At 54.8% G+C, this 57,671-nt stretch carries 36 protein-coding genes and 1 tRNA gene (1 of these 37 running past the window's edge); 23 read left to right on the top strand and 14 right to left on the bottom strand.

Translation table 11 applies throughout. The features are described from left to right. The 5 genes from A6X21_RS05730 to A6X21_RS05710 form a co-directional block, all read right to left on the bottom strand. Nucleotides 1-626: the 5' portion of a hypothetical protein gene (locus tag A6X21_RS05730; RefSeq protein WP_131818204.1), read on the bottom strand. Its footprint begins 202 nt before the window's first position; the window shows 626 of its 828 coding nt (coding positions 1-626); it begins with the start codon at nucleotides 624-626; the stop codon falls past the left edge of the window. A gap of 147 nt (nucleotides 627-773) precedes the next feature. Next, on the bottom strand, nucleotides 774-1,382 hold the full coding sequence (locus A6X21_RS05725; protein ID WP_068846651.1) for an ATP-dependent Clp protease proteolytic subunit: 609 nt from the start codon (nucleotides 1,380-1,382) through the stop codon (nucleotides 774-776). A 126-nt stretch (nucleotides 1,383-1,508) separates the two neighbouring features. Next, entirely contained in the window at nucleotides 1,509-2,171 is a 663-nt protein-coding gene (locus A6X21_RS05720; RefSeq protein WP_068846662.1) for an ATP-dependent Clp protease proteolytic subunit, read from the bottom strand. A gap of 402 nt (nucleotides 2,172-2,573) precedes the next feature. Beyond that, nucleotides 2,574-4,025, bottom strand: a complete 1,452-nt coding sequence (gene tig, locus A6X21_RS05715; protein ID WP_068846650.1) for a trigger factor — start codon at nucleotides 4,023-4,025, stop codon at nucleotides 2,574-2,576. 287 nt (nucleotides 4,026-4,312) lie between these two features. After that, a tRNA-Gly gene (locus A6X21_RS05710) sits at nucleotides 4,313-4,385 on the bottom strand. A 366-nt stretch (nucleotides 4,386-4,751) separates the two neighbouring features. Between A6X21_RS05710 and A6X21_RS05705 the strand changes: the two genes are divergently transcribed. From A6X21_RS05705 to A6X21_RS05695, 3 genes are all read left to right on the top strand, one after another. Then, nucleotides 4,752-5,216, top strand: a complete 465-nt coding sequence (locus A6X21_RS05705; protein WP_315851670.1) for a hypothetical protein — start codon at nucleotides 4,752-4,754, stop codon at nucleotides 5,214-5,216. Nucleotides 5,217-5,441: 225 nt separating this feature from the next. Beyond that, on the top strand, nucleotides 5,442-6,092 hold the full coding sequence (locus A6X21_RS05700; protein ID WP_068846649.1) for a guanyl-specific ribonuclease: 651 nt from the start codon (nucleotides 5,442-5,444) through the stop codon (nucleotides 6,090-6,092). A 73-nt stretch (nucleotides 6,093-6,165) separates the two neighbouring features. Continuing rightward, nucleotides 6,166-6,573: a barstar family protein gene (locus A6X21_RS05695; protein WP_068846648.1), complete on the top strand. Its 408-nt coding sequence runs from the start codon at nucleotides 6,166-6,168 to the stop codon at nucleotides 6,571-6,573. A gap of 7 nt (nucleotides 6,574-6,580) precedes the next feature. Here A6X21_RS05695 and A6X21_RS05690 read toward each other — a convergent pair whose 3' ends face one another. Together A6X21_RS05690 and A6X21_RS05680 are read right to left on the bottom strand one after the other, a co-directional pair. Continuing rightward, nucleotides 6,581-7,003 carry a hypothetical protein gene (locus A6X21_RS05690; RefSeq protein ID WP_068846647.1) on the bottom strand — a complete coding sequence of 141 codons (423 nt, stop codon included), beginning with the start codon at nucleotides 7,001-7,003 and terminating at the stop codon, nucleotides 6,581-6,583. 254 nt (nucleotides 7,004-7,257) lie between these two features. Further along, nucleotides 7,258-8,493, bottom strand: a complete 1,236-nt coding sequence (locus A6X21_RS05680) for a peptidylprolyl isomerase (RefSeq protein ID WP_165603688.1) — start codon at nucleotides 8,491-8,493, stop codon at nucleotides 7,258-7,260. Nucleotides 8,494-9,119: 626 nt separating this feature from the next. On the opposite strand from A6X21_RS05680, the gene A6X21_RS05675 reads away from it, so the two are divergent. From A6X21_RS05675 to A6X21_RS05615, 13 genes are all read left to right on the top strand, one after another. Continuing rightward, nucleotides 9,120-10,661: an MFS transporter gene (locus A6X21_RS05675; protein WP_068846644.1), complete on the top strand. Its 1,542-nt coding sequence runs from the start codon at nucleotides 9,120-9,122 to the stop codon at nucleotides 10,659-10,661. Nucleotides 10,662-10,782: 121 nt separating this feature from the next. Next, complete coding sequence (locus A6X21_RS05670; RefSeq protein WP_068846643.1) at nucleotides 10,783-11,880, top strand: hypothetical protein; 1,098 nt, start codon at nucleotides 10,783-10,785, stop codon at nucleotides 11,878-11,880. Nucleotides 11,881-11,973: 93 nt separating this feature from the next. After that, nucleotides 11,974-12,378, top strand: a complete 405-nt coding sequence (locus A6X21_RS05665) for a four helix bundle protein (RefSeq protein WP_068846660.1) — start codon at nucleotides 11,974-11,976, stop codon at nucleotides 12,376-12,378. 47 nt (nucleotides 12,379-12,425) lie between these two features. Beyond that, nucleotides 12,426-13,862 (top strand): aldehyde dehydrogenase family protein, encoded by a 1,437-nt coding sequence (locus A6X21_RS05660; protein ID WP_068846642.1) that lies wholly within the window; start codon nucleotides 12,426-12,428, stop codon nucleotides 13,860-13,862. Nucleotides 13,863-14,158: 296 nt separating this feature from the next. Continuing rightward, on the top strand, nucleotides 14,159-21,073 hold the full coding sequence (locus A6X21_RS05655; RefSeq protein ID WP_083233427.1) for a type I polyketide synthase: 6,915 nt from the start codon (nucleotides 14,159-14,161) through the stop codon (nucleotides 21,071-21,073). A gap of 134 nt (nucleotides 21,074-21,207) precedes the next feature. Continuing rightward, nucleotides 21,208-22,371, top strand: a complete 1,164-nt coding sequence (locus tag A6X21_RS05650; protein ID WP_068846658.1) for a 3-oxoacyl-ACP synthase III — start codon at nucleotides 21,208-21,210, stop codon at nucleotides 22,369-22,371. 89 nt (nucleotides 22,372-22,460) lie between these two features. Next, a complete protein-coding gene (locus A6X21_RS05645; protein WP_068846641.1) occupies nucleotides 22,461-23,867 on the top strand; it encodes an HD domain-containing protein in 1,407 nt (468 codons plus the stop codon). A 355-nt stretch (nucleotides 23,868-24,222) separates the two neighbouring features. After that, nucleotides 24,223-25,488 (top strand): hypothetical protein, encoded by a 1,266-nt coding sequence (locus A6X21_RS05640; protein WP_165603687.1) that lies wholly within the window; start codon nucleotides 24,223-24,225, stop codon nucleotides 25,486-25,488. Further along, nucleotides 25,485-26,018: a hypothetical protein gene (locus A6X21_RS05635; RefSeq protein WP_068846639.1), complete on the top strand. Its 534-nt coding sequence runs from the start codon at nucleotides 25,485-25,487 to the stop codon at nucleotides 26,016-26,018. The genes A6X21_RS05640 and A6X21_RS05635 overlap by 4 nt, the downstream gene beginning before the upstream one ends. Nucleotides 26,019-26,102: 84 nt before the next feature. Beyond that, nucleotides 26,103-29,465 (top strand): YCF48-related protein, encoded by a 3,363-nt coding sequence (locus tag A6X21_RS05630; protein WP_068846638.1) that lies wholly within the window; start codon nucleotides 26,103-26,105, stop codon nucleotides 29,463-29,465. 64 nt (nucleotides 29,466-29,529) lie between these two features. Next, nucleotides 29,530-30,531 carry a GTP 3',8-cyclase MoaA gene (gene moaA, locus A6X21_RS05625; RefSeq protein ID WP_205847396.1) on the top strand — a complete coding sequence of 334 codons (1,002 nt, stop codon included), beginning with the start codon at nucleotides 29,530-29,532 and terminating at the stop codon, nucleotides 30,529-30,531. Between the two features lie 25 nt (nucleotides 30,532-30,556). Continuing rightward, nucleotides 30,557-31,198 (top strand): DUF3592 domain-containing protein, encoded by a 642-nt coding sequence (locus tag A6X21_RS05620; protein WP_068846636.1) that lies wholly within the window; start codon nucleotides 30,557-30,559, stop codon nucleotides 31,196-31,198. Between the two features lie 43 nt (nucleotides 31,199-31,241). Then, nucleotides 31,242-32,174: a sugar phosphate isomerase/epimerase family protein gene (locus A6X21_RS05615; protein ID WP_068846657.1), complete on the top strand. Its 933-nt coding sequence runs from the start codon at nucleotides 31,242-31,244 to the stop codon at nucleotides 32,172-32,174. Nucleotides 32,175-32,409: 235 nt separating this feature from the next. Here A6X21_RS05615 and A6X21_RS05610 read toward each other — a convergent pair whose 3' ends face one another. Continuing rightward, the gene (locus A6X21_RS05610) at nucleotides 32,410-33,321 is read right to left on the bottom strand and encodes a phosphatidate cytidylyltransferase (protein WP_013111559.1); all 912 of its coding nucleotides are present in this window, start codon (nucleotides 33,319-33,321) and stop codon (nucleotides 32,410-32,412) included. Between the two features lie 375 nt (nucleotides 33,322-33,696). Between A6X21_RS05610 and A6X21_RS05600 the strand changes: the two genes are divergently transcribed. Together A6X21_RS05600 and A6X21_RS05590 are read left to right on the top strand one after the other, a co-directional pair. After that, nucleotides 33,697-35,037 carry a glucuronyl esterase domain-containing protein gene (locus tag A6X21_RS05600; RefSeq protein ID WP_083233426.1) on the top strand — a complete coding sequence of 447 codons (1,341 nt, stop codon included), beginning with the start codon at nucleotides 33,697-33,699 and terminating at the stop codon, nucleotides 35,035-35,037. Between the two features lie 426 nt (nucleotides 35,038-35,463). Further along, nucleotides 35,464-36,492, top strand: coding sequence for a hypothetical protein (locus A6X21_RS05590; protein ID WP_131818203.1), 1,029 nt, complete (start codon nucleotides 35,464-35,466; stop codon nucleotides 36,490-36,492). 164 nt (nucleotides 36,493-36,656) lie between these two features. On the opposite strand, the gene A6X21_RS05585 is transcribed toward A6X21_RS05590, so the two are convergent. From A6X21_RS05585 to A6X21_RS05565, 5 genes are all read right to left on the bottom strand, one after another. Next, a complete protein-coding gene (locus A6X21_RS05585) occupies nucleotides 36,657-37,757 on the bottom strand; it encodes a 4Fe-4S dicluster domain-containing protein (protein WP_068846632.1) in 1,101 nt (366 codons plus the stop codon). A gap of 263 nt (nucleotides 37,758-38,020) precedes the next feature. Next, on the bottom strand, nucleotides 38,021-38,476 hold the full coding sequence (locus A6X21_RS05580; protein ID WP_068846631.1) for a glycine cleavage system protein H: 456 nt from the start codon (nucleotides 38,474-38,476) through the stop codon (nucleotides 38,021-38,023). Between the two features lie 206 nt (nucleotides 38,477-38,682). Continuing rightward, the gene (locus A6X21_RS05575) at nucleotides 38,683-39,456 is read right to left on the bottom strand and encodes a cupredoxin domain-containing protein (RefSeq protein ID WP_068846630.1); all 774 of its coding nucleotides are present in this window, start codon (nucleotides 39,454-39,456) and stop codon (nucleotides 38,683-38,685) included. Nucleotides 39,457-39,718: 262 nt separating this feature from the next. Next, nucleotides 39,719-41,107, bottom strand: a complete 1,389-nt coding sequence (gene lpdA, locus A6X21_RS05570; protein ID WP_068846629.1) for a dihydrolipoyl dehydrogenase — start codon at nucleotides 41,105-41,107, stop codon at nucleotides 39,719-39,721. A 225-nt stretch (nucleotides 41,108-41,332) separates the two neighbouring features. Beyond that, nucleotides 41,333-44,107 (bottom strand): c-type cytochrome, encoded by a 2,775-nt coding sequence (locus A6X21_RS05565; protein ID WP_068846655.1) that lies wholly within the window; start codon nucleotides 44,105-44,107, stop codon nucleotides 41,333-41,335. Nucleotides 44,108-44,387: 280 nt separating this feature from the next. On the opposite strand from A6X21_RS05565, the gene A6X21_RS05560 reads away from it, so the two are divergent. After that, complete coding sequence (locus A6X21_RS05560) at nucleotides 44,388-45,614, top strand: hypothetical protein (RefSeq protein WP_068846628.1); 1,227 nt, start codon at nucleotides 44,388-44,390, stop codon at nucleotides 45,612-45,614. Nucleotides 45,615-45,884: 270 nt separating this feature from the next. Further along, nucleotides 45,885-47,057: a trans-sulfuration enzyme family protein gene (locus A6X21_RS05555; protein WP_068846627.1), complete on the top strand. Its 1,173-nt coding sequence runs from the start codon at nucleotides 45,885-45,887 to the stop codon at nucleotides 47,055-47,057. A gap of 74 nt (nucleotides 47,058-47,131) precedes the next feature. Here A6X21_RS05555 and A6X21_RS05550 read toward each other — a convergent pair whose 3' ends face one another. Continuing rightward, nucleotides 47,132-47,956 (bottom strand): hypothetical protein, encoded by an 825-nt coding sequence (locus tag A6X21_RS05550; protein ID WP_068846626.1) that lies wholly within the window; start codon nucleotides 47,954-47,956, stop codon nucleotides 47,132-47,134. A 517-nt stretch (nucleotides 47,957-48,473) separates the two neighbouring features. Here A6X21_RS05550 and A6X21_RS05540 point away from each other — a divergent pair. From A6X21_RS05540 to aspS, 3 genes are all read left to right on the top strand, one after another. After that, nucleotides 48,474-52,181: a mechanosensitive ion channel domain-containing protein gene (locus A6X21_RS05540; protein WP_068846624.1), complete on the top strand. Its 3,708-nt coding sequence runs from the start codon at nucleotides 48,474-48,476 to the stop codon at nucleotides 52,179-52,181. A 232-nt stretch (nucleotides 52,182-52,413) separates the two neighbouring features. After that, nucleotides 52,414-54,963: an arylsulfatase gene (locus tag A6X21_RS05535; RefSeq protein ID WP_205847390.1), complete on the top strand. Its 2,550-nt coding sequence runs from the start codon at nucleotides 52,414-52,416 to the stop codon at nucleotides 54,961-54,963. 349 nt (nucleotides 54,964-55,312) lie between these two features. Next, the gene (gene aspS / locus A6X21_RS05530) at nucleotides 55,313-57,082 is read left to right on the top strand and encodes an aspartate--tRNA ligase (RefSeq protein ID WP_068846623.1); all 1,770 of its coding nucleotides are present in this window, start codon (nucleotides 55,313-55,315) and stop codon (nucleotides 57,080-57,082) included. The last annotated feature ends 589 nt before the right edge of the window (nucleotides 57,083-57,671 follow it).

The raw sequence follows: 57,671 nt of genomic DNA, 5'->3' as shown, positions 1-57,671 counted from the left end.
ACCCAGAAGCGGGGCTTGGCTGCTAAAGAAGGGTCAAGAAAACCATCGACCACTAATGAACCCATAGGGCCTACTGCTTCACACCACGCACGTGGCGGCAAGCCTGTCGCCACTTCCAGCGTGATAACTTGCTGAAGCGTTGAGATTGTCCACACAATCAATTGTGGCTTCGATGCAAGAACTTCGGGCGCGATGGCAGTCTGGATGTTGACGGCAGCGACTTTCTCCAATGGCCCCCAAAAGTGAGCCAGCGTCGTAGCCCCTTGCCACTTCAGCCGATCCAGAGGGCCAGGTGCTGTTTCCGGGCCGGAAAGAGCCACACTCATCCTTCGCAACAGCCCCAGTGGTGATGACAGTTCTACCGATGGCTGATGATTCTCGGTGGGCGTGATCCAGTTGGACAACTGCTTCGCCAATGGATGAGAAAGCCAGGGGGTGACGTCCACCACGGTCTGATGAGCACTCGCATGCTCGACGAATCGGGCGGCATCCTTTCTACCATCCAGCAAATGAGTTTGTCCCACCTCAAACCTCGCTTCATCCCAGAGATCCTCTGGTCCCCACCAGGTCATCTCCCGGGGATCAAGCAGTTGATTCAAGACAGACTGGAGTTGCCGACAGGTCATCTCTGGCTCTCCGCTCAAGTGGCTGAATCGATGATCTGCATGATTTTCGAACGACAAGGACTCTCACACAAAACAAAAACTCCCTGGAGGACTATAGGAGCCTTTCCAGAGAGTTCATGAGATTTATAGAAACGTGCGATGAGTCGATCAGCCTTGAACGGAAGGCGTTTCGGGCATCTTCTCAAGGATTTTATCGATCAGGCCGTATGACTTCGCTTCGTCCGGCATCATGAAGTTATCGCGATCGGTGTCTCTCTCGATCTGGTCATAAGTTTGCCCGGTATGCTTGAGCAGAATCTCATTCATCCGGCGCTTCACGCGGAGAACTTCCTTCGCGTGAATCTCCAGTTCGGTCGCAGTCCCCTGCATCCCGGCCAGAGGCTGGTGAATCATGATGCGGCTGTTGGGGAGAGCATGACGCTTACCTGCAGCACCGGCAGTCAGCAGCAGAGCACCCATACTGGCGCATTGACCAAGGCAATAAGTCGCCACATCACAGGAGAGATACTGCATCGTATCGTAGATAGCCATCCCTGCCGTGATCGATCCACCAGGCGAATTAATATAGAGGTGAATATCTGCTTTACTATCTTCAAATTGCAGAAAGAGCAATTGAGCGACGATCGTATTCGCCACAGTATCGTCAATACCACTACCGAGAATGATGATGCGGTCGCGGAGCAGACGGCTATAGATATCCATCGCCCGTTCGTCGCGACCGTTCTTCTCGATGACGTAAGGAACCAGATTAGTCATGCTGAATTCTCGCACGAGAAAGGGACGGTGATGAAAAATACGATCTGAGAGAGTTCTGTTGATGCCGGGTCACCAATGGACGTCGGACACCACAGGTATTCGTTACGAAGCCATTGTGACTGGAGACTATTGAGTTCCGGGAGCAGATTCAGTGCCTGGAGCAGATTCACCTTCGACCGGCTTGTTAGCAGGGATCGGGATACCGACTGGTGGCTTCTTCGGGTTCGAGAGGACATCGTCGACGATGCCGTATTCTTTGGCCTGATAGGCATTCATGTAGTAATCGCGTTCGGTATCCCGGGCGATAATTTCGATGGGCTGATTGCAGTGATGGGCCAGAATCTCATTGAGCACGCGGCGTGTATCGAGAATATCGCGTGCCTGAATTTCGATATCAGAAACCTGTCCGCCAACTTCACCGTAAGGCTGGTGAATCATCACTTTGCCATGAGGAAGGCAATACCTTTTGCCTTTGGTTCCACCGGCCAGCACAATTGCCCCGCCACTGGCCGCCAGGCCAACGCAATAGGTGGCAATATCGCATTGCAGGAACTGCATCGTGTCGTAAATCGCCATGGTCGCCGTGACAGAGCCACCAGGGGAATTGACGTAGAAGTGGATATCCTGATGGCGATTTTCTGCCTGCAGGAAGAGGAGTTTCATCACAATCAGATTGGCACTCGCGTCATGAATCGGGCCATCGAGAAAGATGATCCGATTTTCCAGCAGCAGGTCACCCAGACCCATCTGACGCTGCCGGGAATACCCCCCGGATGCACTTGCTGCCATCCACTCACCCAGACCGGAATCAGGTCGTCCCACGAGAGGCACTCCTTCTGAATGTTGCTGGTTGTCGTGGCAAATACCATCGACTGTCACGAGTTTAAATCATCAAGGCTTCGAGTTTTCAAATTGTCGTTATCAGCATGTCTGCATCGCATTGCTGGTCAAGAATGATGACTGACTGACTCGACTCATCAGACCGGGCGATTTGAAAAACTCATTTCCGATTTTCGCGATCGAAAGGGCTTTCCGTCTGACCATGACCGCAATTCGCCGCTCCCAATTCACTCGCCGAGTTTCGAGAACAATCATCAACCGGAAAACTCTGGCCAATTGTCTCTGATACCAGCTTGTGAATCGAAAAGTGCCACTTCTACCGAAGTGGCACTTTTTTAGATCGGCGAAGGATTATTCCTCGCTGTCCTCTTCCTGACTATCCTCAATTGTTCCAGCGACTGAAGTCCCGGCAACTGAGTAAGGCAAGGCGAAGGAGGTTTCCGTCTCAGAAATCTCCATCGGGATATCTTCAAAAGTGGCATGAGCCAGGATGTGATCCACAGCCTTGCGTTCGCGAATCTGAGCTTCGAGATTCTCAATCATGCCGTTCTTCTGCAGGCGGGCACGCAGTTTACGCGGTGTTTCCATCTGCTGGTAAGCCATGAGGCCAATCTCGGCATCAATTTCGTAAGGCTCGACTTCAATCGATTCCTTCGTAGCCACTCGGTCGAGAACAAAGTGTTCCTTGAGTGCCTGGCGAGTGGTTGTCAACGACTTCTGACGCAGTTCGTTTTCACGAGCACGAATTTCATCGAAGGAGAAACCAGCCTGCTGCATTTCGAGCATTTCGCGACGCAGGGCGTTTTCTACCTGACGGCGAACCAGCGATTCGGGCAGTTCCCAATCAGCAGAGGCCGTCATCTGTTCGAGAACCTGACGACGTGTCTCCTGGCGCTGACGGTAAGTCACCTGGCGTTCAAGCGTCTTCCGCACTTCGTTGCGAACTTCTTCAGCCGACTCCAGTGCGAATTCCTCGGCAATTTCGTCGACTGACTTCAGATCGAACTCAACGACATTCACCAACGTGACGTTGACCTGAATGGTTTCGCCACGCAGTTCCACGTTTTCGGCTTCGGGTGTGACCACAAGGCTGGTTGTCAGGACGTCGCCAGCTTTCGCTCCAATGAGCAACTGGTCAAAACCAGTAATCTCGCCATCACGCAGTTTCAGTGAGGGCCGAACGACGACTCGCTGATTGGAAACTGTCGAGAGTTTGTTGTCAGCATGTCGGAATTCAAGAGTCACGCGAGCGTAATCACCAGCGGCAACAGGTCGATCAACCACACGTTCCGTGGCTCGTTCGATCTGGTAATCGCGAATTCGCTTCTCGATTTCGTTTTCCGTCACAGTATGGACAGGTCGCTTGATCGACAGACCGGAGTAAGCCGGGATTTCAAACTCAGGGCGAACTTCGACATCGAATTCGTATTCAAAATCGCCAGTGTCAGGGATTTGCAGGCTGGCGACATCGAACTGTGGTTCGTCAATTGGTTCAATCGACTTGTCTTCGCCCAACTGCTCGAGGCTCTCAATGAGGAGCTTTTCGCGAATCCGCTCAGAAATCTCTTTATTGAAGCGGCGTTCAATCAAACCTGCGGGCACTTTGCCAACGCGAAAACCAGGGACAGCCGCAGAAGTTCCAAACTCTTTCACGCACTGCTTGCGGGCTTCCTGAATTTCTGCTTCCGCGATTTTCACGCGAACATGACGCCGACAGGGCCCGACCGTCTGAACATCGACTTCGAGTGCCAGCTTCCGCTTGTTGTCCGCATCAGCCACTGCCGCAACAGTTTCAGTCGACATAAATGCCACCTTCAAATCAAGAATTTCATTCGGCAGCAGTCGTCGACTTCTGCCAACATTCCCAGTAATTATTGACTCTAAAAGTCTATGACGAGCATCCCTGCCGACAGCGTTCAATCAGCCGGAAAAATTCCGTCTGAAAACGATAAAGGCGACCCGGAACTTGCTTTCCGCAGCTGACATCACGCCAACATGCGGTCAACTTCGTGCCAAGCCGCCTTCCTGCATCCGTCACGCAACTTACTATGGAAGAATTGCCGTAAAACAATTCGTTCCATAAATCTCAAAGCGGACGAAGGGACTCGAACCCTCGACATCGACCTTGGCAAGGTCGTGCTCTACCAACTGAGCTACGTCCGCGTTCATGAAACTTGTCTGAGGCTCATGCCTCTCAAAGTCCACCACGCATGATACGCACAGGATTTCATCCGTCAAGGCAACGGGCCAGAGAGACTTCACCACCTCGCCAGATTCCACCGAATTGGCTCCCAGGGTCTGAAAGCTCGATCCTCTCGGAATGAACGATGCGTGGTGGATCGACAACATGGTGCTATTTGTAAACAAGCGACGCAAGTGTCTATCGGGTAATGCTTTGTGGATTAAACCTCAGGTGCGGGCGAGTTCCTGTTTCCCTTTGGCATCCTCCGTTGACAGAATCAGGCACTGCATGCCTAACAACTTTGGCATTATCTTGAAACGTCCTAATGTTATATTCAGAAATAACTTATGGCGGAGAATGCGGGCCCGGCAGAGTGGTTTGTTCCTGAGGCCGACAGGAATTGGCATTCAAGCTGCTTTACAGATCATTCACTCTGCGAAACAAAACGTCTCATCGCGAGTCACACACAGTTAGCGACGATTGTCGCCAGAAAGGTCACTCTCATGTCTCTGCTCATCAACGCTCTTTATCGTGACGAAGCCGGTTTCATTGTCTCTGCCGAACTCGTGCTGGTTTCCACCATTGCAGTGCTCGCCATGATCGTCGGGCTCTCTGAGGTGGCCTTGAACGTCAACAACGAACTCGAAGATGTCGGCAGTGCTTACGGCAAAATGTCACAAGCTTATCAGTACTATGGTCTCGAAGGTCACAACGCCTGCTTCAGCGGCAGCAGCTGGTACGAAGTGATCGACTTCTGTGACGAAGACAACAACATTGTTCCCAACAACGACTTCCTCGGCGAACGCATCTAAGCGAAAGTTCTGGCAATCGTTGTGATTGGTCGATTCGTGATGTTAAACATCAGGCCGGAGAGTATCTTGAGCACAAGAGACTCTCCGGCCTGTTGAATTGATGGTCGTTCGTTTCTGAATCAGATCTCACCCGAAAAACACATCGGCAAGGGGGTCGAGAGGGATTCTGAGATCAACTCACGATGGATTTTTGTGGAGTAACGAGTGCCTTCCTCCAGGTTCCGCATGACTCGCACCCATCTGGTGCTCCTGATCGTTTTCGTGAGCTTGAGTCTCGTTTGGCAGTTCGTCGTTGAGCGACAGCCTGCCACATCATCACCTCCATCAACATCTCAGAATCCTGTACCAGCGACTGAAGCTGTATCCGAAGAGAATCACACCTTGACGGAGGCCTCGAAGCCTGCAAATGCCGAGGTCCGACAAGGTGCCTCACAGCCCGTTCAGCGACCAGAGACTTTTAAGAAATCTCCGGCTGATGCATCTCCACTCCCACGACCGGATGCAGAAAATTCCCCCACGAAATCCAAGGTCGCTTCACCTGAGAAATCGCCCACTCCCTCGGCTGAAAAGCGCTGGATTGTTGCTAAGCAGACGATCAAGGATTTGCAGGGGAAGGTGGTTTATCGAGGTGATATTGATCTGACCGAGACGATCACCCGAATCGAAGCGGGCGAGAAGCTGCGGTTTCGAAATGATGGTTCTGTGTTTCAAAATCGTGAACGCCGGTTGCCAGCTCGAGAAGCAGGTTATTATCGCGAGTGGGTGCATCCCACAGCCGAACTGGATGGGCCTGGCCCTCAGCGAATCATTACGGGAAAATCAGGTGAGATCTATTACACTGCCGATCATTACGGCAGCTTTAAGAAGTTGAAATAGTTTCGCTTCCAACTCACCATCCCAGGTCCGAATCATGCCATGGTTCAACCACGTCAACCCGCAGTGAGGACTCATGTCATCTGCAAATCATCCCTACGCACTTTGCTTTGAGCCACTCAGCCCGGCACAGAATGCAACCGGTGTGCTCGAAGTGACCATTCCTGCAAGAATTTCCTCGAAGCAGACACTTTTGGAAATTTACAGCCGGCAACTGGGCTGCCCCTGGTTTGGTCACAACTGGGATGCTTTGGCCGATGCCTTGAATGATCTTTCGTGGCTGCACTATCGACCGGTTGTGATTCGTCACGACGATTTGCCTTTTGGTCCTGGACGACGGAGCCGAAGTCTCTATCTGGATCTCCTCGCAGAAGCCGTGTCCCGCTGGCAGGTCGATGATCCCGGGCGATTGCGAGTGTTGTTTCCGGAAGCCGATCTGGCGGGGCTTTGCAGTCTCGCACCTCGTTCCGATCAGTCTCAGTGATAGACCGTCAGCGACATTTCTGAATGGGCATGAAGAGATCTCTTGGACTCGACTGGCACTGCAAAATGGGATCGATCCATCTTTTCAAATCGACACCCCGCACAGGGTTGGTCTCAACAATTGCCACGCCCAGTTCGCGAAGCACCCATTCCAGTGGAGCCAGACGTTCATCACCAATCAGTATCAGTCGGGCTTCAGGATGACGATGGCGTAAGTCTTCGACCACCTCGACGCAACGCTCGGGACGCCTGCGCAGATCGGCAATAACGCAGACCGTCGTCTCAGGCAGCGCGCCTGCTCTCTCTGCTCGAGCCGCCACACGCCTCTGCCGCTCGTTCCCGGCAATCATCGAGACGTTCTCACCGCCGTACTGCCTCTGCAGCTCCGGAAGAAACCAGGGCGACGGCTCATCAACGAGAATGCGTGCCATGAAGAGCGATTTCCTCAAACAACAGAGATCTCTGAATGCTGTTCGACCTTTTATCATATGGGAGTGGCTGAGGCGTGGATTCAACAGCCAGAAAACGATGAGCATCAAGGCTTGTCGTGCCAGGAGGCACGATCGTGCAAGATTGTGGTGAATGATCGACCGAAAACGTCTGTAAGTTTGGGGTCGAAATCATCGGTCTCTGTCGAATCGAAGAATTCAGAACCAGACTCGATGGGAGGCCCTGAGAGCTTCGCCTACTTGGTGGCGTTGTTTGCGCCAGCCTTCGCGGTGTCGAGGCCGAGTGGGTAATCGGTCTCGATGACGGCACTGGCGAGCATGGCGTCGAGGATTTTGCGGGGGTTGGGGAAACGGGTCGGCTCGATTTTCTTGTGGATTTCCTGCTGGACCTCTGCAAAGGGTCGCATGCCAGCCGATTCCCGCTCTTCCACAAACACAACCTGATAGGCCCGGCCGATAATCGTCACATCGCTCAGTTCACCGACATTGGCCGTGAAGAGAATCTCCTCCAGTTTTTTATCACTCAGGCTCCCCTTCTGGGTCCAATCCCAGTGGCCACCTTCTTTCGCAGTCACCCCATCGGAGTACTTCCTGGCGACATCCTCGAAGGACGCGCCATTCGCCAGTTCTTCGAGTGCCGATTTCATCTTCACCCGGGCCTGCTCCTGATCGCTCTTCAGGAACGAACATTGAATCTGTTTCCACTTCACGCGCGATTCAAGGCGGAACTCTTCGGGATGCGATTCATAGTACTCCACCAGATCTTTGCGATTGATCGGTTCAGGCTTGCCGGCCTTGACTGCCAGATACTCCATCGCAATCCGGTTGTTCTGGAAGGATTGCCGGACATCTTCCAGGCAGGTCCCGCGCTTATTGAGTTCGTATTCCAGCTCAGGCTTGGTCTGAACTTTCAGCTGCTCTTTCAGCTTGACCATTTCTTTTTCAAAGGCGGCATCAAGGTACCCATCCAACTGCTTCAGTTGATCGGGCTTCATGTCGGCCTTCATGCGTTCCACAATAATCTGTCGCTCAACGTGTGCTCGCAGATTTTGAGCAATAATGTTTTCGCGCAGCAGATTGAACTTATCAGGCGGGAGTTTTTCACGGGCCTGAGCCAGAACTTCGCCATACCGCTCGAGGACTTCACTGGCAAAAATTGGGGCGCCATTCACCCTTGCCACCACCTGGGCTCCGAAGACCGCATCGTCATTCTGAGCCAGAATCGTTTCTTCACCCGATGTCTGCACGATATCGCTGGCAGCCGCCTGCTTCAGCTTGAGCGAACCCTCTGCCAGCGCTTTATCGGCGGCATTAGCTCGCTCATCGTTCAGTGAGACTCTCCGGGGTGGAGGAACCATCACGGGATTATCGACTTTTTTCTTCAGCGAATTGCAACCACAGGGAATCACACTCCAACAGAGCATGGTTCCCAGAATGACGCTTCTGGTGCAGAGCAAGACGACAGGCAGCATTCGGTCGATCATCGAGGAAGCTGCCTCTGCAAAAGAAGGGATGTTGACAGTCAGGGTACAAAGGTGGCGATTTCGATAGGTCCACCGGGGGATACAGATCGGCGAACTGTAGATCGATCAAAAAAGTGCTGCAATCCCGAGTTCACGCCCGAATGTCAGGTTTCACCCGCAATTTCTGCCTCTCGCGATCTCTTTCGCCTCAAGACTGGTCAGGTTGTTGAAACAAACAGGAGAAGTGTTCATAAGAACAGATTCATGTGATGCAGCGAAAATCTCGCCGTTTCTCATGAAAGAAAGCCAATTGCCGGTGGAATTTCCTCATAGGGGAACATCCCTGGCAAAAACTTGCGAATGTTTGGTCAGGAACCGTTTGCCTTTGGCCCTCATGGCTTTTATGCTCGCCAACGACAATTCATCAACAAGTTTGGATGAATGACTGTGTGGATCCTGTGGAGCATCCTCAGGTTTTCCCGCGACAGAATTGTCTGATCATCCGTGTACAGGACTTTCGGCGATTCAAATTCAGCTTTAAACTTGTTTAGACAACTGTTTGCATCGCCCGATCCGCCTGTAGAATCTCAGTTTCGACTTTGCCCCACACTTCGTTGCCTGCCTGGAACCAATGCATGTCTTCTTCACCTGCGGGCCCCTTGCCACCTCCGCCAGTTCCCATGGATATGACCCGCTGGCTGATCTGCATCATTGCAGCCATTGGCTTTGCGTTCGACATTTATGAACTGCTGATGTTGCCACTGATTGTCCGTCCTGCACTCCTGGAACTCGTGGGAGCACAGCCTGGCAGCCCCGAGTTTTTGATGTGGGTGGGGCGACTTTTCTACATTCCCGCATTTGCCGGGGGAGCATTCGGCCTCCTGGGCGGTTATCTGACAGATCGCCTGGGTCGTCGCAGTGTGCTGACATGGAGCATTTTGCTCTACGCTGGTTCTGCTTTTCTGGCCGGGTTTTCAACCAATATCTGGATGCTGCTGTTTTTCCGCTGCACGATGTTCATTGGTGTGTGTGTCGAGTTTGTGGCAGCAGTGGCGTGGCTCGCCGAGTTATTCCCGAATCCTCACCAGCGAGAAAAAGTTTTGGGCTATACCCAGGCCTTTTCATCGATTGGCGGATTGCTGGTCGCAGTGATGAATGGTCTGGCGATAAGTTTTGCTCCCAAATTGCCTGCCATTTTCATTCCAGAGATTGTCTCAGGCTTCTGGGGAACTATTGAACCTGCACATCAACACGAAGCCTGGCGATACACCTTGATGTCGGGCCTGATTCCTGCCATTCCCCTTATTATCATCAGGCCCTTTTTACCAGAATCGCCCGCCTGGAAAGAAAAAGCCACTGCGGGGACTCTCAAGCGGCCCAGCATTGCACAGCTCTTTTCGCCTCAGTTGCGTAAGACGACCATAGTGACCACGTTAATGTTTGCCATGAGCTATGGGGCAGCTTTCGGTGCGATTCAACAGATTCCTCAGATTGTCCCGGGTCTCGCGGATGTGAAAATCAAAGCGGCCGCTGCTGCTGAAAAAGCGAAACTTCCCCCTGATCCTGAAGTCGCCAAAAAAGCCAAAATTGGGGCCATGCGGCAATACGAGCAGAAGATTGCCAGCGAATACACCAAGGTTCAAGAAATCGGCGGTCTGGTGGGTCGCTTCCTGCTGGCATTACTGGCTGTGCGAATTCTCAGCCGGCGTAAACTCCTCTGGTGCCTGCAGATTCCCGGCATGATCATCCTCCCGGCTGTCTTTGCCCTGTTTTTGCAGGTGGAGAATCAAACCTTCTTTGAAATCAATCTCGAAGCCATCTTCTTGGGCGTATTGCCCATTACCACCGTCTCACTGGGTGTGTTTATCGCCGGCCTGTTTGTCGTGGGACAATTCAGCTTCTGGGGGAACTATCTCCCTCGCGTCTATCCACTCCATTTGCGTGGTACGGGAGAAAGCTTTGCTGCCAATATTGGTGGGCGGATGATCGGTACCAGCTTTGCCCTGGTCACGACCACCATTGCCGGGTTTTTGACGGCTAGTGCTGGTGCCGCCGGTGGTTTCTCGCCGCCGATGGCCTTCTCAATCGCAGCGGCCAGCGTGGCCGGATTTGTCACATTGGTGGGTTTCGCTTTGAGTTTCTTCCTTCCCGAACCATCTGCAACAGATATGGATTAACTCAACGATTCGGCGTTCGAATCTGGGATTTTGATAATTCTTCGAGACGCTCAATTCCTGACTTCTAAAATCAGACAACGGTCAAAGATTACAAACACAAAACCAACTCTCAGGAACTGTGATGGCTATGGTTGATTCTGCCAAGATTGCTGCTGCCAAAGATCGACTTGATCAGCACACCGTGGAAACGATTCACTGGCATTTCAGCCCGGAGACAGGTTCTCCTTTCTGGCTGGAAAAGGCCAAAACCTTTAACTTTGACCCTCTCAAAGAGGTGAAAAGTTTTGAAGACCTCAAAAAGTTCCCGCACTTTGAAGACGACTGGCTGCGTGGCGGGCCGATCAGCCGCTGGGTTCCCAAAGGCCTGGCCGGTAAACCCGTTTATGTTTTCGAAACAGGCGGAACGACAGGTCTGCCCAAAAGCCGTATGGTCATTGAAGATCATTGGATCGATTACGAAGAGTTTTCCAAAACCTTGGACGACAAATGGTTTCCACCAGGATCCAACTGGCTGATGCTCGGCCCTTCCGGCCCACGCCGACTGCGGCTGGCAATTGAGCATCTGGCTCAATATCGCGGCGGGATCTGCTTCTGTATCGATCTTGACCCACGCTGGGTCGTTAAGCTCCTGAAGCAGGGCCGCATCAAAGAAGCCGAAGACTATAAGAATCACTGCATTGATCAGGTGTTGACAATTCTCAAGGGTGGGCACGATATCAAGTGTGCCTTTATGACGCCCAAACTGCTCGAAGCGCTGGCCCTCAAGCTGATTGATAATGGGAGCAGTATCGCTGAAGAGGGGATTACAGGGATCTTTGGCGGCGGGACAGAGTTTTCTCCCCAGTGGTATCGCTACTGTTGCGAAGAACTTCTCGGGCCGGATGTTTTCATGACTCCCACCTACGGCAACACGCTGATGGGCCTGGCCTGCAGTAAACCTTTCGATCCTGCAGATAACTATAAAATTACCTACCATGCGCCCCAGCCGCGGGCAGCCATCGAAGTGGTCGATTTCAAGGACTACAACAAAGTGGTGGATTACGGCCAGACAGGCCGGGTCAAGCTCTACACGATGACCAAAGAACTTTTTGTGCCGGGCTTTATGGAGCGCGATGAAGGCGAACGCGAACTCCCCTGTGACAAGTTCCCCTGGGACGGCATCAGCGGCACCCGCCCATTCCATGAAATTGCGAAGTCAACCACTGTCGGGGTTTATTAACACCCGGTGTTTCAGAAGTTGATGGTAGAAGGTTGATGGTTGATAGTTGCATTTGTGTGAGAGCGATCTCATGTAACTTTGATGGCAGTGCCCATGCGAACTCGTTACCAGAAACTTCGCGTGTATATCCTGTCCGAGAAGCTCTCGGATAGCATCTGGGAGGTCGTTGCCGAATGGAAAACTTTTGAGCGATCCACAATCGGTGGGCAGTTAGTTCGAGCGGCAGATAGCATCGGAGCAAATCTTGCCGAAGGAGCGGGCCGAGGTACTACGAAAGACAACTGTCGTTTCATCAGGATCGCGCGAGGATCACTCCATGAAACCCAACATTGGTTGAGGCGGGCTTATTTTCGGAAACTACTCAAGGAAGAAGAGATTGCTGAACTCAAAATGATTTTGGATGAGCTTGCGCCAAAGTTGAACGCATATCTTAACTCTATTTCAAAGCGTCCATTCACCAAGCCAGACAAGCCGTCACAAGACATTGTGTTAGAGTAACAACTCCCAACTAACAACCATCAACCTACAAACACCGAGTTCCCACCATGTTCGATGTTCCCGTTCTTCGTTTTGGTAAATCTTACGACAGTATGGAAAAAGTGGATATCAACCACTTTGAAACCGGCGAAACTCTGGCCAGACTGCATCAGGCCACAGGGGCCATGGTGAAGATGGACCTGCGGAAAGCCCAGCAGTCGCGCGAAGCACTCCGCCAGTTTTCGATTGACGATCTCATCGAGAAATGTAAACAGGCGGCAGACCTTTATCTCAATGCCGAACTTCCCTGCGGCACCGGCAAGCTCACTCCTGAGCAATTCTGCAACATGCAGTCCGCAACGACGGGCATACCCATTTCGCTTTGTGCCTTCAATATGCGAAAGAATGCGTACGTTCTCTCGCACATGGGCGAAGTGATCGACGCTCTCACACGCGGCTTGCCCCACGAGATTCTCTCGAAGGGCTACGGCATGGAATCGCGGGGAGTCATGGTCAGCTATCAGGCCACAACTCCCATTCTGGGGGCTGTTCTCCCTTCAAATTCCCCGGGTGTTCATACACTCTGGCTCCCAGCGATCCCGATGCAGATTGGTTTGATGCTCAAGCCCGGCTCACAGGAGTTCTGGACACCGTATCGCATAACGGAAGCATTCTTTGCTGCAGGCATTCCTCGCGAAGCCATTTCGCTTTATCCCGGCGGGCATGATGTCGGCGGTGGACTCCTGAGCGATGCCCATCGCTGCATGATCTTCGGCAGCCAGCAGACTGTTCAGCAGCATGCAGGCAATCCTCGCGTCTCCGTCCATGGCCCGGGCTTCAGCAAGATCATTCTGGGCGACGACCTCGTGGATCGCTGGGAAGATTACCTCGACATCATGGTCGACAGCGTGGCAGCCAATGGTGGTCGCGGATGTATCAATTGCTCCAGCATCTATGCCTCCCGGCACACGAAGGAAATCGCCCAGGCCATTGCGAAGAAGATGTCCGAAATTGTCCCTCTGCCCACCACTGATCCCAAAGCCATTCTCGCAGCATCCACGACAGCGGGTGTCGCCGAAAGTGTCTCGAACCAGATCGATGAAGGTCTGAAGGATGGCTACTCCACCGATGTCAGTGCGGCCTTCCATGGTGGCAACCGCATTGGGAAACTGGGGAAATCCGAATACCTGCTTCCGACAGTCATTCATTGCTCGTCGCCTGAAGCCAAACTCGCCAATGCCGAGTACATGTTCCCCTTTACTTCGGTCGTCGAATGCCCACAGAATCAGATGATCAAGGCCATTGGCCCCACACTGGTCTGCACTGCGATCACGGAAGATCCCAAGTTCACCCAGCAATTGCTTGATGCTTACAACATCGACCGGCTCAACATTGGCCGGGTCAAGACCGTCCAGTTGAACTGGCTCCAGCCGCACGAAGGAAACCTGGTCGAGTTTCTCTTTAGAAACCGCGCCTTCCAGAACAGCCCACCACCCGCCCATTAAACAGAGTTCACAATGAGCCTGAACTCATCCACATCATGAGCCTTGGGCAAACGTCAACCGCACCGTTCTCGAGGGGCAATCTTCTCTTAAGCACGGTGCGTTGTCGTTGATGCACCTCATAACCTGCCCCAATATGAGTTGATCCGCCATCGCTTGGGAGGGAATTGGCTTTGCCAGTCGCCCGAGGTTTGCTGTCTGGGTAGACTGGAGAGACTGTTGTCATCACGAGCTGCGCCTGGATCTATGAACAGACGTGAGCCGGTTTGAAACTCGACTTTTGAATGATCTGACGCCCAGTGTCTCAACGTTCCCCAAGCTCTGCTGATTCCCATGAGAAAATCGCCATTGTCGGCCTGGGGGGCTGCTTTCCCGGTGCGGGCGATTTGAATGGCTTCTGGAGCAATATTCACTCAGGCGTTGATGCCGGGAGAAGCGTTCCGCAGGGTCGTTGGAGGCTGGACAGCCGCTATGCACTGGGGCCGTTTTCTCAGCCGGATAAAGCCCTCTCGACCTGGGGCTGTTATCTCGATGAAGCCGTCTGGAGTCTCTTTCCCCATCGGCCGGCCATTTCCCGGCATCTTCCTGCCATCACTGAAGCCGAATGGAACGGGCTCGATCCCCTCTTTCGTCTCGGGCTGAAGACGGCCTTCCAAACGATTGAGAGCACTCAAAACTCAACGCTGCGGGGACCTTTTCAAAACCGGCCAGCCGCCACGCTGAACCTGCAGACGTTTGACCCGGCCCGCTGTGGAGTGATTCTCGGCAGCATCGCTCTCCCCATCGAAGCCATCAACGATCTGTGCTGGGATGTGCTGGGTTCGAGATACCTCTCGAAAGTGCTCGAGGCCTCCACGGGAACAAAATCACCTGGGCCCTACGGCTCAGCAGATTCCCAGCGCTGGTCTGAGCAGAACCGTTACGCACTGGGCTTGCCTGCAGCGATCATTGCTCGCGAACTCGGCTGGCGTGGCCCGGCATTCACACTCGATGCCGCCTGTGCTTCATCGATCTACGCCGTCAAGCTGGCCATGAATGAACTCCGCGCGGGTCGCGCCGATGTGATGCTGGCGGGAGGGCTTTCCCGACCCGATTGCCAGTACACACAGATTGGATTTTCACAGCTCAAGGCGCTCTCTCAAGGGCAGAAGTGCCGTCCCCTCGATGCCCGCGCCGATGGGTTGGTCGTCGGTGAAGGAGCCGGGATGTTCCTGCTGATGAGGCTCAAGGATGCAATTGCAGCCGGCCTGGAAATTCATGCCGTGCTGGTGGAGGCGGGGCTTTCGAATGATCGGGGTGGCAGCCTGCTTTCACCTCGGACAGAAGGCCAGTTGCGGGCCATGCGGGCGGCTTATCAGCGGGCGGGATGGTTACCCGAAAGTGTCGATCTCATCGAATGCCATGCCACGGGAACACCAGTCGGAGACCAGGTCGAGATTGCCAGCCTGCATGAACTGTGGCGGCAGGCGGGCTATCGCTCATCCCGGGCTGTGCTGGGAGCCGTCAAATCCAACGTGGGTCATCTGCTGACGGGTGCCGGTGCGGCTGCTCTGATGAAAGTTGTGCTGGCTCTCAAGCATCAGAGATTGCCCTGTACTGCCAATTACGAGCAGCCAGCCGGTCTGCTGCAGGAACCACATTCTCCCTTTGCAGTTTTGCAAGAGAGTCAACGTTGGGAAGCTCCCGGCCATGGTCTCCCCCGGCGTGCGGCTGTGAATGGTTTTGGCTTTGGCGGAATCAACGGGCATCTGCTGGTGGAAGAGTTTCTCGATGCCGAATCTGGCCAGGCGATGGCGTTTTCCTCAACTCACGACCCGGTCCAGGTGAGTGTCGCTGCGGATTTGCAATTGGCTCAGCCAGAGCCAGAGCCAGTCGCGATCATTGGCTTCTCGGCAGCACTTGGGGAAGCATCGATCAAGCAACTGTTCGAGCGGTGGCAAAGCCGACATCCCGAACGGGAAGCTGCGCCAACGGAAGATCCTCAACTCTCCTGGCCTGTGCAGCGTTTTCGAATCCCCCCCGTCGAGCAGCAGGATATGCTCCCTCAGCAGGGTCTGATGCTCGATGTCGCCAGCGAGGCCAAAGCGCATGCAGGACTCGAAGGCGCGCTGGGAGATCGTTGCGGGCTGTTTGTCGGCATTGCCCTCGATATCGAATCGTCGAACTTTCATCTGCGCTGGCGACTCGAACAGGAATTGCGCGGTTCGGGAATCACTGCGATCGAAGATCACGCAGCAGCCATCGAATCTTTGGTGAATGGCCTGCATCCTCCACTCACCCCCAATCGAGTGATGGGGAATCTTGGTGGAATTGTGGCCAGTCGTGTTGCCCGCGAACTCGATTGCGGCGGCCCTGCATTTGTCCTTTCGAGCGAAGAGGCCAGCAGTTTTGAAGCCCTCCGTCAGGCCAGCGAGGCGTTACGATTAAGAGAAATCGATTTGGCTCTGGCGTGCGCTGTCGATCTGCCGGATGCTGACAAAATTGAACTGTGGAAGAGGACACTTCCCCCCAATTCGACCTATGGTGCCGGTGCTGTCATTCTCAAACGGCTCTCAGATGCCCAGCGGGATGGTGATCAGATCTATGCCTTGATCGAGAATGTCACATCCGGTGCTGGTGAGGCTCGATCCGAGAAATTGCCACCCGTCTTCCCTTCGATCTCGGCTCTTTTGGGGCCAGCGGGTGTGGCTGCGGGGATGATCGACGCGATTACCACTGTGGCCTGCCTGGCGACGAGATCACTCCCACCCGGTGCGGCAGATGCCTTCGGACAAAGTGCGAAGGGCTGGCAATACTGGTTAAGAAATCGATCCGAGGGGGCGCGACAGGCGATTCTGAGCAGTCAGTCTCCTATCGGTTTGTGGAGTCTGCTCACACTCAAGGAAGCCCCTCGACCGGTCTTTTCGTCGCTGGAAGCCACCAGGCCACACGTGACCGAATTGCCGCTGGTCATCTGGCCCGAGCCACGAGTTTCTGGAGGCGAGACAGGCACCGTTTCAGAAGCTTCGCCTGTTGACTTGGCAACTCAGCATCAACTCGTCGAGCGGGCGTGTTCGTTACTGGCTGCATGGGAGAACTCGGCTGTCAATGGCTTGAGTGGGCGGCATGTGGGGCCCAGTCGGTGGCGGCACTTTTGCGAGGTGTACGCAGTCCGCCCGCAAGGAGTAACGCGACCACTCGCCATTCTGATGGTCTCATCGAACGCATCAGTGGTGAGCCTGCTGGAGCAAATCAAAACCATTCGAGGCCAGGAGGAGTTGACTCAAGAGGGGGTGCTCTACCTTTCTGCAGCACCTCAGGAAGCCAAGCTGGCCTATGTCTTCCCGGGCTCGGGAAGCCATTTTCTGGGGATGGGACGAGAGCTTGGGCAGGCCTTCCCGGAGATCCTCGAACAGCAGGATCGCGAGAATCTGCGACTGGCCGATCAATACCGGCCCAACTTATTGTGGAATGGTGAATCGTCAGCAGACATAGCGGACGATCATCGGGCGATGATTTTCGGGCAGGTGACGCTGGCCACATTGATGTGCGATCTTTTGGCCCGTTTTGGAATGGTTCCTCAAGCCGCGATTGGTAACAGCCTCGGGGAATCCTCAGCCCTCTTCGGATTACGAATCTGGACAGCCCGCGATGAAATGCTGTCGCGCATGCTGGCCTCGCGACTGTTTGCCGGTCTATTGACGCCACCGTTCGATACCGCCCGCCAGGCATGGAACATCCCTCCTGATGAACCTGTCCCCTGGACAAGTGGAGTCGTCGAATGCCCGGCTGATCGACTCTGGCCAGCAATTGCCAGAAAGCCAAAGGTGGCACTGCTGATTGTCCTGGCTCCGCAAAAATGCCTGATTGGCGGCGAAGCAGGTCAAGTCGCTGAATTGCTGGAAGAGCTTTCGCTCTCGATTACACCTTTGCCGGCCCCCAGTACAGTCCATTTGAGTTTCGTACAGCAGGTAGAAGATCAGTGGCGGGCACTGCATCTGTTGCCGGTGCAGGAGCGGCCCGAGATCACGGTCTACAGCACAGCAACTTCAAAGGCCTACATCCCTTCCACGACTGCCTGTGCGGAAGCCATTACTTCGCAGGCACTGCATACAATTGATTTCCCGGCAGTCATTGAAGCCGCCCTCCATGACGGAACCAATCTGTTTTTGGAGATTGGCCCGGGCAGCACCTGCACACGTTTGATTGAAACCAATCTCGCAAACCGTGATCAACAAGTTTCCGTGCGGAGTGCCTGCCCGCTGACAGCCCATCCCGTGCGACATTTTGTCCGTACACTCGCGTGGCTTGCAGTCCGCGGAGTGGCGGTCGATTTTGCTCCACTCTTTGCGCCATGCCAGCTCACGCAGCTCTTTGAAGGAAAACGAAAGCCGTTGGGCCTGCCCGACAGCCCGCAGATCGAGATTCCGATCCAACGCTTGAACTGGAAGCAGATCCCCGTTGTGACAAGCGAAGTCGCAGGTGTTCTGCAAGAATTGCTGCGAAATGAAAGTTCCCGCGCAGAGTCTCACCCTCACCCTGTCCCTCTCCCTGAGAGAGAGGGGATAAAGACGTTTCCTCTTCCAGAAGAAGAGGGGATTGCTGCTGAACGACTGATTGATACCACGACATCAAGTGCCACGCCCATGACGATGAATTCCCCAGAAACTCTCGATGCTGCGGAAGCGGCTTATCTGGCCTTTGAAGAGCGACTCGCCCGTTTGCAGTCAGAAGGTGAGTTGGAGATCGCTTCTCACGAGGAAGTGGTGCTGAGTACGAATTCCGTTTCTTCGAAACGCGACAAATCGACACCACCACGGAGTCTCTCGCGCGAGGAATGCCTGGAGTTCGCCATTGGCAAAATTGGCGAGGCACTCGGGCCACTCTTTGCAGCGGCCGACCAGTACCCCACGCGCGTGCGGCTGCCGGATGAGCCACTCATGCTCGTGGATCGAATCACGAACATCGAAGGCGAACCACTGTCGATGTCGCACGGCTGCGTAGTGACCGAACACGATGTGCATGCAGCCCGGTGGTATCTGGATGGAGGACGGATCCCGACTGCGATTGCAGTGGAATCGGGTCAGGCCGATCTCTTTCTCGCTGGCTGGCTGGGGATTGATCTGCAAACCCGCGGCCTGGCGGTTTATCGTCTCCTCGATGCGATTGTCACATTCCACCGAGGTCTGCCTGTTCCTGGTGAAACGATCGTCTACAACATTCGCATTCTCAAGTTCTTCCAGCAGGGTGAGACCTGGCTGTTCAAATTTGAGTTTGATGGAACAGTCAATGGCCAGCCACTGATTACGATGCGCGAAGGGTGTGCCGGGTTCTTTACCGAATCGGCTCTGGCGGCAGGAAAAGGGATCATCCACAGCACACTCGATCTCGCACCACGGCCTGGCAAGCTCCCAGCCGATTGGCACGAACCTGTCCCCATCACACCAGGGAGTCTGAGTGACGCACAGGTCGAACTGCTGAGGCAGGGCGATCTTGTCGGGGCTTTTGGTCAGGCATTTGCCGGGCTGCCTTTGCACAAGCCCTATACCATTCCGGGTGGCAAGCTGAGACTCGTGGATCGAGTTCTCGAAATTGAACCTGGCGGTGGGAAGTATGGGCTGGGACGGATTCGTGCCGCACTCGATATCCATCCCGACGACTGGTTCCTCGAATGTCATTTTTGTGATGACCATGTGATGCCAGGGACGTTGATGTACGAGTGCTGCCTGCACACGCTGCGGATTTATCTGCTGCGCATGGGCTGGGTGGGTGAAACCCGTGAGGTCGTTTCGGAACCTGTCGTGGGGATCGAAAGTCGGCTCAAGTGCCGGGGGCAGGTGCTGGCCTCGACGAAAGAGGTCTGGTACGAAGTGACCATCCGCGAACTGGGTTATGGGACGGATGGTTCCCAGGGTGATGCCTATTGTCTGGCTGATGCGCTGATGTTCGCAGATGGCAAGCCGATTGTGGAAATCAGCAACATGTCGTTGCGGTTCACGGGGCTGACGAAAGCCCGTGTGGAAGCAATCTGGGCGGGAAGAAAGACAGCAGACTCTTACCCTGACCCTATCCCAGAGGGAGAGGGAATAAGAAAAGTCGGAGAAACGAATACCCGGGTGGGGAACACGCCAAGCTACGATGTGCGGCCTGCCATCTATCCTCTCGAACGGATTACGGCCTATTCGATTGGCAAGCCCTCCGAAGCTTTCGGACCCGAGTACACCGTCTTCGACCATGAGCGCAAGATTGCGCGATTGCCCGGCCCTCCATTTCAGTTTTTAGATCGGATTGTGGAAGTCGGTGGGCCACCTTTTGTGATGAAGGCTGGCTGTCATTGCGTCGCCCAGTACGATGTCCCTGTCGATGCCTGGTACTTCACCGCCAATCGACAGCCCGAAATGCCATTTTCAGTGTTACTGGAAACCGCTTTGCAGCCTTGTGGCTGGCTGGCAGCTTATGCCGGCTCAGCACTCACCAGCGAGACCGATCTCAAGTTTCGCAATCTCGGGGGCAAAGCGACTCAGCATCGGCCCGTGACTCCCGAGATTGGTACGTTGACCACCACAGCCCGCATGACCCAGGCTTCAATGTCAGGAGGCATGATCATTCAGCACTTCTCGATGGAGATGTTTGCGCGAGATGAACCTGTCTATTCGGGAACAACTTACTTCGGGTTCTTTTCGGCCGCATCACTCGCCAATCAGGTCGGTCTGCGAGATGCCAGACGAGTCGTATTGGAGAATTTCGCGGCCTCGGAAAGCTTCTCACAAGCGCCACCTTTTCCTGAAGCGAGTTATTCGTTTGTCGATCAGATCACACATTGTCTGGTCCGGCAGGGAAGTGTTCCCGGGCGGCCCGAACTGGCTGGTTTTGTCCGTGGGGAGTCGCAGGTCAATCCCGCAGCATGGTATTACAAGGCACACTTCTACGAAGACCCGGTGATGCCTGGATCGCTGGGGCTGGAAGCCTTTCTGCAGGTGATCAAGCACTGGATGGTCAAAGCCGAAATCGTGAGTACGCATGGCGGTGTGAACTTTGAAACACCCGTGTGTGGCACGCCGCAGGCATGGGTTTATCGTGGTCAGGTGATTCCCAAAGACCGCCTGGTGACGATTGATGCCGAGATCGTTTCGGTTGATCGAACAACCAATACGGTCATTGCCAATGGCTGGCTGGAAGTCGATGGGCGGGTGATCTATCAGATGACGGGTTGGGCAGTGCGAGGTGTGGGTTGATCGCAGAGTGACTGCGATGAGTTGTCAGGCGAGGTCCCACCTGCGAATCTGTAGGTGGTTCGAGCGTTGAATCCTCATTCATGGTGATTCGAAACGACCGGCTCCGATTCCTGAAAACGGATCCTTTCATCGATATGCGTTACTCCAAAGTCTATATTGAAACAATTGGTTACGAACTGGCGCCCGAAGTTGTTTCCTCGGTCGAGCTGGAAGAACGCCTGGCACCAGTTTACGAGAAGCTCAAAGTAAGCCCCGGGCAGCTCGAAGCCTGGACGGGGATCAGCGAACGCCGCTGGTGGCCTGAAGGCTATAAACTCACCAGCGGAGCGACGGCAGCGGCCCGACGGGCATTGGAACAGTCGAATGTCTCGACGCGCGATCTTGGCGTACTGATTTATGCGGGTGTCTGCCGGGAACAGTTCGAGCCGGCAACAGCCTGTGGCGTCGCAGCCAACCTGCGACTCTCCGATGACGTGGCGGTTTACGATCTCAGCAATGCCTGCCTGGGTGTGCTCAATGGGATCATCGATATTGCCAACCGGATTGAACTGGGGCAGATTCGTGCAGGGATGGTTGTTTCCTGCGAATCGGCCCGCGAGATTATCGAGTTCACCATCCAGCGGTTGCTCGAAGACCCGACGATGGAGAATCTGACTCACTCACTGGCCACGTTAACAGGTGGCAGTGGGGCCGTGGCTGTGATTCTCACCGATGGCTCCTTTTCAAGAACGCGTGGGCATAAACTGCTGGGTGGCAGCTTGTTGGCTGCTCCCGAGCATCACGAACTCTGCCGCTGGGGTTTTGAATCTCTCTTACCTGCGGCCGTAGACAAGGTCGAGCAGGTCCTTCCCAGTGCCGTCACACAAACGAGGCTGGGGTCACTCATGCCGCAACTGGTGCAGCAGAAAGTGAGTGGGATTTTGCCCGCTAAACTTTCGCACGCCTTTCACCAGTTTATGCAGACCGATTCGATTTCAGTCATGAAGTATGGGGTCGAACTGGGCGTCAAAACGTGGGCTTCGATGCTGGCCCGCTTTGGGTTGAAACCACAGGAAATTGACAAAGTGATCTGTCATCAGGTGGGGAAAGGGCATCGTGAGCAGGTTTTGAAATCGCTGGGAATTCCGCTGGAAAAGGACTTCCCGACGTTTCCGTTTCTCGGGAACATGGGGACTGTCTCTCTGCCGATGACCGCTTCCTTGGCGGAAGAGCGTGGCTTTCTGAAGAAGGGCGACCGCGTGGCATTTCTCGGGATCGGGAGCGGACTCAACTGCCTCATGCTGGCGGTCGACTGGTAGTTGTGGAAATGTCAGCCAGACCACTCCAGTTGATTGGTCTCAAAAGCTCTTACGATTCGTAGAACTCGTTCCAGATAAGTCCAGTTGATATGTCGCGAAACTTCATCAGCGAAAGCCTCTCACACGATCCGATTCACGGATACATTCCGTTCATCTCGCGCGCGGGTCTCCCTGCGGGAGAGACAGCCGAGCAGGATATTATTGATCATCCGTGGGTGCAGAGGCTCCGGCATATTCATCAGTTGCAGACCGCCTGGTGGGTTTTTCCAGCCGCGGAGCACATGCGGTTTCAGCATGTGATGGGTGCCATGCATCTGGCCTCTGTCGCCATTGACTACTGGTACGATTCACTGTGCGATGCGTGCCGCAATGTCCCTTCGCGGCCTTATGTCGAATCGCTCCTGCGCATGGCGGCCCTGCTGCACGATGTGGGGCATGGGCCCTTTGGCCATTTCTTTGATGATCATTACCTCGCTCAGTTCGGTGTCACTCACGAAGATGTGGGGGGCGTGATCATCGAGCAGGAACTCGGAGAACTGTTGCGGGGGATCCGGCGCAATCCGAAAGGCGAACTCAAGCCCCTGGAAGAACTCGATCCCCGGCAGATTTCGTGGCTGATCCGCCGGCCCAGGCCAGGTTCCCCCGATGACGAAGGTCATCCCGACTGGCTCAAAAAACTGCGGGCCATGTTCAGCGGTATCTATACTGTCGACAACATGGATTTCGTCTTGCGCGATGCCTATATGACGGGCTACAACGTGCGGGCGTTTGATATCTCCAGGCTGCTCCACTATTCGTTCTTCACTCCTCAGGGCTTAACAATTCATATTCGTGGCTTGCCCACTTTGATCAACTTCATCGAAACCCGTGCCAACCTCTTTCGTACGGTCTACTTTCATCGCACGGTGCGGGCCATCGATCTGGCACTGGAAGATCTGTTTCCTGAAACAATGCCTCACCTGTTCCAGGGGAGCCCGATTGGTCAGTTGGAAAACTACCGCCGGTTGACGGAATCATCATTTCTGGTCGATGTGGATCGCTTCTCCCAATCAACCGATCCTGCGACACGCCAGTTGGGCGAGCGCTGGCAGAAGATTCTTTCGCGTGAAGTCCATTGGAAGATGGCGACAGAGCGCACCATGGGGTACTACACCAGCAGTGCCGAGCGGATGTCGATCTTCTCGGAACCTGACCTCATCGAGCAGCGCTTGCGCGGCCGGTTGCCCGAGGAGAAGAAGTCGATCGAAATGCGCATCGATGTGGCCCGGCATTATCATCGGCCCAGTGGCAGGCTCCCCGTCGGTGGTCAAAATCATCTGTTTGATCCAGCGGCCAGTGGGATCACTGAACTTTCGGATGATGAACTTTTCCGTCAGTTGCCACTGAGTCTGTCGGTCTTCCGCGTCTACAGCCGGGATCACGCGAACGATAAAGCCATTACGATGGCGTTGCAGAGCCTGTTGGGCGATGCCGGCGACGCCAAGACCAATATGTAGTGTGATTCACTTCGCGTGGAGAGCTTTCAAATTCTTCAGTCTTCCGTGAAACTCGTCTTGCCAGGTGGGGCAGCTTCTGCTATTCCCACCAATTGATCAATGTTTTCCTGCCTCTCTTTCGACCTTTGATCTCACCTCCATTCACTTCCATCGATAGAAAATAAACCTGCTCACAGGTTCCACTCCCCGGTTTTTGCTCTCCCTCTCGTTTTCAACCTTTCCTGATTCATTTTGTGACATCTCAATCACTGGCGATCATTTGAACCCTGGCTCATTTCTTGAGCGTCCGGGTTAGAAATCGTTGGTTTTGAGTTGATAATCCCTTTCTCATCTCCTGCCTTGTTTGTCCTCTCCTATGAAACTCTGGCAACACCCTGCTTTTGGCATGACGATTCTGACAGTCACTCTTCTCGCGAGTGCACTGGCGGAAGAAGTGCGCAGCGATGCCAGGTTTGTGGTGCTCAAATCCGGCAAGGTCATCGAGGGACAGGTGCGGCCCGTGACTGGCGGATATGCCGTCGAGCGAGGCGGCAGCACGATTTCGCTGCCTGATGAACAGGTGGCGTGCGTCGCCAGTTCCATGGCAGATGCCTATCAGCAGATACGAGCCCAGCGGAAAAAGCCCGGTGAGCGAAATCCGACCGTGGAAGATCATCATCAACTGGCCGAATGGTGCCTCTCGCAGAATTTGTATCGAGAAGCCCGCGACGAGGTTCGTCTGGCGTTAAAGCTCGATCCCGAACGGACTGCCTTGCGCCGGTTACTCATGCGCATTGAAGAAATGCTCGACCCTGCTCCTGTGGCCCAGCAGACAGCCTTACCCAGAACAGACGCTTTGGGTTATCAGACCCGAAATGTCGAATCGCTGGGTGGCTTAACAACCGCGACTGCGACCGAGTTTTCGCTCAAGGTTCACCCGATTCTGATGAACAAGTGCGGCTTGGGAAGTTGCCACGGAAACTCTTCAAAGTCCGAGTTCCGCCTGAGTACCACACGCGTTTCTGGTGGGAGCCATCGCTTGTACGCCGAGCGCAATCTGGCGGCTGTGGCAAGCCTGATTAATCTGAGTGAACCCGAACAAAGCCAGCTTCTCCTGATGACTCGCCAGATGCATGGCGGAATGAATCAGCCACCACTCCAGGGGTCGGCAGGCCGACAGCAGATCGAAACACTCGAACGGTGGGTGTACCGATATGCTCTCGAACGCAATCCGAAACTGAGTGAGATGAATGCGTATGCTCAAAGCGGATTGAATCGGCCGCAGTCCGCCGAAAACATGGAATCGACCGGACAGATGCAAGTCAAATCGGGCGTGATCCAGGAGGGAGGCCTGCTGCCCCCTGTTCGCCAGACGCCACCAGATGAAGTTCAGCCGAACCATCCGGGTCGCGATGCTGATGCAGCAAAAGGTTCAGGTTCCGTCGAGGAAGAGACACCCCGCCAACATCGTCCGGATGCTTTCGATCCCGATGCGTTCAACCGCAGGTATCACGGCCGTGAGGTACTGCGTGATCGAGCCTTGCGCGATCGACAGAGTTCTCAAGCCGCTGGACAAGCCACAGAATCAGCCCCGCCTTCCGCCACTAACAACGAATCGTCTGCATCGAAAGGCCAGCCATGATCACCAAGGTCAACACTCATCCGCTCGTGATTTGGAGCGTCAAATGGCTGATGCTGGCAGTCGCTTTTGCCTGGCTGGTCGGTTGCTCGACAATGACGAAGAGCATGCAGGATCCATTTCTCAGCTCTACCCGGCCCGATGAGTTTTCTTGTGGAGAGTCGCATAAAGGCTCCGCTCGAAGTTCTCGTAAAGCCAACGCCTCACAGCAGGCAGCCATGCAGCCGGGCTATCCACCGATGGGGGCGTACCCGCCCGTTGATAACGCCTACGCGCGTTCGGCTCAGGCGACACGTTCAGCCGAGGCGACACGTTCAGCCCAGGCCAATCGTCCAGGCAATATGCAGTATGGCATGCAGGTTTCGAGTGGCATGAATCCTCAAATGCCCGGTCAGATGTCGGGCGAGTATGGTGCAGCTCGTCCTCCCGCCAAGACCGCCTCGACCAGAAAGAAAGCCAAGGAAGACTTTGAAGACCCCTTCGCCACTGAAGAATTCGCATCGAGCGATGAAACCGGCCGGGCCTCTTTATGAACTGAACACGACTTGGGGTACGCTATGCCGGATTCCTCTTTCGAAGAGTGAATTCGCCAGCATGCCGATACAGGACATGCCGACATGAAGTCTGTTCGTTTGCCTGCATTCCATAATCAACCTTCGATTTTCCACGGGCCATTGACCCGCATTGTCATTGGCTGGTGCGTGGCGATTGTCGGGATGAGCCTTTCCCTGACAATGTCGTCAAAATCTCTTCTGGCGAGTGAGCCGGTACACTCGGCAGCGACTCCATTACAGGATGATGCGACGTTACGGGCGGTCTGCACTGTAGGTAAAAAGCATATCTTCGTGGTGGGTGATCGTGGCGTCGTCTGGATCTCGAACGATGCCGGAGCCACGTGGCGGTTTTCACTGGCTCAGAGTTCGCATGCCCAGGGAACGGGTTCACCCAGGCTGATCCATTTGAAGTGTGCCCAGTTCGTGACAGACCAGATTGGCTGGGTTGGTGGATGTGTGGGTGAACCTTCCGATCATCATCTGCAAGGGGTTCTGCTTTCGACCACAGATGGCGGCATGACTTGGCAGGAACTGGGGGCTGGTCAGCTTCCGCCTGTGCAGCATGTGCAGTTTTTTGATATGGATCAGGCCGCAGTCGTTGTCGCTGCTGACGATGATGTCCCCACGGGCGTGATGCGGACTGTCGATGGCGGAACCACCTGGCACCGGTTAGCTGGTCAAAGGCAGGGCCACTGGAAAACGGCCGCCTGGTTCAGCCCGGAAATGGGGCTGGTGGCGGGGAGTGATCTGAAGATTTCACTCGTCGGTGATGAGCAGCTTTTGCCTTCCAAAATGCCGGGCGGCAGCTTGCGAACACTTCGCAGTGCTTTCGTAACAAAAGATGAACGCGGCTGGCTGGTCGGTGATGGTGCCACCGTCTTGACAACCACGAATGGTGGGATTGTCTGGGACCTTCCTCGGGGCGAGTTTCCACCGGCAACTCGCAAGTTAATGGACTTCCGGGGAGTGCATGGTCTGGGTGAGCATGTCTGGATCGTGGGCTCTCCCGGCTCGGTGATCTGGCATTCCCCGAATGCTGGCCAGACGTGGGAGAACATCAGCACAGGCGAGACGGCTCCATTAGAGGCCGTCCGTTTTGTGCCAACGACAGCCGATCAGTTGGATCATGCGGCTACGGGCTATGCCGTTGGTCATTTGGGGTTAATTCTTAAGACAACCGATTCGGGCAAAACATGGAAGGCCTTGCGAGGTGGTGGTCGCAGAGCCGCTCTGACGATCATGCCCGCTCGCACCGAACGCATTTCTTCATGGGCGTTGGCGAAAGCCAGTGGAGAGCAAGGGTATCGATCGAGTGTGATTCTGCTTTCGGCAGGCCTCGATGCGAAACTGGAGCATGAAGAGGGGCTGATTCACAGTGCCAGTCATGAAGAACTCCGGCGGGCCGGCGTGCTGCTGGCGGGTGGTAATGCACTGGAAGAATGCTGGGCCTTCCCACTTTCAACACCAGGGATGCAGCACAATCGCGAGGCTCTCTTTCGCGACTGGATGCTTAAGACAGAAAACAAGCTGCCCGAGATGTTGCTGGGGCAGATTGTGCGTCATCTGCGAACCTGGCGGCCCGACGTCGTGATGCTGGATCAGCCAGCGGCTGATGATGCGGTCGCCCAGTTACTGTTTGCAGCGATGTGCCGGGCCATTCCTTTAGCGGCCGATGCGACGAGATTGTTCGAGCAACAGGAAGTTGTCGGGCTGGCACCGTGGTCCGTCTCGCGGGTGCTTCTGCGATTGCCGGATGGCAGTGTGGGTGATGCTCAAATCGAAGGCTTTGAGTTTTTGCCGCGAACGGGTGTCTCCGTCAAAACCGCAGCGGCGAGAGCCGATGGACTGTTACAGATTCAAAGGCAAGGTCTCCAGCAGCGCGAGGCTTATCGACGACTTGACCCGGCTCAGCTTGTCGGCGGTATTGGTTCATTGCCGGCAGTCAGTGCGCAGGCTTCGCAGGATCTGTTCGCGGGGCTGTCGATCTCACCCGGGACGGCGGCTCGTCGAGGCTTACTCCCTGTGGATGATCAGATTCTGGCCGAGCGTATGAAGGCAGCCGCCAAGCTGCGGAATGTCGAGTCGTTTACTGGCCAGCAACTGGGTGATCCCCGTGTGGCGGGCCAGATGCTGGCACAGGTGGGGCCCATCCTTGCTGGTCTTGATCCGGCTCAGGGAGCCGCATTTCTGGCACAGTTAGCTCGCGATTATCGACAGCATGATCAATACGACCTGCTCGAACAGACTCAACTCGAATTGATTCGCAGGTATCCCACTTCGCCCGAAGGGACCTCGGCATTGCGATGGCTGGTCGCTTACTGGACGAGTGGCGAAATGATGTACCAGCTCTCGCGAAAAGAAGGTTCTCTGGCCAGTGTGGTGACAGCCGATACAAGGCCCACGATTCGCCGGGTGGGTGCCAACGGTGAAGAACTCGCGAATGATGATGGTTCGTATGGTTCACGGGATCGATCGCCGATAGTGCAGGCTCGGGCAGAAGGTCGAATCCAGTCGGGACGGGGAGATTATCAGAGCGATCAGCTCAAAGGACGACAAAAACGAGCTGCAGAACTTCTGGCAATGCTGGAGCTGCAGGAACCGAGGGTGTTTCAATCCAGCGAGGTTCAGTTTCCACTTGCGGCACTGAAAAGACATCGAGGATCCTTTGGTGAAGCCGACAGCATTTATCGCTCGCTGCTGATTCGCCAGCAGGCCCAGAGTGCAGAAGCTGCTGCCACTATCTCGACAGATCCGATTCATCAGATCGCTGCCATGGAGATGTGGATCACGGCGGCGACGGGAGCATCGCCGGGAACGATTGCGACTTCTCAATATGCATCGACGAAGCCCGTGCTGGATGGACTTCTTTCCGATGATTGCTGGCAAGTGGCCAAGGATCTGCGATTACAGAAGCCCGGGTTATCAAACCTGGAACTGGCTGATCAACCCCGCGACTTTGTGATGATGGCTCACGATCGGGAATTTCTTTATCTGGCGGGGAAATGTCATCGACATCCCGGACATCGGTCGAACCCGGTCGAGACGAGTGGCCGGACGTATGATGCTCCTTTAGAAGAACTCGACCGAGTGAGAATTTCGCTGGATATCGACCGCGATTATGTCTCGGCGTATCACTTTGAGATTTCCGAAACCGGTGCGGTGAGTGAGAGTTGCTGGGAGCGGGTGCGCTGGAATCCGACATGGTTTGTGGCGGTCGATGGCGATGCGGAAGGCTGGAGATTCGAAGCCGCCATTGCCTGGAGCGAACTGGCTGCGCAGGCTCCGGCAACGAACCACGTGTTTGCTGCCAAAGCGATGCGAATTCTGCCAGCCATTGAAACCCGTCACTGGCCCCCCGCGACGACCGATTCATCGTCCACCAATTCTTCGGCCAATGTGCCGATTGGCCTCATTCGATTTGAGTAATCATTCCTGCAGATGCGAACGGTGACGTTCCCGAGTAGACTGGTGTCAGAGAGAAGTGAGCACCATGACACTCGTCGATTCTTTTGGACGCACGCACAATAACCTGCGCATCAGTGTAACGGATCGCTGCAACATCCGTTGCTTTTACTGTATGCCCGAAGGGCCAGTGCAGTATCTGCCACGAAAGCATCTGCTCACTTACGAAGAAATCACCGAACTGGTGAAAATCTTTGTTTCCCTCGGGATTGATCGAGTCCGTCTGACAGGTGGCGAGCCACTGGTGAGGCAGGATCTTCCGGTACTGATCCGGTCGCTGAAAGCGATTGACGGACTGGTGGATATTGGCCTGACCACAAATGGCATTCTATTGGCCGATCAGGCACAGGCTCTTCAAGAAGCGGGACTGTCACGAATCAATATCAGCCTGGATGCCCTCGATGAAGCCTCCTTTCGCGAGTTTGCCCGCAGGGAGGGTTTAGAAGCCGTCCTGCGCGGGATTGAAGCAGCTCAACGCGTGGGGCTGGATCCCATCAAGATCAATGCGGTCGCGGTTCGCGGACTCACTGAAAAGCAGATCATCCCTTTTGGTGAATTCGCACTGCAGACCGGAATTGATGTCCGTTTCATTGAGTACATGCCGCTGGATGCTGAAAATCAGTGGGAGCGGGAGAAGGTGCTGTTCGCCAGTGAGATCCGGCAGGCACTGATCGAACACTTCGGGCCGTTAACTCCCGAATCAACGAGTTCTCGCGAAGCACCAGCCACCGACTATACGTTTGCCAACGGACAAGGTCAGATCGGGTTTATTGCTTCTGTCAGCGAGCCTTTCTGCAATCGCTGCAATCGACTCCGGCTGACAGCCGACGGCAAGTTGCGCAATTGTCTGTTCAGCCTCGAAGAAACCGATTTGAAATCGCTCCTGCGTTCCGAAGAATCAGTCGATCACCGGCAGAGATTGATCGCTGACGCCATTCGAGAATCGGTAGCTCACAAAAAGGAAGGACACGAGATCAATACCGCACGATTTATTCAGCCAGCCAGACCCATGCATTCGATTGGCGGCTGAGGCCATTCCGCAGGGAGATCAAATCATGCCGTTTCTGGGCCTGAACTGGGATTGGATACTGGCGCTCAAGCTGGGCATACCTGCATTGATCGCCTGCGTGGGAGTCATTTCGCTGATTCATCAGTTGTTGAAGCGGATGTCGCAAGTCTCCGTCGATGCGACCGTCGTGCGGCAATTGACTCATCGGGACGGCGAAGGCGATCTCATGACAAAAAGTGTCTTCCAGTTTGAGACGGAAGACGGTGTGCATGAGATGGAAGACGTGATGGCTTTCCGGCCACCGGCTCACAAAATCGGGCAATCGATCACAGTGCTGTACCCGATTGGCCATCCCGAGCAGGCGACCGTTCGCAGGGATTGGGTACTGGTCGTGCTTCTGGGGATGATTGTGATTGGCACAGTGATCGTCGTGTTTGTCGTCCAGCAGGAATGGAAGATCATGCGGGCTGCCGATCCACTGCTTGATCAGGCTGCCCGTGGAATGTTTCTACGCGAAGAGGCTCCTGGTCCGGGTGATTCCGATCGAGTCAGTCGTAAGCTGGTGGCCAAGTCTTCTCGGAATACGGACCGACTCCTCTTGCCGATCTGGCTGAGGTGCGTCACAACTGCTGATTCGATCTGTGATGAGCATGAAGTGATGCAGTACAGCCATACAAATGGCTGCTGAGTGAGATTTTCAGCAGTCACCAACTCTCGAAATGAGCCTCCTGATGAAGCTGGGTTATAACACGAACGGGCTGAGTGATCACCGCTGGGAAGACGCATTGGAACTCATTGCCAAAGCGGGTTATCGCTCCGTGGCGATTACGGTCGATCATCACTGTCTGGATCCTTTTGCTGTCGATTTTCCCCGGCAGCTCGAGCGATATCAGCGGGCACTCAAGAAGCTCGGCCTTTCGTGTGTGATTGAAACCGGTGCGCGGTTCCTTCTGGATCCTCTCAAAAAGCATGAGCCGACACTCATCAGCGGTGATGCCAGGGCCCGCCAGCGACGCATTGATTTTTTGAAGCGGGCGATTCACCTCGCCGATGACCTTGAGGCCGACTGCGTCTCGTTCTGGTCGGGAATCCTTCGAGAACCCTGGCCGCGCGAGAAGACGATGGAGATCCTCGCGGAGGGAGTTCGCGAAGTCTGCCAGCATGCAGCCCATTATGGGATCAAGCTCGGATTTGAACCCGAACCCGGCATGTTTATCGAAACGATGGCCGACTTTCGCGAACTGGATGAGCGGGTCGGGCAGCCAAATCTCGATTTAACAATCGATGTCGGGCATCTGTATTGCGTGGAGAAGCCTGTGATGCATGCGAAATCCCATTCAAACCCCGAATCATCAAAAGCAAATGAATTGAGCCCGAATCATACTGCCGAGACCTGCTCACTCCGTCGGCGGCAGACCGAACTGCTGGTCATCCCGCATCTATTGGAATGGGGCCCGCGGATCGTGAATGTCCACCTTGAAGACATGCGGCGTGGTGTGCATGAGCACTTGCGTTTTGGAGAAGGTGAAATCGATTTCGCCGCCGTCATGCAGGCCTTTCGCGATATCTCGTATCAGGGCGGCCTGCATGTGGAACTGAGCAGGCACTCTTACATGGCCCCACAGGTACTGCAGGAATCGTTTGAGTTCCTGAGCCAGTTGTAATCGCATCCTGGAAGTCATACAACTTCCCAGGAAGCAATTGCGAGTTGCCGGTTGCGAACACATGCTTGCCCAGAGCTGCAAGCATGGCACACAGATCGCTGCCCCCTCAGCGTAGCCCGGCCAACTCGTGCCCAACGAAATGTCACCGGGTTGTCGTGACTTTCCACGACAAAAAGTAGCCGCGCCATGCGTGTGCCCTGCAGAGCATGCACGATGCTTGATGGTTCACAACTCATCAGGCTCCGGGGATTTTCCAGGTCGCCAGTGGGATGGCCTTCCACAGAATGTAGGCCACTGGTGCGGAGTAAATAATGCTGTCCAGCAAGTCGAGTAAGCCGCCAAATCCGGGGAGCAGACCTGCGGAATCTTTCTTGCCAACATCCCGTTTGATCAGCGATTCGCAGAGATCTCCAATCAGACCGACAATGCCAATAATCACACCATAGAGGACAGTCCAGTACCATTCCGGCGGCTGCCATGTCGCGTTAAAAAATGGTGTCGCAAAGGTGAGCCACAGGTAGGCCCCCAGTGCCGAACCCAGGAGGGCACCACCCGCGCCGGCATACGTCTTGCCTGGAGAAAGCAACGGTACCAGCTTTCTGCGCCCGAACAGCCGGCCCAGTGTATACGCACCTGCATCGCCGGCTTTCGTCACAATGACCAGTGAGGCCATGACCAGATAACCGGCCTCAGCACCTGCCACCCAACGCAATTGGGCACAGACCCCTAGGAGCACACCGACATAACTGACAATCATCAGCTCAGCACCCAGCGTTTCCATACTCTTGCCCGGCTCGCGATACCGATATGCGGAGACAAAGAACATGATCAAAATGGATAACGAATAAGCCAGCATGACCTGCGCCAGCGTATTGCCATCATCAGGTACATCGATGGGAAAGATCCTCGATCGACCAAACCAGGCAGCTGATGTCACCAGCATGCTCAGTGCACACACAGTGAATCGATGGGGTGTAAAGTTTCGAGTATGCAGAAGATCGCACAGTTCATCGGCCCCGCGATAGGCCAGCACGCATCCAAACACCAGCAGAATAGGTGCTGAGCTCCCGAAGGAATGATCGAGTGCGAAGATCCCCGCCAAGAGTGGAATCAGCACGGCAGACATGGCCAGCCGCCATCGAAGCATATTGAGCCCGCAGTTCCCTGAAAGGTGGTCAAACAAATTCGTCTGCCATCATTGTCTCTCAGCCAGACTGCCTCGGATGGCTGATTTCAACAATGATCTTGTGCACGAAAGTTTGCTCCATTCTGCGTCGTTTCGCTACTCTCAACCACTTCACGAGGACAAATTGCAGGGAATGTTCGTCGCAGTTTTTTGCATTGATCGCCGCGTCAGCAAAGGTTTTCACAAACATCCCAAGAGCATGCCGCAGCCTGATTTTCTGATCGCACCGCTTTCGAGGGTGCCTTCTTTCGCCGTCGTCTTGAATTTGGCAAACTTCAGTCACGATTCCGGACAGTACCCATCGCGATTGACTTCCTTGCTGACATGAGGCCCACGATGAAGAACTTAGTTTCGATAAAGCTCAATTTGAAGAACACGATTGTTCCCATCTTGTGGCTGTGTCTGCTGGCGACAGCGGTAGAAAGTGCGGAACTCTTGTCCACAAATTCTCAGGTTGGCACTTCCGAGGCTTCCCCAGGGACTCCCGCGATCAACTGGGATGCATATCCCGAATCGACAGCACTTCCCGAACTTTTAAAGCTGCAAAATGGCTCGCCAGTCAAAACACCCGAGGACTGGATGAAGCGGCGGCGGCCAGAACTCCAGGAACTTATCCAGCGTGAGATGTTCGGGTATCTTCCAGCCCCTCAGCCCTTCACGGCAACTGTCACGAAAACGGTTCCCGATGCTCTGGCTGGCAAGGCCACGCTCAAAGAGATCCGTCTCAAATTCACTCAGCTTCCTCCCGAGGCCCCTGAGATCCGCCTGGCACTCTGGATACCCAATCGCCACCCGGCCGGAAAGATCCCGGTCTTCCTCACGCTGAACTATTGTGGCAACGCCAACGTCACGACAGATCCGCACACGACGATTCATACCGATCGCTTTTGCTCGAAGAAAGAGTGGATCGGGCAGCGTGGTGGACAGGCCGATTTCTGGTGTGTCGAACAGGTGATCGACCGCGGTTATGCCTTGGCAACGTACCATGAAAGTGATACGAAAGCCGACAAGAATGAGTGGAACGATGGCCTGTTTCCTTACCTGAAGAGCAACCAGGTTCCCGCAGGCTCACAACCTGCCACAATTGCCCTGTGGGCCTGGGGGCTGCTGCGTTGCGTCGATCAACTGGCTCAGGAACCACAGCTTGATCCCTGGCGTATTTGTCTACTGGGCCATTCCCGCCGAGGGAAAACCGTCCTGTTTGCTGCTGCCATGGATGAACGAATCGCCCTGGTGGTGCCCCATCAATCGGGAACGGGCGGCATGGCTTTGAGCCGGGAGAACAATCAGGAGACTGTTGAACGAATCAACCGTGTGTTCCCCCATTGGTTCTGTGGCGAGTTCAAGAAATTTGGCGGCAACGAGCCACGGATTCCTTTCGATCAGCATGCAGTGGCATCACTCGTGGCGCCACGATTACTGCTCGATACCGAAGGCGATCAGGACGCGTGGGCCAACTTCCCGCGCTCTCTGGAAACACTTCAGGCGGTGAACCCCGTCTGGAAGCTGCTCGGGAAAACCGGCCTGGTTGGATCGGGGTTGATCACTTCGGTCACAGAGATTCAACCTGGCAAAGTGGGCGAACTGCTGCAATTGCGGCTGCCAGAAAAGCACACACTGACGAAAGAGTTCTGGACCGGAATCCTGAACTATGCCGACCTCATGCTGCCTGAGTAGCCCATCAGTCGCATGTTCGTAGGGAAGTCGGGTTGGTCATCCCGGCAGTTTGATCGCCAGACGTTCGCTGAGTGCGATGAAGTTTCAAAGTCGCTGTTCGTTGGGCAAGCAGATGGATCGTTGTCTCGTCGACTGATGAGAACATCAGTGTCTCAAAATGTTTCCTTTGAAAGCGAGCAAAAATCGATCAGGCATAACGGATTACGTGCTGCCACGACATCCTGATTATGTTGTTTTGCGCGCTGATCGCGATGGGAATGGAAGATTTCCAGGATGTCCTGACGCGATGAAAACGGCCTGTGGCACACTGGTTGCATTCAAAACTTTCAGAGAACTGGCTTCGTGCAGCAGATGATCTCCATTGCTCGGAGATTGCCGCATCGAGGTGAGTTGAGTTATTCGCTCATTGATCACTGGAGGTTCAAAATGCAGCTTTCGAAAATGTGGCTTTCGACAGGTCTTAGCCTTGGTCTGGCAACGACCGTATTTGCACAGACACCACCAGGAAATGATCCTGCTGAGGCAGTTCCCCCCGCAGGCAACGAAACCCAGATTGAAACTCCGATTGGCAATGTGAAGGTCAGGACCACAACAACTCCACCGAACAGCGCTCAAGTGAATCCGAATCGCGTCGATCCTTTACCTGGAGCCGTTTATACTCCAGGTGTACAAGGACAGGCCGTCACAGCCCCACGCGCTGCCAGTCCGCAGGCGGTCCCAGCTCAGGCTGCCCATCTGGAATCACATCTCGTGAACTGCCTGATTCTCAAAAATCAGGAAGAGGTTGAACTGAGTCGATTCTCTCAGAATGAACTCCAGAATGAGAAAGTCAAAAAGTTTGCGGCACAACTCGTGGCGAGCCACCAACAGTCACTTAATCAACTGCGGGCTTTGAAGATCCAGCAGTCTGCTCAACAGGAGACTTCCCGACCGGCGACCTTTACTGCCACAGAAGTGGTGACGACAACAGCACCTGCGACGACAGCACCTTCCACACCAGCACCTTCCACATCAGCACAGAGGCGGGCTGAACGTCAGGTCGAAAGAGCCGAGCGTCAGCTTGAGCGTGCCACGGGAGTTAATGTGGAACTGACACCGGAAGTGCCGTTATCTGGTCGGCAGGTCGTGGGGTATCGCGGACGCGTTATGCTGCAGCCGCAGTATGTGGGAAAATCCACTGAAAACGACGTTGTGTTGCAGATTCAGCAGGACGCCACTCAGGAATCTCTCGATCTGGCGGTGAATGAGTTAATAGAGGCTAAAGAACATCAGCAGGTCGATCAGGCATTTCTCGGGATTCAGGCGGGGATGCACATGCATATGCTGGCCCAACTCCAGGCCCTGGAAAAGCACACAACCGGCGAACTTCAACAGTATGTGACAGAAGCGAAGGCCACGACTGAAAAACATCTGCAGATGGCGAAAAGTCTCATGCAGGAAATTGATCAGAAGTAATGCCGTCACAAACATGCATTTTTAGGACTTGAGTCGGCATCAGGATCCACATCATCACTCCCAGTCATCGACAGATGGCTGGGAGTTTTTGTTCGTTGATCATCGAGTCTCAGTGACTTTTCTGCGCCGCCACATGAGTACGAGCCGGATTAAAAACCATCGAGTTAAAAACTGTCGAGGCTGTCGAGGAGGTCGTCGAGATTGTCGCGTGGAGACTGGGCTTTTCCTTCCTGCCGCTTGGGGATGCCCACCTTCATACCGACCGCTTCTCGACCATCGGCAACAAGTTCCTGGTCGCGCTCTTTGACCGCCATTTCAAGGGCCGATTCGGCGGAATCGTTCCCACCGCCAAAGAGCTTCGACAGATCAACTTTGAAAGCGGCGGGGCCGTCACCGTCAGCACCGGCGATCGCCGCTGTTTTGTGCTCAGGAAAGATAATCGCATTGGCGGGGCAAACTCTGCTGCAGGCCGGGCAACCTTTTTTGCAGCTATCCTGCTGCTCAACGAGAATCCGGTCGAGCGCATCCACGCCGTAAACACCAAAGAGGCAAAAGTCGATGCACTCCATGCAGTTGGTACAGCGGCTGTAATCAATCACGGGATACCAGCGCCGCTTCGTCAGCTCTTCAGTTCCAATCTGTTGAACTGAGCCAGACGTGTTCGCACCACTGGCCGCTCCAATCTCCGCGATGGGCGTTGGTGGAGAGATGACAGGTAACGTTGAAGGTGCTTGCGGAGGTGTTGATTTCGAAGGGAAGGACAATCCCAATGAAACCACAGGGACAGCGATCTCGGCGGCAATCCGCTGAATCTCTTCCACATAGGCGGCAGCATCTGACCGGACTCTCAGGTCGATAGACCAGATGGTGCGAGAAGTCTTTCCATGAGTTTCACTGGCCGTTTCGGCATGGGCGCCATTCATTTCCGCCAGAATCGCGACCGAGTCGTCATCGGTTTCCGCTTCGTCCTCGTCTTCATCAACAAGACGGGTCCTCCCCAGTCGTCCCCCAATTTTCTGACGATCCAGAACCCAGTGGGCAGCTCGTGGATAAAGCCACGAAAGAATCACAAAGTGGCCCGGGAGCGATCGCAGAAACATGAGTCCCGTATGATCCGCAGGGAGATCATACAGGTGAGGAATGACAGAGACATCGACCTGACCACCCAGCATGAGCTGGACAGCGATGTCTTCTTCCAGGGCTCGTTTGACCGGGTTTTTGCCCGGTGCCTGTGAGATCACGACTGTCAGTTTTCCTGAAGCCATATCACTTCTCCGACATGCGACTTTCTGGCCATCAAGATCGTGTGCACAGCCCGATCGTTCGGCTGCCTCACGGTTGAGATCTGACAAATTTTACAAGAATGGTCGGTTGGCTCTGACATCATGGAGGTGTTGAGAAGGCTCTCGGCACCCGGATGTTTTCGACTCATTGATCATGTCGAACCCTGCCACTAATGGCAAATCGACGCCCTGTCCTTTTCTGTCACCAATTCGTTTCATCCAGGACTGACAGGGCAGACGCGGGATCACTGATTCATCTGCCCTTTGATGATGGCCTGCGTTTTTTCCCAACTTGCAGCGAGAACATCCATGTATTCGGCAGCACTCAATAAGCTGGAGTCAGTTCGCAGTTCATAGAGCCAGCCTTCTCCATAAGCATCGGCGTTGATGGCACTGGGATCAGCCGCGACGATGGGGTTGATTCGCACAATCTCGCCCGCTTCTGCCGAGTACATGGTACTCAGGGCTTTGGAACTCTCGATCTCGCCGATCTCGGCTTTTTTGCCAACCATCGCCCCATCACTGATGGACCAGTCGAGAAAGTAGACGTCCTGCAGGAGTCGGACGGCATACGCTGTAAATCCGACACGATAAACCCTGGGCTCGATGGCCTGCAGCCAGAAGTGTGTGGCGACATAGTTTCGGTCGGTTGGTATCCGGGCCGGAAACTGCCCCATCATGAATGTCAATTCATCCGACATGGCGAGCCTTTGCGAGTCGAGTGCGCTGCTGTGGAATCAACGCCGGAGAACCGTGTGGGAGGGGAGTTGTTGGTTGAAAGTTGTTGGTTGGACAGCGATTCCCAAGTCTTTCCAACCAATAACCCGCAACCCTCCTCGCGCAGCAAAACGCCTTGAAGGCACGAACCTTCAAGGCGCAGTGATAAATTGCGAGATTCTGTTTCAGCCTACTTATTGAAGCTGGCCACAGGAACCTTGATTGCACCGAGGTCGTTCGCACCAGCCTTGAGAGTCATTTTTGCAGGCTTTTGCACATAGCCCGAGCGTTCCTGCCACATCCGGACTTCAATTTCTTCACCGGCTGGGAGGTTTTCAATGGTGAACTTGCCATCAGCCCCGGTCACCGCGAAGTAAGGGTGATCGCAAACCATCCAGTGGCCCAGCATCCAGGGATGAATGTCGCAGGTCACCTTGAAAGGAACTCGTTCCTGTTCGGTGCCCTTCAGTGGCACGCCTGTCTTGTTCCCTGGCTGAACGAGAAAGTTCACTGCCGTATTCTTTGTCGAATAGGTGTGCACGTTGTGGGCGACAGCATCGGTGTTCAGCACCTTGATCGGCTGGCCCGTCTGCACCGCAATCACGCGAGGAACAAACAGACAAGTCTGATTATCAAACTCGACAGTGGCCGTCTTGCCACCCTTGAGGTCGGGATGGATCGACTTGGGAGCCTTGGTGAGATAGATCACCACATTCGCAATCCCTTTGCTGGCGGGATCGACGACCAGACTCTGATCCAGCAGATCCTCTTTGGCACAGACGGCAGCATCGCGAACTGTGGAATCGCCTTTGCGAACCAGCACTTTCGCATCAGGCACGGCACCATCCAGCACAATCTGACCACTCAAAGTTCCCCAGTCGGCTGCATTCGCACCCGTGGTCACGGCCAGGCAGGCTGCGGCACTGATAGCAAAACAGGCGAATGATCTGAATAAGGTCTTCATGGCGCAATCCTCGGAAAAAATCTGGTTCGCGGGGCAGGTTGTGGGTGAGAACGATCTTCTCATCGGTGAGAATCTTAGAGTAAACCAGCCACATGGCTTGGGCAAGCGGTTCTGCAGCTTCGAAAGGCTGAACGAATCAAATTTTATCAGAATGATCGTTTCCAGACCACAAATTGAGTTTTTTCACGTCGAAAATGAGAGTGACCCGGCAATCATGGGGGTTGCCGGGTCACTTTTGATGTTCAAAAACTGGCTTCAGCAGTTAAAAGTGAATGGCTCGTCCATCCACAGCGAGAGCCGCTTCTTTGACGATTTCGGCCAGTGTCGGGTGAGCATGTGAAGTCCGGGCAATATCTTCGCTCGATGCCCCGAATTCGATCGCCAGAGCCGCTTCGGCAATCAGATCGCCAGCATGTGCTCCAATGATATGCACGCCCAGCACTCGGTCGGTTTCGGCATGTGCCAGAACTTTGGCGCGGCCCTCATTTGCGGCAATCGCTTTGGCACGGCCATTGGCCATGTAAGGGAAGCTTCCCTTCTTATAGGGCACGCCGGCTTCCTTGAGCTGGTCTTCTGTCTTGCCCACGCTGGCAATCTCAGGATGGGTGTAGACGATGGCGGGAATGGCGTCGTAATTCACGTGGCAATGACCCCACACAATCCCTTCGGCAACGGCCATCCCTTCCTCTTCGGCTTTGTGAGCCAGCATGGCACCACCAATCACGTCGCCAATCGCGTAAATGCCCGGGATTGTCGTCTGGAAGTGCTGATCGACCTGAATGCGGCCACGGTTATCGTAGGCCACATGCACTCCATCGAGATTCAGGTTCTCGGTGTTCGGGATGCGGCCCACAGCCAGGAGCACACGGTCGGCGGTGATCGGCTCGGCACCGTCACAAGTCACCACGCACTTCTTGCCCGAAACCTTGGCACCAGTCACTTTCATCCCCAGGCGGAACTCAATCCCCTGCTTGGTGAAGATCTTCTGAGCTTCAGTGGCAATTTCGCTGTCCATGCCGGGAAGAATCCGGTCGAGGTATTCCAGCACAATCACTTTGGCACCCAACCGGCTCCAGACGCAACCCAGCTCCAGGCCAATTACACCCGCACCAATGACCACCATCGTTCCAGGAACTTCCGGGAACGCGAGAGCCTCAGTGCTGGTGCCAATTCGTTCATTATCGACTTCCACACCTTTGAGCGGGGCCGATTTACTGCCTGTGGCAATGACGATGTTCTTGCAGACGATTTCTTCGGGTTGTGCACCTTCCACCAGGACTTTACCTGGCGCGACAATTTTCCCGTGTCCCAGATACCGCGTGATTTTGTTCTTGCGGAAGAGGCCATCAATCCCTTTGGTCAACTGGGAGACAATGCCATCCTTACGCTTCAGCATCGCAGGCAGATCGAGCTTTACCGAATCTGCATTGATCGAAACACCATGCTCGGCCAGATGATTCTTCGCCATCTGAAAGAGTTCGCTCGACTCGAGCATCGCCTTGCTGGGGATACAGCCCACGCGGAGACAGGTTCCGCCTAACGCCGACTCTTTTTCAATGCAGGCCACGTTCAGGCCCAACTGTGCAGCGCGAATGGCAGCGACATAACCTCCCGGGCCCCCACCAATTACGACCAGATCATGCTCTTTCATTGATGCCGTCTTTCCCGATATCGACAATTTTTAACTTGGTTATTCCAGCTCTCTATCGATTGTGGGGGGGCAGCCGACGAATTGCAAACCGGCAGCGTTGATCTCGTGGCCAGAAGCCCTTTTTTCTCGAATTCAGGGCTAGTTCTACACTTTGCAGGCCAGCAAAAAGAAAACAGGCTCTGGAGACTGATTGCCACTTCCAGAGCCTGCACGAGGGAAGAAACGTCAGTTTCCACTGGGTTTGCCAGCAAACATCGCGTGATCACGCTGTCCCCGGGAGAGGATGTACGCAATCAGATCGGCTGCTTCTTCATCATTGCAGGTGTTGATCAGACCAGCCGGCATCATGGAGATTTTCGACGGGACAATCTCTTCAATATCTGCCCGTTTGACACCTGTCTGGTTGTTCGGCTCCAGCATATTGGTCATCACCTGGAACGACTCTCCATTGTGATTCGCAATGCGACCACTGATGGAGCGTCCGTCGCTCAGGACAATCGTGACCGCTTCGTACTGATCGCTGATGGCTTTGCTCGGTTCGATAATCGACTCCAGCAGATCTTTGGCACTGAACCGGCCACCTGCCATTGTCAGGTCCGGCCCATAAGCGCCACCCTCACCATCGAAACGATGGCAGGCAAAGCAACTGGTGGCAGCAAACAGCTCGCGACCTTTATCAAAATTTCGTGCAGTCAGCTTTTCGCTGACAAGTGGTGCCAGCTCGGCCACTGACCACTCTTTCACGAAGGCCCGCGGTGGAACCACAGCCGGTGGAGCTTCTGCCGGTGTGGCATCGAGAATCGGCTTCAATTGGGTTCGCTCGGCATCGGTCAAGGTGGCTTCGGCATCCTTCCGAATGTTCTCAACAAACTTCGAGAAGCTGGCACCACCCCGATATCCGGCGGCTTTGCCGAACCACTTGAAGTAGCTCTCTCGCAAAGGTGTTGTCCAACCCTCTTTCAGCACACGCAGAGCACGGGCATATTCAATCTGTTCTTCCTGAGTGCGGGCTGCTCCCAGAGCAGCCACAATCTTGTTGGCGGCCTGTGGCGACTGCAGATAGACGAGCAGGTTCGCCAGCTCGGCATCGAGAGGCTTAAAACCCGAGGGGAAAGCCGGTTCAAGCCGCTGTAAAACCTGCTGACGGACCGCGTCGTCTGGATACCCAAACCGGTTAAACAGAATCTCGTACACCCGGCAGAGATCAACTTTCTGATCGTTCGAAAGTCGATCCCAGGAGATTCGATTCAGTGCGGCGGCGATCTGCTCGCCCAGTGGCTTGTTCACCGGGGCATCGCTCTCTTTGCGATGGAATGGATCAATCCCGCCCGCCCTTGTGAGAGCTAAAAGTGCCGGGATTGCTGAGGCTGGTGAATTCTCGGCGAGCGCCTGTTCCTGCCAGCTTTCCAGTGGCTGATGTTCGATGGCGACTCTTGCAGCCCAGCGGATGGCCCGGTCTTCACTGGCCAGATGAGGCCAGGCGATTTTCACAGTCTCTGCATCGACCTTGCCATGCAGCGCTTCGAGGCTTTTTCGAAGTTGCCGCTGGGCCAGGGCATCATCCGGAGCAGTTGCAGTGACGGGAGCTGTTGAATCTTTGCCGACATATGTGACGCGGTACAGCCCCGATTGTGTCTTGCGGCCGCCAATGGTGAAGTACATAGCTCCATCATGCGGATTGATCAGGACATCGGTCAGCGGGAGTGGCGAGCCAGCCACCAGTTCATCGAGCTTACCCGCATAACTGGCACCCTTAGGTGAGAGATGGACTGCATAGAGCTTTCCATAGCTCCAGTCGCAAATGAAGAGGGCTTTCTGATAGTCAGCCGGGAACTTGGCTCCCTGGCCACTGCAAACACCCGTGGGTGAACCCGGCCCGATATTGACGACAGAGCCAAGGCTGTCGGGATAGTAAGCGGGCCATTTTCCCGCACCATTGCGCCATCCGAATTCCGCACCACTGACGGCATGGCAAACGCGTGTGGGGCGATACCAGGGGGTGTTCCAGTCCCATTCCATATCGGCATCGTAAGTGAAGAGTTCCCCATCCTGGTTGTAAGCGGCATCGTACTGGTTGCGATAACCGGTCGATTGCAATGTCCAGGTCTTTCCATCGGGACTGACTTCATAAATGCTCCCGCCGGGGCCCATCACACCTTTCATGAAGCCGCGACCATCCGGCATGCGGGGCAACAGATGATCTTCACCCCACAGACGAGGAACTTTTGAACCGGCTAACTCAGGCAAAACGGGAACCTGATTACCGATCAAAACCGTCAACGATTTGCCATCCGGTGCGAGCAGGACGGCATGCGGGCCATGCTCACCAGCTTTGGGGAAGGTGCGAATTTTCTCAACTGTATCCAGCTTGTCATCGTGATTGGCGTCGGTCACCCGGTAGAAGCCACTTTCGTATTTGCCCCCTGAGTTCACGACGACATACAGGCTGTCAAACGCCCAGAGCAGCCCCTGTGCTTCGCCCAGTGGAATATCGATCTTCTCGATTTCCACCTTATTGGCAGTGGATGTTTCGTTACTTTTGGAACTTTCCGAGCTTCCCACCGGTGGGACGGTCACACGGTACAACCCGCCGTACTGATCGCACACGATCAACCGCCCTTTGGGATCAGTACACATGCTGACCCACGAGCCCAGTTGTTCTTTGGGAACGGAATAGAGCAGTTCGACTTTGAAGCCGGGTTTCACCTTGAGCGAGGCGACAGGAGTGGCTCCATCGATGGCGAACGCAGTGGAATTCGTGGAAGCTGCCAAGAGAGTGAGGCAGGTGGCGGCCAGCCAGAGGGCATTTTGTCTCATTGAGAACGGTAAGCCTGTGCCCCACAATTCAGCCGGGAGATCGGTCGCCCGTGGGCTTTGACCTGGCTCGCGGGAAGATCGCAAAGACTGGCAGAGAATTCCCCAGAATTGAAGAGTTTTTGTCTTCCATGAAGAACCGTTCGCGGGAGTGCCAGGAGGGTTGGCTAACACTTTTTCTGTCATGCTGTCGATCTCGAATCTTCTAAAGATGAATGTGACAATCCACATCAACATATTCACAGTGGTTTACATGTTATAGCCTGATGGGGAACCGGGAGCGAGTACAAAAGTCGGCGTGCGCGTGCCAATGGTGGGCGCCGGAATTGGCTGACAAATCTCGATTTGACGAACTGGAGAGCTACGGAAATGGGGTAAATCTGGTAGAAATGACATTTGTTGTTCACTCGTTCGCGAGGAGCAGCGACAAGGCGCGGGCGGTGGGTTTCTGAACAGGAAAGTAATCATGCGATTCGGACGCTCATTTCAGGATGTCACCTGGCTGCAGCGAGGATTTCAGGCGAGACTCTTCCGCTGGGTCGGCGTGCTGGTCGTGATCCTGGTGGTCTCTCAGATCATGTGGTCCGCCACGCGCAAGTCTGCCGATCCTGCAGCGACACTCAAATCCACCGCTGAAGACCGGCGTGTGGTGCTCGAAAGCAACGAGCAGTTACCGCCCGAAGTCGTGAAGATTCTTCCGGAAGCCACCACTGCCGCACCTTCGACTCCCCGAGGTTCGACCACTGAAGAAGGGCTGCCCGATGTCTCGTTGGGCTCCCCGACGGATACTGTAAGGTCTGGTGCTACGGTAAGGTCTGGTGGTGCTGGGCCAGCAGACGGTGCCACCACGCCGAACATGCCCGCAGGCGCTGGCAATCCACAGGTTCCACCGGCCTCCGTGGATGTCTTTGCCGAGACAGCAATTGACCCGATCATTCTGCGTGATGTGGTGGATAACACACTGGGTGTGAGAATTTCCGAAGCGGATGCGTTTTATCGTCTGCTTTCCCATGCGAGGTTGCTCCCGGCGGAATACCTGACGAAAGCTGCCAGTCATGATCTGACCTGGGATAATCTCATGGCGGATCCCAAAGTGCATCGCGGTGAACTGGTCGAGATTCGCGGGGATTTACGCCGACTTTCCAAGATCCAGGCCTCGCAGAATTCCTACGGGGTGGTCGAATACTACGAAGCCTGGATTTTTACAGCCGACTCCAGCAGTTTTCCGTGGAGAGTTGTCACAGCTCAGATCGATCCCGATTTGAAACTGGGAGATCAACAGATGACACCCGTGCGAGTAGCGGGCTATTTTTTCAAGCGGGAAGGATACGACGCTGCCGGTGGTTTGAGAGTGACACCTCTATTGATTGGCAAGCGGCTCGATCTGGTGCGTGCGACATCGGTACCGCCCACGGACATGACGTCCTTTTTCTATCTGGCGGCGGTGATTGGCCTGGTGCTGCTGGCGGTTCTCGCAATGCTTGGTTCCATCAGTTACAGCGATATGAAGTACCAGCGCGAAGTGCTGATGACGCGAAATGAATCAGCCAGAGAAGCCCTGGAGTCGATCCCGCCGGTGAATCTTCCCTCGGTCTTTGAGCAGCTCGAACAGATTTCGTCTCAAGAGATCAAGGAAGATCTTCCCGATCTCGATGAAATGACCTCTTCACGACGAAATGGTGCCGCCCCTTAATCTTGAGCAGGTACCGATCATCGAATGTTCCTGCTGCAGTGGCCACACACGCCATGGCCACCCACTGAGGATTCGAAGATCAAGAATGGTGACAATCTTCGCTCCCCACGCTTGCACTCCAGATCAAAGTTATTGATTTTAAGCAACACGCACTCTGCTGCTGTTCCATTTAGAGGTCGCTCCATGAATCGATGATGGATGGTTCGTACCGGTGGCTGGGCAGCTCGTTTGATCAACTTGAAATTGCAGGTTTGCTACTAAGGATTTTTCATGACTCACCCGGCCACCACGGCAACTCGTGGCGGACATGTACCGCCCTTCTCGACGCCTCCCAGTGCTCCTGCGATCTACATGACCACAGCGTTTGATTTGCCGGGACTGGCCGAGTTTGAAGAGGTGCTGGCAGGCCGGGAACCTGGCTACTTCTATACACGGGTTGAGAATCCGAACCATGAGGCATTTACGCATGATGTCGCACGGCTGGAAGGTTTTGAACATGGCGTGGCGTGTGCTTCGGGAATGGGGGCTCTTTCCGCAGCAGTTCTCAGTGTTGTGAAAACTGGTGATCACATTGTCTGTGCAAGAGCGATTTATGGCAGTACCCATCAATTCCTGCTGCAACTGCAGGCCAGCTTTCAGGTGAATGTTACCTTTGTCGATCTCAATGATCTGGAGTCGGTGCGCAAGGCGATTCGACCCAGCACGAAGATGATGATCTGCGAATCGGTCTCGAACCCGCTGCTCGAAGTGACCGATCTTGAGGCTCTGAGGCAGATCGCAGGCAGCTCGATCACCTTGCTGGTGGATAACACCTTCGCCACACCCTGTGGCATCCGCCCGAAAGATTACGGGGCAGATATCGTCTGGCACAGTGCTTCCAAGTATCTCAACGGGCATGGCGATGTCATGCTGGGAGTGATCGTTGGTGGCGAAGAAGCCATGCGCAAAGCCCGCACCTCGATGCTGCTCTACGGGCTGAATGCGAATCCGATGGAATGCTGGCTGGCGACTCGAGGTCTGCGAACTCTACCGCTGCGCATGGCCCGGGTGACACAAACAGCCCAGCAGTTGGCCCAGTGGCTGGCCACTCATCCCCGCGTGAAAAAGGTCTTCTATCCCGGCCTGACCAGCCACTCCACACATCATCTCGCTCAGAAGTATCTGCAAGATCGTTTGGGTGGGATGATTTCTATCGAAATTGAAGGGGGTGCGAGCGAGATCGATACGATCTTCCACAAACTGGCTCCTGCGATTCCCTTCTCACCCACACTGGCAGATGCCCGCACGACAGTCTCTTATCCTGCGGGAACATCTCATAAGTTTATGGCCGCCAAAGATCGCGAAGCCTGCGGCGTGACCGCAGGAATCTTCCGCCTCTCGGTGGGTCTTGAAGACTTTGAAGATCTCAGGCAAGAACTCGACCAGGCACTGGCGCAAAGCTGAAGATAAAAACTCCGCATGATCTTCAGCGATGTTTCAACGAGCTTAAAGAGAGCACCTTCATCGGGGATGAGTTATCACCGCCGGATGGGCATGGTTTCGTCTGTCCAGTTGACAGAGGTGGGGCCGAGTTCGGCGGCGCGGTCGAGGGCGGAGCTGTTCCCCTGGGGAAGCTGCGGCAAGGTGAACTCGCCAGCCGAATAATCGGGGCGCTGTGTCTGCTGGGAGTTGGTAAAAGACGCTGGTGTTTCCCGATGGGAACGAGTCGAGGCCAGGCCAGCGGCTTCGCTGAATGCATGGGTGGCCGAGATCGTGGTGCCTGCGTGATCGGTGTATGACGCATCGATCAGGATCGATTGCGGATTGATCGCCTGCTGAGAACGGAGAGTGATCTGGTAGCCACTCCCTAGAAATCCGCTGTACCAGTATCGAGCGAGGTGAGGGCCTTCAGCGTACCAGCGGGCGACGACGGCATTGGTATTCACATCGCGGGCAATCACTTCGAGCTGGCCATCCACAGTGGTTGGTTGCAGGCTGGCATCGCGAGGAGTGACAAACGCCACAATCGTCTCTGATCCCGCGGTTTGATCGTCATCCTGCAGGGCCGTGAGACGTGTATGAAACTCGAGCTTCTGGGGCGGGGCGGTGTTTCTGGTGGATTTGGCCATTTGAGCTTCAGTGGCCGCTGAGTTCATGCGGGCAATTTTTTCGTTGGCCGATCTTAACTCGTCGCGAGCTGCGATGAGATCCGTCTCCAGTCGATGCATCTGCGAATTGGTCTGCCTCAGTTTGGCCGAGAGTAAATCGGATTGCTGACGACCGACGGCGCAGCCTCCCAGAGCCAGACACCCCACGAGTGTTGACCAGAAGCCGAGCAGTGTCCATCGCTTGAGAATGTGCACGATTCGCCCATCCTTGGGAGACGATCCAGACAGAGTTCTGAATCGATAATAGTGCGAACCTTAGTTGATTTCGCGAAGAAGCGGCAACGGCAGTTTCCTCATGTGATGCGTTTCTCAGAAAGTATTCGAGTGCTTTTGATGGCGAAAACATGCTTGCCCAGAGCTGCAAACATGGCACGCTGAACGATCTGATTTCATAAAAGGTGTCTGAAGAGAGAGTTCGGCAGGCGGGAGTCTGCCCTACAAAGATCGGCCATGAATTGGTAAAGCAGGAAGAGTGTGCAGGCTGGGGTGAGTCTAGACAGGCTTAAGGTTGACTCCGAGAGCATCATCCGGGATACCGGGACGATGGAAAACTGGCGCGCTGTCTTTATGGTTGTGTCAGCCATGCTGAGTTTCTGGTGCTCTGTTCAGCAGGTCGACCTGCATCAGTACCGCATTCAAAAATACAGGGTCAACAGGCGAACTGCCGGCTCTTGTTGATATTGACTCGTGGATGAGTCACGGAAGGTTCGAAATGCTCAAGGATGGTCAGCCGGAAGTAATCCCGCACATGTTGGAAACGACTCGCACATCCGCCGTGCTGATCATGGCGATGTCTGTGTTCCTGTTGTGGAACCAGGGTGCACTCACCGGGCAGGAGGGCACAAGACCTGGCATCGAATCTCCACCACCTGCGGGATCGACCAGCGCTTCCACATCTCCCAGTGCAGCACCTCTTTTGACAACGGCTGCTGATGAACCGCTCACACCGGCGGTGATCGAACGACTTTCGAGACAGGCTGCTGATCTCACGGATCTGGATGCTGCCACCAAAAAGTCGATCGCCGATTTCTATCAGCAGGCCATGGATTCCTGGAAACAGGCCGAAGCCCGACAGGTTCGCCAGAAAGAGTTTGATCGGCTTGTGGGGACAGCCGAAACGCTGCTTAAGGAAACTCAAGCCAAACTGGCAAAACTTCCCAAGGAAATCACGTTACCACCGGCGGCTGCCAATGCCGATCTCGAGGCTCTCACCAGCGATATCGCCACTCTGAAAGCACGAATCGAGCATCCCGAAACCGGCCTGACGAAAAGACTGGCGGATCTCAACGGAGAAGCCGCTCGTCGATCGACGCGCCTCAAAGAAATCCCCACTCTGATTACGACCGCTCAGGCTCGACTCGAAGAACTGACCAAACAGCAGGAGCAGGCCCCGGCAGAAGGCGAAGCCTCGGCTCTCACTCAAGCCCGCCGGATTGCCATTTACGCCCAGCGGATGGCCATTCTCCGGGAGATTGGAGCACTCCGGCAGGAGCAGTCCTGGTACGAACTTCCTGCGAGCAGTGCCCTGGCCCGAGAACAGCGAGACTTAGCCGCCCGAGAACTCTCACTTTCGCAGCAGGAAGTCGAGCAGTTGCAGACGATTTTGGCACGCCGCAGGCAGCAGGATGCCGAGATGCGAGTCAAGCAGGCCCAGCGCGAGGCCGCTCTGGCTCATCCCATTCTCAAACCATTAGCAGAGGTGAATGAGAAACTGGCTCAGCAGGACCAGCAACTGGCCCAGAAAACACAGCGGGCAGTGCGTGATCTGGCCGAGATTCGCCAGCAGACTCAGCGATTAAAGGATGATTTTCGCCGGGTTCAGGAAATGGTCAACACTGTCGGCTTGACCGAATCAATTGGTCTGCTGCTCAGGAAAAAACGCTCGTCGTTACCGGACCTGGGTGCGATTTCAGAACGACTGGCGGCCGATGCCGACGTCTTTCGTGAACTGCAGTTGAAGCTCTTTGAAATCGACGATGAGCTGACAACTCTCCGTTCCCCTGAACTGGTACTGGGGCAGGTGCTGGCCAGCCTGAAACTGACGTCGAACGATCTCCCCAAGGAGATTCTGGAAGCCCAGGCAGAGATTCTTTTGAAGCAGAAGCGTGATCTGCTGACGACTCTGGATCGAAGTTATACCACTGCCTTTGAGAATCAGGTCGCACTGGATGCCGCCCGGAGAGAGCTTGTCGAGCAGGTGCAGCAGTTCCGGAGCTATATCGACGAGCGCGTCCTGTGGATTCGCACCAGTGGCCCAATCTCGCTGGAAACTTTCCACGATGCCAGGGCCGCTGTGAAGTGGCTCTTCAGTGTGGAAGACTGGCAACAGGCATCTCAAGTCCTCATGAAAGATCTCTGGCAAAGTTTCCCTTTGTATCTGCTCGCTGCTCTCGGGCTGTTTCCACTCTTGTTACTCCGGCGGCGGATGGGTGTTGAAATCCGTCTGCTGGGTGAGCAGTCGATACTCCCTTCATGCCGGACATTTACACCGACCATGAGGGCTCTCACATGGACAGTTCTGCTCGCCATTGGCTGGCCAGCGTTTGTGGGATTTATGGCGTGGCGACTGGCTGATTCAGCGAGTTCCTCACTGACGACGGAAGAAATCGCCCGCTGCTTGAAAGTCTCAGCGATTTTTCTGCTGACACTTGAGTTACTGCGGATGATTACCCTGAAAAAAGGCCTGGCTTCACACCATTTTGGCTGGTCGGAAAGCTTTGTACGCCGTTTGTATCGGGGCATGACAACTCTGGCTGTCTGTGGGACTCCACTGGTCTTTGCGATCACATTTCTCAGTGTTCATCAGCAGTCCGACACGACGGATGAAAAGTATCTCGATGCTCTGGGCAGGCCGCTGTTTCTGCTGCTGCTCGTGATGATCTCTGGTGTTTCCTGGGCGACGATGTTCCGTCAGGCTCCGGGGACTCATCTGCTGACTGGCGAACCTGTCGAAAGTCCATTGATTCAGCGGGTGCAGACTCTGGCCAAATATCTGGCTGTCGTCATTCCTCTGCTCCTCGGCGTACTTGTGGCAATGGGCTATTTCTATACGGCAGGGCAACTGGCGATTCGTCTGCACTGGACATTCTGGCTCATTGTTGGACTGATCATCCTGCAGGCGATTGTCATGCGCTGGATCACCATTGAACGTCGCAAGCTGGCCCTCGAACAAGTCAAACAGATGCGCCAGGCTGCTGAAGAAAGTGTGCGGCAGGTTCCGGGCAGTCTGGCGACAAATCTTCAAAGCCTGCTGTTTTCTTCGTTCAAAGTCGATCTGGCGGCCATTGTCAATCAGGTGCGATCACTCCTCAGAACAAGCCTGGTGATCGCCGGGCTGTGCGGAGTCTGGTTCATCTGGGCTGACATTATCCCGGCATTAGGGATTCTCGATCGTCTCGAACTGTGGGAAACCACGCAAACTGTGGCTTCCTCTGCGGCTTCACCATCGGCTTCCTCAGCAGCCCCTGAGGGAACAGCGGGCAAGCCGGCCAATAATACTTCAAGCAGTTCTGTGAGCGGATATCGCAAAGTCACGGCACGCGATCTGGCAGTCGCAATTCTGATCTTCGCCGCTGCATTGATTGCGGGGCAGAATATTCCAGGCTTGCTCGAAGTTGCCCTGCTGAGAAGGCTGTCGAGTGATCGGGGACTGCACCTGACCGTCATTACGCTGGTGCGCTACCTGATCTTTACGCTGGGAGTGATTCTGGCCTTCGGGCAGATTGGTGTCAGTTGGTCGAATGTGCAATGGCTCGTGGCGGCTGCCAGTCTGGGGCTGGGTTTTGGTCTGCAGGAGATTTTTGCCAACTTTGTTTCTGGCATTATCATCCTGCTCGAACGCCCGATTCGCGAAGGGGATGTCGTCACTGTCGGAGATGTTTCCGGAACTGTCTCGAAGATTCGATTTCGAGCCACGACCATTACGGATTGGGATCGTAAAGAGCTACTGGTTCCGAACAAAGAATTTATCACCAGCCGCGTCTTGAACTGGACGCTCTCCGATAAGGTGAATCGACTCACGATCAAGGTGGGAGTCGCCTACGGTTCAGACCCATTCAAGGTTCAAGAGGTGCTGATGAAGTGTGTCACCAGTATTCCGCAAGTCTTGCAGAACCCTGGCCCTTCGGTTGTTTTCGACGAATTTGGCGACAACGCCATGCGGTTTACAATCCGCTTCTTCCTGCCGGATCTGGAGAATCGGCTGGCGGTAACCCACCAGTTGCATATTGCGATTTATCGCGAGCTGGCTGCTGCCGGGATTGAGATTTCGTTCCCGCAAATGGATCTGCATGTGCGCTCGATTCCCGAAGACTGGAAGATCGCCGCTGCCAAAGTCGCTCATGAAGTCGAAGCGAATCCCGCCAATCCAAGTCAGCCACAAGCGACCCTACCGCTTGATCTGGGGAATGCCGATGGTTGATGGTTGTAGTTAGCCAGAGCAATGTTTAGCGTCTTGTTAAATAGGCCAAGTGCTATTTGGAAGACTGTTTCCGTGAAGAATCCAACAATTCACAGAGGTCACGGTTGTCTTAAGTTTTCGTTAGGTGCAACGATTCGCTTTCCGGGTCAATAATCTTTATTGTGCCTAGGTATCTGCTGGGTTATTCGGTAACCCGCACGGACATCGACTGTTCAGTGAACCTGGAAAACGTATGAACCTGGCAGCACTCTCTCGATTGGCAAGCCCGCCATTTTATGCCTTGATGCTCTGTAGTGGCCTGGGAATCTTCTCGCCAGTACTGGCACAATCTCCAGAAAATCCAGCATCTCAATCCGCTCCGCCGATTGGTTCTCCTGCAGCCACCACGACGATTGATGGCAAGCAGCTTCCTGCACCTGATCCGGCATTCGGGGGTGTGATCAAGAACATCGCTTCCGAATCAAAGCCGTGGTGGGCACCTCGAATTGTGCCACCAGCCGGGGCACCCAATGTGCTCCTGATCATGACCGATGATTCGGGTTACGGTGTCCCGAGTACATTTGGCGGGGTGATCCCGACTCCAGCATTGGACCGCGTCGCCAAAAATGGCCTGCGATTCACTCAGATGCACTCGACGGCACTCTGTTCACCCACACGCGCTGCGATCATTACAGGCCGCAATCATCACTCCGCAGGCTTTGGTGTGGTCTCTGAGCAATCCACAGGTTTTCCCGGCTACAACAGCATTATCGCGCAGGATAAAGCGACCATTGGCCGCATTTTGAGAGATAACGGCTACGCCACATCGTGGTTTGGCAAGAACCATAACACCCCCGCTTTTGAAGCCAGCGAAATCGGCCCATTCCATCGCTGGCCCGTGGGGATGGGGTTTGAATACTTCTATGGTTTTGTCGGTGGCGATACCAACCAGTGGCAGCCAAATCTGTTTCGTAATACGACTCAGATCTATCCTTATCGCGATCAGCCCGAATGGAACCTGACGACCGGCATGGCTGATGACGCAATTGCCCATTTGAATCATCTGAATCAGATCGACCCTTCCAAGCCTTTCTTCTGCTACTACGTTCCCGGTGGTACTCATGCACCGCACCATCCGACCAAAGAGTGGGTTCAGAAAATTCGCGATCTGCATTTGTTTGACCAGGGGTGGAACAAACTGCGGGAGACGATTTTCGCCAATCAGAAAAAGTTAGGCGTTATCCCACCCGACACACAGTTGACTCCCTGGCCCAGTGAACTGCTCAAAAACTGGGATGACTGCACGCCTGAAGAAAAGAAGCTCTTTATTCGCCAGGTCGAAATCTTCGCGGCCTATGTGGCCTATACAGATCATGAGATCGGTCGCGTGATCCAGGCGGTGGAAGATCTGGGTAAACTCGATAATACGCTCATTATCTATATCAATGGTGATAACGGCACGAGTGCCGAAGGTGGTCTCCATGGAACACCGAATGAAGTCGCTTTCTTTAATGGTGTTGATGTCCCGACGAATATCCAGCTCGAAAGGTATTACGAAGACTGGGGTACAGATAAAACCTATAACCATATGTCAGCCCACTGGGCATGGGCTTTCGATACCCCCTTCAGCTGGTTCAAGCAGATTTCGTCGCATTTAGGTGGTGTCCGGCAAGGGATGGCCGTTTCATGGCCTGCCAGAATTAAAGACCGTGGGGGAATTCGTAATCAGTTCCACCATGTGATTGATGTCGTCCCCACCATTCTGGAAGCGACCCGTATCAACGCGCCTCAGGTGGTCGATGGGATTAAACAAAGCCCCATTGAAGGGACGAGTTTTGCCTACACCTTCGACGAAAAGAATGCGAAGGCTCCCTCAACACATACCACTCAGTATTTTGAGATGTTCGGTGACCATGCCCTTTATCACGATGGCTGGCTCTTGAGTACCAAAGTCAAGCGGGCACCCTGGGATGCCTTTGGTGTTCCCAACCCTGATCCGCTGAATAACGTGACCTGGGAACTTTATCATCTCGATCAAGACTACTCGCAATCCAAAGATCTTGCGGCTCAATATCCAGATAAGGTCGCACAACTTAAACAGAAGTTCCTGGAAGAAGCGAAGAAATATCAGGTGTTGCCGCTCGATGCTTCCGTGGCACCACGTATCGTGGCACCTCGGCCTAACATTACGGCTGGCCGTACTGAGTTTGTCTACACCTTCCCGCAAGTGGGGATTCCGCAAGGGGATTCGCCCTTCCTGCTAAACTCCTCGTTCAACATTACTGCTGAGATTGAAGTTCCCGATGGTGGTGCCGAAGGGATGCTGCTGACCTCCGGTGGCCGATTTGCCGGCTATGGTTTTTACCTGCTCAAAGGCAAGCCTGTCTGGATCTGGAACATGCTCGATCTCGAACGGGTTCGCTGGGAAGGGACGGAACCACTCGCTCCCGGCAAGCACACCGTCGAGTTCGATTTTCAGTACGAAGGAAAGGGAGTGGGGACGCTGCTCTTCAATAACTACAGTGGCTTAGGTCAGCCAGCGACGGGGATCCTTAAGGTCGATGGCAAAGTCGTCGCCACGAAGAAAATGCCACGCACATTACCGATGATTCTCCAGTGGGATGAGAGCTTCGATATTGGCTCAGACACACTCACCGGTGTGAATGATGCCGACTACCAGCCACCATTCCCGTTCACTGGAAAGCTCAAAAAGTTGACCCTCAAAGTCAACCGCCCGGAACTTTCTGAAGCCGACATTAAAAAACTCGAAGCGGCTGGCCGGAACAATCGCGTCAGTGAATAAGCGTCGTTGGCTGTTTGAGCACCAGTGAAAAATTCTCGTCAAATTCACGCAGCGGGCCCCCCAGAGGTGTGCTCGCTGCGTGAATTTTCTCATTTTCAGGCTCAATTCGCGGGATTTTACGTCGCGTAGAGTGGGTGATTTCCACGAGAAAGACTCACTCGATATTCCCGGCGGCAGATTCCTTCTATAATCCCAATTCGCGAAATGGCTGGCAGATCGTGCATCCTGTGTTCACATCGGGTGTCCATCATCTGTCAGAGTGACGTTGGAAGGCCCCTGACGGGATTCCATCGCCTGCAATGACTGACGAACTGAATCATCGAAACTGCTTTTATCGAAAGATGGCCCTGTGTACCGGACCAAGACCTGCGGCGAACTGCGTATCGAGCATGTTGGACAAGTTGCCACTCTTTGTGGCTGGGTAGACAGCTACCGCGATCACAAGGGGGTTGTCTTCATCGACCTGCGTGACCGTTACGGCATCACCCAGGTCGTTTTCCAGGCCGACACTCCGACCGACATGCAGACCATTGCCCGAGGTCTCCGCAGTGAGGATGTCATTCAGGTGACAGGTGAAGTCCTTGCCCGTGGTGCCGGTCTCGAAAACCCCAAGCTCGTCACCGGGCAAATCGAAGTTCGCGGCCGGGAACTGACGCTGCTCAACAAGAGCAAGACGCCCCCCTTCGAGCCGCGCACGCAGGATCTTCCCAACGAAGAACTCCGTATGCAGTATCGCTACCTCGACCTGCGGCGGCCCGTGGTGCAGCAGGCGATTATCCTGCGTCATAAGCTCGCCAAAGCCACGCGCGACTACTTCGACCGCCACAGCTTCCTCGAAATCGAAACGCCCATTCTGGGCCGGTCGACACCTGAAGGGGCGCGGGATTACCTCGTTCCCAGCCGGGTTCACGAGGGGAGCTTTTATGCGCTGCCTCAATCTCCCCAGCTCTACAAGCAGATTCTGATGGTCGCCGGCTATGACCGTTACTTCCAGATTGCCCGCTGCTTCCGCGATGAAGACCTGCGGGCCGACCGCCAGCCCGAGTTCACCCAGATCGACGTCGAAATGGCCTTCGTCAAGCAGGACGACATCCTTTCGACCATCGATGGCCTCATGGCCCACCTGCTGAAGGAGCTGCGTGGCGAAGAACTGCCGCTGCCACTCCCAAGGCTCACCCACCGCGAAGTCATGGAAAAGTACGGCTCCGACAAGCCCGACCTGCGCTTTGGTATGGAACTAATCTGCCTCATGGAGATTGCTGAAAACTGCGGCTTCACTGTCTTCAAGAACACGATCGCCAACGGCAACCGCGTGCGGGGAATTGTTGCTCCCGGTGCAGCCGAGAAATACAGCCGCAAGCAGATCGATGAACTGACGGAATTCGTGAAGCAATACGGTGCACAGGGCCTCGCCTTCTTCCGCGTGAAGGAGGAAGGTCTCGATTCGCCGATTGCCAAATTCTTCTCGGCCGAAGATCAGCAGAAGCTGATCGCCAAACTGGGTGCCAGGGCTGGCGACCTGATCTTCTGCGTGGCCGATACTGCCAAAGTCTCCTCGGCGGCTCTGGGTGCACTGCGCAACCGGCTGGCGAAGGAACTGGCCCTTTACGATCCGAAGGAAATGAAGATCGCCTGGGTCGTCGATTTCCCCATGTTCCAGTGGGATGAAGACGAGCAGCGGTGGGTGGCTGAGCACCATCCCTTCTGCCAGCCGCACGAAGAGGATATCGACATTCTGGAGACCGATCCGGGCAAGGTGCGGGCTCAGTCATACGACCTGGTCTGCAACGGCTACGAGGCAGCGAGCGGTAGCGTGCGTATCCACGATCCCGCCGTCCAGCAGCGGATTTTCAGCATGATGGGGATCCAGCCAGAAGAGGCTGAGTTGCGCTTCGGCTTCCTGCTGGAAGCGTTGCGCTACGGTGCACCGCCTCATGCCGGTGTGGCGCTGGGCCTGGACCGCTGGTCGATGATGTTCTCGGGCACGGATAACATCCGCGATGTCATCGCCTTCCCGAAGAACCAGAAGGCCAGCGACCTCCTCACCGGGGCCCCGGCCCCGGTCGATGCGAAACAACTCCGCGACCTGCGCATCAAAGTGGATGTGCCCGTGAAGTAGTTTTGTTGCGCATCATTTTAGCATCCGATTCCCGGCGTTTGTTCTGAACGCCGGGAATCTGTTTTTACTGGGGGTGCATGCTCCTCCTGGATTTCTTCGCGCCTTCGCGCGAGCAGATCTGATCCTGAAAGCGAGATTCAAGAGGACTCTCGCGAAGTCGCGAAGGAGAACCGAGAAAGTCTGAGTGTTTGCCGCTAAAGACTTGCCCGACCACTTCACGTCGCCGGGTGATATATTTCCCGGTGAGCCTATTGACAGAGGCTCACGAAAGACGTCCAGTTTTATCAATTCAGTTGATTCTTCAATAAACCTAGTCTGACCTCCGGGAGGGCGTACAAATGGAGGAATCACACAGTCCATGGGACGAGATCGAGAAACTGGAGATGCAATGTGGTGATGTCTCGTTCTCCGCTCGGTGGCGAGCGTTTGTCTTGGCGTGCGGTAACGCTGTGCTGCCTGGATTGCCTTTAGAGGCTCGCGGTTGGGCCGAAGCCGCTGCCAAGTTCGATCGCGCACCTTGGAGATGACGTTGAGTGGTGCTTCCGCCCGGAACTCACCGTGGCGAGAGCCGCTCGACAAAGCTAAAATT

Source organism: Planctopirus hydrillae, from assembly GCF_001707835.1.
In the GTDB taxonomy this organism is placed as follows: domain Bacteria; phylum Planctomycetota; class Planctomycetia; order Planctomycetales; family Planctomycetaceae; genus Planctopirus; species Planctopirus hydrillae.
Note: the sequence above shows the minus strand (reverse complement) of the source record. Positions and strands in the feature narration are given on the sequence as shown.

Excerpts from the sequence above, each read along its gene's own strand:
- A6X21_RS05610 (WP_013111559.1), bottom strand. The coding sequence starts at position 33,321 with ATGCTTCGATGGCGGCTGGCCATGTCTGCCGTGCTGATTCCACTCTTG.
- A6X21_RS05690 (WP_068846647.1), bottom strand. The coding sequence starts at position 7,003 with ATGGCACGCATTCTCGTTGATGAGCCGTCGCCCTGGTTTCTTCCGGAG.
- moaA (WP_205847396.1), top strand. The coding sequence starts at position 29,530 with ATGACACTCGTCGATTCTTTTGGACGCACGCACAATAACCTGCGCATC.
- A6X21_RS05670 (WP_068846643.1), top strand. The coding sequence starts at position 10,783 with ATGGCTATGGTTGATTCTGCCAAGATTGCTGCTGCCAAAGATCGACTT.
- A6X21_RS05650 (WP_068846658.1), top strand. The coding sequence starts at position 21,208 with ATGCGTTACTCCAAAGTCTATATTGAAACAATTGGTTACGAACTGGCG.
- A6X21_RS05630 (WP_068846638.1), top strand. The coding sequence starts at position 26,103 with ATGAAGTCTGTTCGTTTGCCTGCATTCCATAATCAACCTTCGATTTTC.
- A6X21_RS05540 (WP_068846624.1), top strand. The coding sequence starts at position 48,474 with ATGCTCAAGGATGGTCAGCCGGAAGTAATCCCGCACATGTTGGAAACG.
- A6X21_RS05665 (WP_068846660.1), top strand. The coding sequence starts at position 11,974 with ATGCGAACTCGTTACCAGAAACTTCGCGTGTATATCCTGTCCGAGAAG.
- A6X21_RS05555 (WP_068846627.1), top strand. The coding sequence starts at position 45,885 with ATGACTCACCCGGCCACCACGGCAACTCGTGGCGGACATGTACCGCCC.
- A6X21_RS05585 (WP_068846632.1), bottom strand. The coding sequence starts at position 37,757 with ATGGCTTCAGGAAAACTGACAGTCGTGATCTCACAGGCACCGGGCAAA.
- A6X21_RS05700 (WP_068846649.1), top strand. The coding sequence starts at position 5,442 with ATGACTCGCACCCATCTGGTGCTCCTGATCGTTTTCGTGAGCTTGAGT.
- A6X21_RS05575 (WP_068846630.1), bottom strand. The coding sequence starts at position 39,456 with ATGAAGACCTTATTCAGATCATTCGCCTGTTTTGCTATCAGTGCCGCA.
- A6X21_RS05725 (WP_068846651.1), bottom strand. The coding sequence starts at position 1,382 with ATGACTAATCTGGTTCCTTACGTCATCGAGAAGAACGGTCGCGACGAA.
- A6X21_RS05705 (WP_315851670.1), top strand. The coding sequence starts at position 4,752 with ATGGCGGAGAATGCGGGCCCGGCAGAGTGGTTTGTTCCTGAGGCCGAC.
- A6X21_RS05645 (WP_068846641.1), top strand. The coding sequence starts at position 22,461 with ATGTCGCGAAACTTCATCAGCGAAAGCCTCTCACACGATCCGATTCAC.
- A6X21_RS05620 (WP_068846636.1), top strand. The coding sequence starts at position 30,557 with ATGCCGTTTCTGGGCCTGAACTGGGATTGGATACTGGCGCTCAAGCTG.
- A6X21_RS05640 (WP_165603687.1), top strand. The coding sequence starts at position 24,223 with ATGAAACTCTGGCAACACCCTGCTTTTGGCATGACGATTCTGACAGTC.
- lpdA (WP_068846629.1), bottom strand. The coding sequence starts at position 41,107 with ATGAAAGAGCATGATCTGGTCGTAATTGGTGGGGGCCCGGGAGGTTAT.
- A6X21_RS05675 (WP_068846644.1), top strand. The coding sequence starts at position 9,120 with ATGTCTTCTTCACCTGCGGGCCCCTTGCCACCTCCGCCAGTTCCCATG.
- A6X21_RS05565 (WP_068846655.1), bottom strand. The coding sequence starts at position 44,107 with ATGACAGAAAAAGTGTTAGCCAACCCTCCTGGCACTCCCGCGAACGGT.
- A6X21_RS05680 (WP_165603688.1), bottom strand. The coding sequence starts at position 8,493 with ATGCTGCCTGTCGTCTTGCTCTGCACCAGAAGCGTCATTCTGGGAACC.
- tig (WP_068846650.1), bottom strand. The coding sequence starts at position 4,025 with ATGTCGACTGAAACTGTTGCGGCAGTGGCTGATGCGGACAACAAGCGG.
- A6X21_RS05720 (WP_068846662.1), bottom strand. The coding sequence starts at position 2,171 with ATGGCAGCAAGTGCATCCGGGGGGTATTCCCGGCAGCGTCAGATGGGT.
- A6X21_RS05580 (WP_068846631.1), bottom strand. The coding sequence starts at position 38,476 with ATGTCGGATGAATTGACATTCATGATGGGGCAGTTTCCGGCCCGGATA.
- A6X21_RS05660 (WP_068846642.1), top strand. The coding sequence starts at position 12,426 with ATGTTCGATGTTCCCGTTCTTCGTTTTGGTAAATCTTACGACAGTATG.
- A6X21_RS05635 (WP_068846639.1), top strand. The coding sequence starts at position 25,485 with ATGATCACCAAGGTCAACACTCATCCGCTCGTGATTTGGAGCGTCAAA.
- A6X21_RS05600 (WP_083233426.1), top strand. The coding sequence starts at position 33,697 with ATGAAGAACTTAGTTTCGATAAAGCTCAATTTGAAGAACACGATTGTT.
- A6X21_RS05695 (WP_068846648.1), top strand. The coding sequence starts at position 6,166 with ATGTCATCTGCAAATCATCCCTACGCACTTTGCTTTGAGCCACTCAGC.
- A6X21_RS05590 (WP_131818203.1), top strand. The coding sequence starts at position 35,464 with ATGCAGCTTTCGAAAATGTGGCTTTCGACAGGTCTTAGCCTTGGTCTG.
- A6X21_RS05615 (WP_068846657.1), top strand. The coding sequence starts at position 31,242 with ATGAAGCTGGGTTATAACACGAACGGGCTGAGTGATCACCGCTGGGAA.
- A6X21_RS05535 (WP_205847390.1), top strand. The coding sequence starts at position 52,414 with ATGAACCTGGCAGCACTCTCTCGATTGGCAAGCCCGCCATTTTATGCC.
- A6X21_RS05560 (WP_068846628.1), top strand. The coding sequence starts at position 44,388 with ATGCGATTCGGACGCTCATTTCAGGATGTCACCTGGCTGCAGCGAGGA.